Consider the following 55005-nt stretch of genomic DNA (forward strand, 5'->3'; position numbering starts at 1 on the left):
GCACCTCTATCGCCGGGCGGTCGTTCCAGCCGGCGCCCGTTAACTTTTCGTTAATGGAATAGGGTCAATTTTATCGGGCTTAAGTAGAGGGCAGGACGTTTCCACCGGCCGGTGGACCTGCCCTCGACCAGTTTCAGGAACCCCGAAACCCGCAGCCGCGTTAGCCCTCAGACCCATTGAGGAGCACTTGGCTATGGCCCATTCGCGCGGTTTCGACCTGTCCCATTTCTCCAATGACGCCCAAGACCGCTTCGGCCGGCAGTTCTCGAGCCTGGCGCGCGATGCCGGACACCTTTCCGAGGCCCTGCGCCGCTACAGCGCCGACGCCCGGCATGAAGTCGGCCACCTGGCGCATGATGTCGCCGATGAGGCATTGCACCAGGGTGCCATCGCGGCGCGAGTACTGGGCAAACAGGCATGGAAGGCGGGCAAGGCCGTGCGCCGTGATCCTGCGCCAACCATGGCGGCGCTCGTTGGCGTCGCCTGCCTCGTCAGCCTGGTGATGGCATCGGGCAATCGCCGCCGGCACTGACATCCTCAACGCACTCTTAACTCCGGAGTGTGCATTCTAGGGAGCACGGGCAGCGTCAGCCCGGCTCCTTAGTTGTGTTTGCGTTCTGGAGTCATCGTTGGCAGGGTCACTCAAGCTGCTGTTCGCGGCGCCGATGCTATTGAGCCTCGTCGCCGGTTGCGCCACCTTCTCACTCGGCGGTCTCTCCTCGCGCGATTGCCTGGCGCGAGCGATGTATTTCGAATCCAACCGTTCCAGCGAGGACGGCATGCTGGCGGTCGGCACCGTGGTGATGAACCGCGTGGCCGACAAGCGCTATCCGCATTCGGTGTGCGGCGTGGTCGGGCAGAAGAACCAGTTCGCGCCAGGCGTGCTGTCGAAGCGGATGACCGAGAAGCGCTCGGCGGCCCTCGCCTATAGCATCGCCGACAGGGTGCTGCGTGGCGCCCGCCACCCGACGCTGTCGCGCGATGTGAAGCACTTCCACACGGCGGGCTACCGGTTCTCGTACAACAACATGTTCTACGTGCTTGAGGCCGGCGGGAACAATTTCTACGAGAAGCGCAAGGCCGGCACCTTCACCAACGACCCGTTCTCGGCGCTCGCCTACTGGTAGGCTAGAGGCTCAGCCCAAACCAATTCGTCAGCACGAACACGCTGCCGAAGATGATGGCCCAGAACACGCCCCAGACGAGCACTGCCGAGGCGATCGCCACGGCGAACCCGATCAGGATCCATACGCCGTCCCGTTCCAGGATCCCCAATGCCATGATGCAGAGCGCCACCGAGGGCAGCATGTTGCCCAAGGGAATTGGCAGGAACAGGATGATCGCCATCACCGCGCTGACCAGCCCGACGAGATAGACCGCCGGGCGCGTGGCGAGGAAAGTCAGCCGGGGCCGCATGATGTTCTCGGCTCGCGCCAGCCACGGCGCCACTGTGGTCACCACACGGCGGAAATCCACCCGGCTCAGCGATCGGTCGGTGATGAGCTTGGGAAGCCAGGGCTTCATCCCCAGCATCAGCTGCACGGTGAGGAACAGCAGCGGCGCACCCAGCACCGCGGAGACGCCCGGCGGCATCGGCAGGGCCGTCGGCACGGAGAAGATGAAGATCAGGGCGCCCAACGCCCGCCGCTTGAGCGCCTCCAGCAGGTCGCCGACCGATATCCGGTCCTTGTCCTCCGCTTCGGCGATCGCCGTCAAAATGGCCGAGAGCCTGTCGGCGCCCTCGGCCTTGTCCACGTGCTTCAGGTCGATTTCGGGATCATGCTCTGCCATCGGCCGCGATCATGCCCAACGATTCCTCGTTGCCGCAACCCTTTAGGGCTGCGTCAGAAATCCCCACCCATGTCGAAACCGCCGCCGTCGCCACCACCGCCGTCGCCCCAGCCACCGTCATCGCCGCCACCATTGTCGGCACCGTGATCCTGGCCCGAGTCCTGCCCCTGGTCCTGCTGGTTGTCGGTGTCATTGGGCTGGTCGTTGGCAGGCGCCTCGGAGGCGTGCGCCCCACCGGCGCCGAGCAGCGAGCCAATGGCACTGCCGAGCAGAACACCGCCAGCAACGCCGAGCGCCGTCTGCGCCGCGCCGGCCAGGAAGCCGCCGCCCTGCCCCATCTGCCCGCGCTGATAGCTCGCCGGCGGCGGGTCGTCCGCACGATCCCACGGTCCGCGGTTGCGTTGGACCTGCTGGCGATCCTCATAGCGGTTCTGCCGGCCGCGGCCATCGTCGAAGAGACCGCCAAACAGCCCACCGCGACCACGCTCCTCGGTCTCGCGCTCCAGCTCCTGGATACGACGCTCCGCCACCTCCAGCGCGTGCTGCTGCACGAGGATGGTCTGCGCCATGTAGTACGGCGCGCCCGGCTGTCTCACAATTTCGCGATCGATCAGATCTTGCGCTTCAGGATCGCGCTCGGGGTTCTTGCGCTCCACATCGGCGAGCCGGTCGAACAGGCCCTCGATGGCGCGGCGATCTTCAAGGTTCAGCATCTTCAGTCTCCAATGTTGAACGATGCGGAACACATGGGAACCAGCGCCGACCCTCACAATGGTCGCGGCGGGCTAAATTGGACATGCACCCGGCGCCGACGAGAACAGCAGGAATGTCCATTGACTTGCCTCGCCCGTCGGCGAAGCTCTCCCGCACCAAGCCAGCGAGGCCACTTATGTCCAGCGATGACGACCTGCCCGAAGACAGCAAGCTTACCAAGACCAAGTCGCGCTGGGCCGAGCTCGGCAAGTTCCTGACAGGTCAGCAGACGCGGCCGGAGGATGCACGGCTGCCGCCGGGGCAGCATCTGGTGAAGAACTGGCCGATCCTCGATCTCGGCCAGACCCCGAACGTCCCCAAGGAGGTCTGGCGCCTCGATATTGCCGGCGAGGTCGAGCACCCGCAGACCTGGTCGTTCGACGAGCTGATGCAGCAGCCGCAGGCCGAAAAGCTCAACGATATCCACTGCGTCACCAGCTGGTCGCGCTACGACAACCACTGGAAGGGCGTGACCACGCATCAACTGATGGACGCCGTCGGGGTGAAGCCCGAGGCGCGTTTCGTGCTCTTCACCTCGAACGACGGCTACACCACCAACATGGCCATCGAGGATTTCGCCTCGGAGGATGCGCTCATCGCCCACACCTGGGAAAATGAGCCACTGACCCGTGACCATGGCGGCCCGGTGCGGCTGGTGGTGCCGCACCTCTACTTCTGGAAGAGCCCGAAATGGCTGCGGCGGATCGAGTTCGCGCAGCGCGACCACCGCGGCTTCTGGGAGGTCCGCGGCTATCACAACCACGCCGATCCCTGGAAGGAAGAGCGCTATTCCTGATCCAGCCGCCTTGGCGGCCGGATCGGTTCGTCATCGGGTGGCTCAGGCGCCGGTATAGTCACGCTTGCCGAGCGGCACACCGTTGTGGCGCAGGATCGCGTACGCGGCAGTGATGTGGAAGAAGATCTGCGGCACCGCATTGAGCGTGATGTGCTCGATCGCCGGCACCTGCGTATCCTCGCCGCGCACCTTGAGCGTCAGCGTCTTGTTCTCGGCGCCGGCCAAGTCGGCCTCCGAGAAGCTTGCCACGAAGTCGAGGCCCTTCTTCACCCGGGCGCGCAGATCGGCCAGCGTCACCTCATTGTCTTCCCAGCTCGGCGCCGCCTTTCCGGTCAGGCGCGACAGCGCGAACTTGACGCGATCGGTGCTCGACTGCACCTGGAAGGCCAACGGATGCATGTCCGGCGCCAGCCGCGATGCCACCAGCACTTCCGGCTTGATCTTGCGCTCGGCCGCGTTGGCCTCGGCCTTCACCAGCATGGCGTCGAGATTGTTGAGATAGCGCGTGAACACCGGCACGGTGACCGCGTACATGGAAAGCGACATCGATAGTCCTCGGGGGTTGGTCGTAAGGCGGGTAGGTCCTACCAGCTGTGATCGACGGAGCGTTCGCGCTGTGTCGGCTGGATGATTGTCGGCCAGTAATAGTCCTCGGGCAGGACCACCTGGAAGTCATAGGTAACGAGCGGCTTGCCGTCGACGGCAATGGCGATGGAATGGGCTCCAACGGGGTCGCCGGCGGCGACGCACCAGCTGTGGCTGAACCAGCCCTCCTCGTCGAGCTCGGGCGTGAACGTCCGGGTCGCCACCTTGCCATCGGCCGAGATATCGATGCCGTCGTCGGGATCGGTGGCCAGCGTGCCCCAATCGGCGAGCGCCACGGGCAGGCTCAGCGTTTCAGTCGCACTGGCCGGCGCCGGCCCCTCGCCGAGCTTCACATACCAGTTGTAGCAGGCATTGCCGGGCAGCAATGGCACCACGGTGTCGTTGAGCACCTCGTCGGTGCCGGCGTAGTGGAAGGTGACCTGGAAAACCGAATCGGCAAGCTCCGCCGCCCCGGCAGGAACGGCGCCGGATGCCAGCAGGACCATAAGAACCGGTATTCTCAGCCGCATCTTCCCTCTCAATCTTCGGCCGGACCTTAGCCCGCCGCCACTCGCATCGGAAGTGGATTTGACGGCCGGAGGGCGAGCCGAGGCACCACCCGTTGGCATGCCAGGAGCAGTATACGCAGTGGCGGCGAACCATTCGGTAAGCATTGATGCAATGTGGGAAGGTCAGTCATATTGCCACCTGTTTCAAGGTGTTAGCCTCACCATTGCGGACGCTGCCGAGAGCCGGCAGCGCATTGGGAGAAGCCTTATGAGCGTCGTTCGATACTTTGCCGGCCTGCTGGCCGGCCTCATGATCATTCTGACTGTCATCAGCCCGACTTACGCGCAGGACATGAGCACCCGGGTCATCGTGCCCGATGTGCCCGGCGGCGCCTTGTTTACCGGCTGCTACAACGTGCAGCAGCGCCTCTATGGTCCATATCGCATGAGCTTCTGCCTCGAGCAGCGCGGTACCTACTCGGTGCGCGGTGGCGGCGTGCGTTGCGATGGCCGCCTCACCTGGAATGCGCGCGGCCGGGACATCAACATCCAGCTCAAGCGCACGCCGTGCGGCAATGGGGTAGCCTGGAGCGCTGATAGCATGGTCTGCCGAGGCGGTGGCCTGCTGCCGGCCTTCCTCGCCCGGATCATCGTGCCGGACCTGCCGGTGCTGCAGACGCTCCGCTGCACCTATACGCCGTCGGTTTCCCACGAACGTCCGATGCAGATCACGGCGCGCCGGATCGACTGACATCGGGCCGTCATCGGCACAAAATAAGAGGGCCACGAAACCATTTCTGGCTTCGTGGCCCTGAGAAGCGCCGGCCGCACTGTTGAGGGCTTGGGGGCAGCGGCGGGCAACTCCTCGCTGGTTCACCGGTGCATGGGTCGTTTGCAGTAGTCCAGTGAACTCCCCTTAAAGATGGGTGCCCTTTGCGGCATGAAAAGTGCCTTCACTGGAAGGTGAAGTACATGAACAGCCGGTAAGGTGCGGCGATTGCCGAACCGGCCGGAAGACCCTAAGGATGGGCTGCAAAGCGGTGCCGCGCACCGCCTTGCCAACGAGAAGAACATGGACACCATTACTCCCGAGGCGCTGCCGCAAAAGGCCTTCACCGACCCGCACGCCGCCTGGGCCTACGTTTCCGAGATTTATCACCGCAATACCGGCTTCATCCGCGAACAGCTGCTCGGGCTGACGCGCGGCCGCGTTCCCAAGGGCCGGGTGCGCGCCTTCTACCCGGAGGTGCAGGTCACGTCGCGCAGCTACGGCAAGACCGATAGCACCCTGCCCTATGGCTATCTCCACACGCCGGGCATCTACCGCACCACGATCACGGCGCCGGACCTGTTCAAGAACTATCTGATCGAGCAGTTCGAGGTGATCCTGCGCAACCACGGCGGCGCCATCGAGGTCGGTGAGTCCGCCACCCGCATCCCGCTGCATTTTGCCATTCCCTCGACCGAGCGGATTGACGGCGAGGCGATCAACGCCCTGCCGATCCCGCTGCGCGACCTGTTCGATGTGCCGGACCTGCAAGATACCGACGATGAGATCGCCAACGGCACCTTCGTGCCGCCGCCCGGCGGCCCCTACCCGCTGGCCCATTTCACCGCGCCGCGCGTCGACTATTCGCTGCAGCGGCTCAGCCACTACACCGGCACCGAGGCGGATCATTTCCAGAACTTCGTGATCTTCACGAACTATGGCTTCTACATGGATGAGTTCGCCCGCGTGGCGCAGCGCTACATGGAAGAAGGCCACCCCGAATACGAGAGCTTCGTCGAACCGGGCGGCTTCACCACCCGCAACGAGCGCCTCGGCGGCGGCACCACCGGCCAGCGCGCCACCCGCACCCCGCAGATGCCAGCGCTGCACCTGACCATGCCGCGCAACCGCGGCATCACCATCGTCAACATCGGCGTCGGCCCGAGTAACGCCAAGACCGCCACCGACCACATCGCGGTGCTCCGCCCGCATGCCTGGATCATGCTCGGACACTGCGCCGGCCTCCGCAACTCGCAGGAGCTGGGCGACTACGTCCTCGCCCATGCGTACCTCCGCGAAGACCACGTGCTCGACGCCGACCTGCCGGTCACCGTGCCGATCCCGGCGCTAGCGGAAGTGCAGGTGGCGCTCGAGCAGGCGGTCGCCGAGATCACCCATCTCGAGGGCATCGAGACCAAGCGCATCATGCGCACCGGCACCGTTGCCACCTTCGACAACCGCAACTGGGAATTGCGCGACCAGGCCGAGATCACCCGCCAGCTCAGCCAGTCGCGCGCCGTCGCCCTCGACATGGAATCGGCCACCATCGCCGCCAACGGCTTCCGCTTCCGCGTCCCCTACGGCACGCTGTTATGTGTAAGCGACAAGCCGCTGCACGGCGAGCTGAAGCTGCCGGGCATGGCGTCGGACTTCTACCGGACGCAGGTGAACCGGCACTTCCAGATCGGGCTTCGTGCGATGGAGATTCTCCGCGACCAGCCGCCGGAGCGGCTGCACTCGCGGAAGCTCAGGAGCTTTGCGGAGACGGCGTTCCAGTAGCGTCTTCGAAGGAGGGGGTGGCATGACGGAACTTGAGCAAATGGTGGCTAGGTCAGAAGCCTGGTCTCGCCCGTGTCTCCGATTTGTAGCGTCCACGGGGGAGACAAGCTCATTTCTGGGGGGAGTGCCGACCCTCTCCTTGGGTATGGACTGGCCAAGTTGGAATGGACGCCCACTGGGTTTCCTTGCCCAACTTGACCTCCAGCAGGCGTCTCAAGGCTGGTGGCCCGAGTGGATGCCGCGAAGCGGCCACCTATTATTCTTCTACGAAACTGAACAGCATTCTTGGGGCTTTGACTCGGCCGATCGCGGAAGCTGGCGGGTGCTGCACCTTACGCGCAGCGCCGGAGATCCGCCGACACTACCTCCTACACTGCCCGACAGTGCACAGTTTGATCGCAGATGCGTTTCATTCAGCCGTTCCAGCTCGCTACCGAGTTGGGAGCGGCTGGTCTCGCCAGAGGATGGCATCGAGTACGGAACCGATCGCTGGGATGAACTATCCGAGTATCTTTATGGTGAGAGGGACCGACATTTGGCTGGAAGCCCTGCACATCAGCTGTTTGGTTTGCCCGTGCCGCAGCAGGCCGATGGCATGGAGCTAGAGTGCCAGCTTGCCTCGAACGGGCTCTATGTCGGCAACTCATCCGGATACGACGACCCGCGGCGGCCGGCATTGGAGCCGGGAGCGGTCGACTGGCAATTGCTCCTCCAAATCGATAGCGACGATGACGTCGGGATGATGTGGGGCGACGTTGGCATGCTCTACTTCTGGGTCCGAAAGCAGGACGCAGAAAGAGCAGATTTCTCAAACGTATGGATGGTGCTCCAGTGCGGCTGACGCCTCAAACCGGCTCGTAATCAATCTCCAAAAACTTCTCCACCTCGCGCTCCCAGCGCTCCTTCACGAACTTCTCGTGCTTGGGGTGCTCGTTATAGGCCGTGTAAGCGGCCTGGTCCGCGAACTCCATCGAGAAGCCGAACTCGTAGTCGTTCTTCTTCGAAACCTGCCGCAACTGCTCGAATTTCTTGACGCCCGGGATCTCTTTCAGCACCAGCGCGTCGCGGAGAAAGGCCTTCTCCATCAACGAGCCGTGGGCGTGTTTCAAATTGAAGACGACAGTATGTCTGATCATTAGGCTCTCTCCCCCAATGCAACCGCTTCACTGGCGGCAATTGCCGTCATATTGACGATTCCGCGGCTGGTGGTCGAGGGGGCAAGGATGTGGGCCGGCGCTCGCGGTCCCATCAGGATCGGGCCGACGGCCAGTGCGTTGTTCATTTCCTTGAGCAGCGTCATCGACAGGTTGGCGCTGTCGAGGTTGGGGAACAGCAGGAGGTTCGCTTCGCCACCCAGCATCGAGTCGGGGATATAGCGGCTCCGCAACTCCTCGTTGAGCGCCAAGTCGCCCTGCATCTCGCCCTCGAGGATCATCTCGGGCGCCACCGCCTTCAGCTTCTGGTAGGTCTCGCGCATCTTGTAGGCGGTATCGCCGTCGCGGGAGCCGAAGTTCGAGTAGCTCAGCAGTGCGGCCTTGGCCTCGATGTTGAAGCGCTTGAGATGGTCGCGGGCCTGCAGCGCGATTGCCACCAGTTCGTCCGGCGTCGGATCGACGTTGACGTAAGTGTCTGCGAGGAAGAACACGCCGCGCGGCATGATCAGCATCGAAAGCGCCGAGACGTCCTTGACGCCCTCCTGCAGCCCGATGATCGAGCGTATGTCGCGGACATGCTTGATGAAGCGGCCTTGGAAGCCGCAGAGCATGGCATCGGCCTCGCCGCGCTTCACCGACAGCGCCGCGATCACCGTGGTGTTGGTGCGCACGATGGTGCGGGCAATATCCGGCGTCACGCCGTTGCGGCCGACCAGCGAGTGGAAAAGTTCGACATAGTCGCGGTAGCGCGGATCGTCCTCGGGGTTCACCACCTCGAAGTCGCGGCCCGGCTTGATGGTCAGCCCGAAGCGCTGTAGCCGGCTCTCTATCACCTGCGGGCGGCCGATGAGGATGGGCTGCGCCATGCGGTCCTCGATCATCACCTGCGCGGCGCGCAGCACCCGCTCATCCTCGCCATCGGCGAAGGCGACGCGCTTGGCCTGCCCCACCACCCGGTCGATCACCGGCTTCATCACCAGCCCGGAGCGGAAGACGAAGCGGTTGAGGCTGTCGTGATAGGCCTGGAAATCAGTGATCGGGCGCTTCGCCACCCCCGACGCCATCGCTGCCCGCGCCACCGCCGGCGCGATGCGGAGGATCAGCCGCTGGTCGAACGGGTTGGGAATGATGTGCTCGGGCCCGAACACCGCCGGCTGCCCGGATGGCGACACCTCGAGGCCGGGATCATGCGCCAGCTTAGCGATGGCCTGTGCCGCCGCCAGCTTCATTTCCTCGTTGATCGTCGTCGCGCCGACATCCAGCGCGCCGCGGAAGATGAAGGGGAAGCAGAGGACGTTGTTGACCTGGTTGGGATAGTCCGAGCGGCCGGTGCAGACCATGGCGTCGGGGCGGATTTCCTTGGCCACCTCCGGCATGATCTCCGGGTTCGGATTGGCCAGTGCCAGGATCAGCGGGCTCGGCCCCATCTTCGCCAGCATCTCGGGCTTCAGCGCCCCGGCCGCCGACAGCCCGAGGAAGATATCGGCTCCATCGATCACCTCGGCCAGCGTCGTCGCATTCGACTGGCGGCAGAACCGCCCGCGCCACTTGTCGTTGACGTCGTCGCGCTTGTCGGTGAGCAGCCCATCTTTGTCGGCCACCCAGATGTTCTCGAGTTTTGCTCCCAGGGCGACCAGGATGTTGAGGCAGGCGATTGCTGCCGCCCCTGCCCCGGACGTGCAGATCTTCACGTCCTCGATCTTCTTGCCACTAAGCTCCAACCCGTTCAGCACCGCCGCGCCGACGATGATCGCCGTGCCGTGCTGGTCGTCGTGGAACACCGGGATCTTCATCCGCTCGCGCAGCGCTTCCTCGATGGCGAAGCACTCCGGCGCCTTGATGTCTTCGAGGTTGATGCCGCCGAAAGTCGGCTCCAGGGGCCGCACGACCTCAATGAACTTCTGCGGGTCGGTCTCGTCGATCTCGATGTCGAACACATCGATGCCGGCGAACTTCTTGAAGAGGACCGCCTTGCCCTCCATCACCGGTTTCGAGGCCAATGCCCCGATATTGCCCAGCCCGAGCACGGCCGTGCCGTTCGAAATCACCGCCACGAGGTTGCCGCGCGACGTGTACTTGGTCACCGCCTCCGGATCGGCTGCAATCTCCTCGCAGGGCGCTGCAACGCCGGGCGAATAGGCCAGCGACAGGTCGCGCTGGTTGCCGAGCGGCTTGGTCGCCTGAATCTCCAGCTTTCCGGGCTTCGGAAACTCGTGAAAATGCAGCGCCGCCTCGCGCAGCGCCTTCTTCTGTTCGGTCACGTCGGCAGACATCGAAACCCTCCGGAAACTCAGAGTGGAGTGCCACTAATCGAGGGCGATGAAAAGGCGGTGCGCAGAGGAAACTGTCCGGGGTGTTTCCCTGGCTGCGTCTCCCTCCCACTTGCGGGGAGGGGCCAGAGGTGAGGGGGCCGCTCGCACCGGCTCTTCGGCTACGCCGCGCTCACCTGCGCCAGCCCCGGCAACGCCACCGGTGCATTCAGCGCCCGCGCCAGATCACGGAACGCGCCGGCCTTCAGCGCCGGCGCAAACAGGTACCCCTGCGCATGCACCACGCCGCGCGCCCGCAGGTAGAGCGCCTGCGCCTCCGTCTCGACACCCTCGGCGACAATCTCGGTGCCAAGGTCGCGCGCCATCGAGATAAGGCCGTCCAGCACCGGCACGGGCGACCCGTCCGCCTTGATCATGTCGACGAATACCCGGTCGATCTTCACCACGTCGACGCCCAGCGTCTGCAGGTAGGCGAGGTTCGAGTGCCCGGTGCCGGCATCGTCCATCGCCAGCCGGCAGCCCAGCGCGTGCAGCCCGGCGATGACGCTCTGCGCCTGGGCCATCTTCTCGAGCGGCTTGCGCTCGGTGATTTCGAACACGAGCTGGCGGAAATTGATCGACGAGTTGGCAAAGATCGTATGCACGTCGTCGACGACATTGCCGTCGCGGAAGTGCCCCTCGAACAGGTTGATCGAGATCTTGATGTCCGGCATGTCGCGACAGATGCCGCCAAGATCGGCCTTCACCTGCTGCATCAGGCTCACCGTCATCGGCAGGGCCAGGCCGGTGAGTTCGGCATATTCGATAAAGGCCCCAGGCGGCACCACCTCGCCGTTCTTCTTCTCCCACCGGCAGAGCACCTCGCACCCGGCCAGCGCTCCGGTCCTGAGATTGATCACCGGCTGATAGTAGGGCTTCAACTCGCCCGCCGCGATCGCCCTCTCGAGATCGAAGGCGGGCAGGTCCGAGCGTCGCACGTATTGCAGCGCAAGGATCAGGAACGCCCCGCACATCAGCGCCGCCACCACCGTGAAGCTGGCGTCGAGATCGCCGTAGTCGGCCCGCACCATGGCGAACGGGACGGCGGCCGTCACGCGGATCGGCAGCTCGCCGGCAAAGCTCTCCGCCGTGACGAACTCGATCTCACCCCGGCTGTCATACGCCTTGGGGTCGCCGACGGTCACGATCTCAGCCCCGTCGGTCAGCGAGACACGGACCATCGACGTGGGCTTCAGTCCGTTCAGCAGGCTGTCCGGCTCCGCCGCGAGGATCGGCGCGAACGCCGAGACGCGGCGCGCCGTCCCGAAGGCCTGGGTGATCTTCAGCACGGGCATCCGCAGGTCGGCATACTTCGCCACCTCGATGGTCTCGGTCTGGTTGGGCACCGACAGCGGCCGGGACAGCGGCGAGTACTTCACGTCCTTGCCGAGCGCGTCGCAGTACTGGACGCCGTCCGCGTTCTCGACCAGCACCTGCTTGAGATACAGGCTCTGCTCCATCTGCCGGTGCACGTTGGCGATGAAGCTCGGCGTGCAGAGCGACGGGCTTTCCGCGAGGATGCGGCGCAGCGAGGCGATGGTGTCGTAAGCGGTCGCCTGCACCCTCCCCGCCACTGCGTCAACCGATTGCTGCAGCAGCGCCCGCTCGCGCACCCGCACGTAGGAATCGAGCACGAAATCCACCGCCATGACCGGCAGAAACGCAGCAATGGCCGCGAGCAGCATCAGCGCATGGGAATACTTGGACTTCACCGAGCGAATCCGCCCCCGACGGAGATAGGCAACAAATGCCTAGCGGGCGGACTTTAAGAGAGTGTTAACGCTGATTGCGTCGGCGTGCCGGAATGGGACGCAAACGAAAAGGGCGCCCGAAGGCGCCCTTTGAAATACCCAATTCGCCGCCGGCTACTTCGCGTCCGCGATCACCCGCACGTGCAGCTCGCGCAGCTGCTTGGGCTCGGCCGGGCTCGGGGCGCCCATCAGCAGGTCTTCGGCCTGCTGGTTCATCGGGAACAGCGTGATCTCGCGCAGGTTCTGCGCGCCGCAGATCAGCATGACGATGCGGTCGATGCCGAAGGCGGCACCACCATGCGGCGGGGCGCCGTACTGGAAGGCGCGGTAGAGGCCGCCGAACTGCTCCTCGACCTCGGCGCGCGACTTGCCGGTCAGCTCGAACGCCTTGACCATGGTCTCGGGCAGCTGGTTACGGATCGAGCCGGACGCGATCTCGAAGCCGTTGCACACCGCGTCGTACTGGTACGCCTTGATGGTCAGCGGGTCCTGCGAGTTCAGCGCCTCGATCCCGCCCCGCGGCATCGAGAAGGGGTTATGCGCGAAGTCGACGCGCTTTTCTTCCTCGCTCCACTCGTAGAACGGGAAGTCGACGATCCAGCACAACTTGAACTGGTCGAGGTGCGTCAGGTTGAGATCGAGACCGACCTTCACCCGCGCCTCGCCGGCGAACTTGTACATCTTGTCCGGCCGGCCAAGCACGAAGAACACGGCGTCGCCGTCGGCGAGACCGAGCTGGGTGCGGATCGCCGCCGTGCGCTCTTCGCCGATGTTCTTGGCCACAGGGCCCGAGCCCGCGCCGTCCTTGAAGAAGATGTAGCCGAGGCCCGGCTGGCCCTGCGACTGCGCCCAGGCGTTCATACGATCGCAGAAGGCGCGGCTGCCGCCGGTCTTGGCCGGAATGGCCCAGACCTCGACCTTGTCGTCACTGGCGATCTGGTTGGCGAACACGCCGAAGCCCGAGCCGCGGAAGTGCTCGGTGACTTCCTGCATCTCGATCGGGTTGCGCAGGTCCGGCTTGTCCGAGCCGTACTTCCGCACCGCCGTGTCATACGGGATGCGTGGCCATTCCTTGGTCACGGGCTTGCCGTCGGCGAACTCCTCGAACAGCCCGGTGATGACAGGCTGCATGGTGTCCCAGATCTCTTCCTGGGTGACGAAGCTCATCTCGAGGTCGAGCTGGTAGAACTCGCCCGGCAGGCGGTCGGCGCGCGGGTCTTCGTCGCGGAAGCACGGCGCGATCTGGAAATAGCGATCGAACCCGGCCACCATCAGCAGCTGCTTATATTGCTGCGGCGCCTGCGGCAGGGCGAAGAACTTGCCCGGATGGATGCGGCTCGGCACCAGGAAGTCGCGCGCCCCTTCCGGCGACGACGCGGTGAGGATCGGGGTCGAGTATTCGGCAAAGCCGATATCGCCCATGCGTCGGCGCATTGACGAGATCACCTTGGTGCGCTTGACGATGTTGGCGTGCAGCGTCTCGCGGCGTAGGTCGAGGAAGCGGTACTTGAGCCGGATGTCTTCCGGATAGTCCGGTTCGGCGAACACTGGCAGCGGCAGCTCGGTCGCCTCGCTCAGCACTTCGAGCTCGCGGATGAACACTTCGACCTGGCCCGTCGGCTGCTTGCCGTTCACCGTCTCGGGCGTGCGCTGCTTCACTTCGCCATCGACGCGGATCACCCATTCCGAGCGTACGCGCTCGGCGTCCTTGAACGCAGGCGAATCCGGATCCACGACCAGCTGGGTCAGGCCGTAATGGTCGCGCAGGTCGATGAACAGCAGCCCACCGTGGTCGCGGACGCGATGCACCCAGCCCGAAAGCCGCACATTATTGCCCACGTCACCCTGACGAAGGGCGGCGCAGGTATGGGTGCGATAGCGGTGCATTTCACTCATCTCTTGTCTCTGAGGCAGGCGGATTTCGGGGCCGGACAAGCGCACGCGAGGGCGCAATTGTCAAGTTGAGGGCTACCGCTGGCAACCAAGCTGTGATTCGACGCTGGCAGGTGCTGGATTCGCCTGTTATGCAAGGGCTCTAGTCTTGCTGCCCTTGAAAGAGTCTTGATGGAGCTCATTACTTCGACCGACGTGCTCGCTGCCTTTTCAAAGCGCGCCGCCGGTTATGATTTCGTGACGGTCGATACCGAGTTCCTGCGCGAAACAACCTACTGGCCGAAGCTTTGCCTCTTGCAGGCGGCAACTCTCGACGAAGCGGTCCTGATCGATCCGCTCGCCCCCGGCCTCGATTTGTCGCCGTTCTTCAAGCTCCTCGCCAGCGACAAGGTCCGTAAGGTCTTCCACGCGGCGCGCCAGGATATCGAAATCTTCGTCAAGCTTACCGGCAAGGTGCCGGTGAATATCTTCGACACCCAGGTCGCCGCTTCGGTCTGCGGCTTCGGCGACAGCGTCAGCTATGACAACCTGGTCCGCTCGATCACCAAGGTCGAACTCGACAAGTCCTCGCGCTTCACCGATTGGTCGGCCCGGCCGCTCACCGAGAAGCAGAAAACCTACGCCCTCGCCGACGTGACCCACCTCCGCGATGTCTACGCCGCGCTGGTCAAGCAGGTCGACGACACCGGCCGCTGGGACTGGGTCGAGGACGAGCTCGCGGTGCTCGAGTCCATCCACACCTACGTGGTGCAGCCCGAGCACGCCTGGGAGCGGCTCAAGGCGCGCCTCACCAAGCCGCGCGATGTCGCAGCCCTCAAGGCGCTCGCCGCCTGGCGCGAGCAGCGCGCCCAGGATACCGACCAGCCGCGCAGCCGCATCCTCAAGGATGACGCGCTGATCGAACTGGCCATGCAGCGTCCGCTCAACCCCGAGAGCTTCGACAAGCTGCGCGCCGTGCAGCGCGGCTACGGCCGCTCGTCCGCAGCCGGTGAGATCGTCTCGATCCTCAAGGACGTCGAGGCCCTCAACAAAGCCGACCTTCCCAAGCTGCCGGACCGCTACCGCGGCCCCTCCCCCAAGGGCGCCGTCGGCGACCTGCTGCGCGTGCTGCTGAAGTCCGTCGCCGAAGATAATGGCGTCGCCTCCCGCATCATCGCCACCTCGGACGACATCGACGCCCTGGTACTCGACGACGACGCAGATGTGGCGGCCCTCAAAGGCTGGCGCCGCAAGCTGTTCGGCGACAAGGCGCTGGCCATCAAGCACGGCAAACTCGGGCTCGCCGCGAGCAAGCAAGGCGTGATCGAGATCGAGATCTTGGACGACGAGGAGTAGGGCTCAGGCCCTACCCCGCCACCACATCCGTCAACTTGATCCCCACCACGCCCGCCAGCTGATCCAACCTGCCGCGCAGGTGCTCGCCGTCGAGGAACGCCAGGTCCGTCGGCAGGTGCAGTTTCAGGATGCCCTTGTCGACCGAGAAGCTGACACGCGGCAGCACGCCCGGCATCGCCGCCGACATCGGGTAGGCGACGCGGAACGCCGCGCCCAGTAGCCGCGCCCGGGCGCTCATCCCCGCTCCGGAAAGCGCCAGCAGGCTCTGGCTCATCGATTTCTGCTTCAGGCCCATGTAGCGCACCGCCAGCACCTCGGCGAGGAACGCCCGGCCCGGGTGGTCGACGCCGGTAGCCGAGCCGTAGGCGACCATGTCGACCGCCTGCTCACCGCGATAGTCCGGATGCCCGCGCCAGCCGATATCGGCAAGGTAGCAGGCAACCTTGCGTAGCCGCAGCTCTTCCTCGGTCTCGGTGATCCCCACCGTGGTCAGAAACTCCGCGGTGAACTCGATCAGATCCTCGGCATGCGCCGGCGAGCGCGAACGCAGCACGCTCATCTGCTCGGCGGTCTGCATGAGCGGGTCCACCGATCGCTCGGCGTCGCCGAGCAGGCCGTAGAGATAGCCCTCGCGGACGCCCAGCGCCGAGAACACCACGGTGTCGAACTTGCCGGCCTTCAGCACTTCGATCATCACCGCGGCGCCGTATGGCACCAGCTCGCGCCGGCTGGAGCTGACATGCTCGGAGCCGGTGTAGGGCTTGCCCGCCGCCGTCGCCGCAACGATCTGCTCGCACAGCTCGAGCATGTCTGCGGCGGCGACCTCGTAGTGCTGCACCATGTGCAGCGGATAGTCGCGCAGCACCTGATGCACCTTGGCGAGCGACCGCCAGGTGCCGCCGATGGCGCAGAAACTGCCGCCCCTCGCCGTCAACAGCGCTGATTTCTTCAGCCGGCGCTTGGCCACGGCCTGCGCCTTTGCCGGCGAGTTCTCCGAATCGTCCTGCAGCCGGATGACGCCGAGCTCATGGGTCTCGCCGGTCGAATCGGTCCCGTCGGCGATCGAGGACAGCTCGAGGCTGCCGCCGCCGAGATCGCCGACCACGCCGACGAATCCGGGCATGCCCGAGATCGCGCCCAGCGCCGCGAAATGCGCCTCCTCGGCGCCGGACAGTACCGTCACCTTGGCGCCCATGATCTCCTCGACCGCGTCGACGAAGGCCTTGGAATTGGAGGCCTCGCGCACAGCGGACGTCGCGAGAATATGCGTCGTGCCCACCCGCATCAGCCGCGACACCAGCGCAAAGCGCTGGATCGCCGTCAGTGCGCGGTCGATGTTCTCGTAGGCAATCTTGCCGGTCTGGGCCAAGCCACGGCCGAGCGCACAGGCAGTCTTCTCGTTGTAGAGCGGGGTCAGCGAGCGGGCATGCCGTTCGTAGACCACGAGACGAACCGAGTTCGACCCGATATCGAGCACGGCAACAGGACGTGCGCCCTTGAGGCGGCCCTGCGCGGTGGGGTCGGCGTCGACGCCCCAGTATTGGTTCACTGGCTTCTCTCTTCGTTGTCGCGCTTCAGAGCCGTACCGCGTCCGGAGAGGCTCGCGTGCGTCATGAAGTAGTCGTGCGCATTGTAGGGCTCCTCGCCCTCCCTGGGCTTTATCCTATCGGAACTGCCGTCGGGAAGCACCTCCCAGCTCTGCTGGTTGTCTTTCAAATACGCAACCATGGTGCGATCGAGAATCTGCTCGTGCACCGTGGTGTTGAGAATCGGCACCATCACCTCGACGCGCCAATCGAGGTTGCGCAGCATGATGTCAGCCGAGCTCATGTAGACCTTGGCCTTGCGCGAAGGCAGCAGCGCCCCTTGCCCGAAGCAGAAGATGCGGCTGTGCTCGAGGAAGCGCCCGACCAGCGACTTCACCCGGATATTATCCGAGAAGCCCGGGATACCTGGCCTCAGGCAGCAGATGCCGCGCACGATCAGCTCGATCTTCACGCCCTTGCGGCTGGCGTCGTAGAGGGCGTCAATGATCTCCGGGTCGACCAGGGCATTCATCTTCAGCCAGATATTGGCCGGCTCGTTCCGTTCGGCGAACTCGATCTCGCGGGCGATGTGATCGAGCAGCGTCTGCCGCAGCGTCACTGGCGAAAACGCGATCGCCTCCATCTCCGCGGGCCGTGCATAGCCCGTGATGAAGTTGAACACCCGTGCCACGTCGCGGGTGATCGACGGCTCGGTCGTGAAGTAGCTGAGGTCGGTGTAAATCTTGGCGGTGATCGGATGGTAATTGCCGGTCCCGAGGTGGCAATAGCTCACCAGTTTCCCACCCTCGCGCCGCACCACCTGGCTCATCTTGGCGTGTGTCTTCAGCTCGATGAAGCCGAACACCACCTGTGCGCCGGCGCGCTCAAGGTCCCGGGCCCAGCGGATGTTGGCCTCCTCATCGAAGCGCGCCTTCAGTTCCACCAGCGCCGTCACGGTCTTGCCCGCTTCGGCGGCCTGCACCAGCGCCTTGACGATCGGGCTGTCGCGCGACGTGCGATAGAGCGTCTGCTTGATCGCCACCACGTCAGGGTCGCGCGCTGCCTGCATCAGGAACTGCGCCACCACATCGAAGCTTTCGAACGGATGGTGGACCAACAGGTCCTTGGCCCGGATGGCGGCGAAGATGTCGCCATTGAAATCGCGGACGCGCTCCGGGAAACGCGGCTGGTAAGGCGGGAACCGCAGGTCCGCCCGATCGATGTCGCAGATCTTCGATGCGTCGGCGAGCCCCAGAAAGCCCTCGACCTCGAACGTGTCGGTCGGTCCCACCCCGAGCCGCTCGGAGATGTGGCGGCGCAAGGCGCGCGGCATCTTCTTTTCGATCTCGAGGCGGATCACCATGCCGCGGCGGCGCTGCCGCAGCGCGGATTCGAACTCCACCACCAGGTCGGCCGCTTCGTCGTCGATTTCGATTTCGCTGTCGCGGATGATGCGGAAGGCGCCCGAGCCGGACACGGTGTAGCCCGGAAACATCTTGTCGATGAACCGGTTGATCAGGGTGTCGATGGTCACCACCTCGACCCGGTTCGGCGCCGCCAGCTCGTTCGGAAGCGTCACGAAGCGGTCGAGATTGGACGGCACGCGCACCAGCGCGGTCAGCGTCTGGGCCGTCCCCTCGCGCACCATCTCGAAAGCCAGCGTGAAGCCCAGATTGGGGATGAACGGGAACGGGTGCGCCGGATCGACCGCGATCGGGGTCAGCACCGGAAAGATCTCTTCGCGGAACAGCTTTTGCAGGTACTTCACCTGCTCCGGCGTCAGATCGTCGGCCTCATGGATCACTACATCCTTGGCGAACAGCTCTTCGCGCAGCTGCTGCCAATGGTCCTGCTGCTCGAGATGCAGGTGCTGGGCCAGCGTCGCGATCTCTTCGAGCTGCTCGGCGGGGCTCAGCCCGTCCGCGCTCTGTTTGGTCAGGCCGGCGCGCAGTTGGCCCTTCAGCCCGGCGACGCGCACCATAAAGAACTCGTCGAGGTTGTTGGCCGAGATCGACACGAACCGCAACCGCTCGAGCAGCGGATGATTGATGTTACCCGCCTCCTCCAGCACGCGCATGTTGAACTGCAGCCAGCTGACCTCGCGGTTGACGAAGCGCGCCGGGCTCTGGCGCAGCTCGCTGACGTCCGGAGCCTCGCCAACCTGTTCTTCGGCGATTTCGCTCATTTCATTCATCGTCGTCGGCTCCGAGGTCTAGGGCCAGTTGAGTATCGTCGCGCAGCGCGCTGCGCTGCCTGAGCGCTTCGCTGGCAATGGCACGATTGATGGCGGTACCGCGCTCCAGCGCCATGCGATCCATCATCCCCGCAAGCGCAACCGCCTCTTCGGACGATCGTTCCATGCGAGCCACCAGGTAAGCAATGATCTTGGGCTCAACGGTCACCTGGCGGTCATCGAACAGCTTCACGAACATCTGTGACAATTGGATATCGTCGCTCAGTGACACGGTGAAATGCGCCGCGAGTCTGGCCCGCGATTTCAAATCATCGGTCGCGAACGGCCAGTTTGCAACCGACTCCCGCGCCGTCAGCAGCACCGGCCGCCGATCGCGCATCGATTGGTTGAGAAGGTGGAACAGCGCCGCCTCGTCATAGCCCGCCCGATCGGCATCCTCGACCACCAGTGGCTGCGTCCCACCATCGCGCGACAACGCCTCGGCGGTTGGCGGCGTGGCGTGCTCGGCCCCTGCCCGCTCCGCCCAGATCCGTGCCAGATGCGATTTCCCGGCGCTCGCTGCGCCCTCGATCAACGTCAGTGGTCCGGGCCAATGCGGAAATGCCAGGATATGCGCATGCGCCAGCCGGTTGCCCTCGCCGACGATGAAGTCGGCCTCGGCATGCGATGCCTCGTGCCCCAGATCCAGTGCCAGCTGGCCGCGCCCCGGTTGAGCGGAATCAGCGATAATCATTTCTCCGCCGCAACACGCGGCTTCCGTGCCGGTTTTGCCACCACCGCCTGCGCTTCTGCGGGAAGGTCATCGGGTCCGAGATAGAGGCTCGATTGCTGATACTTGGTCAGCGCGAACCGCGTCAGCACCCCCGAGATGGCCGCAAGCGGCACCGCCAGCAGCAGGCCGACAAAGCCGAACAGCAGGGCAAAGGCGAACAGCGCGAACATCAGCCAGACCGGGTTGATGTTGATGCTCTGCCCGACCAGCTTGGGGTAGAGGATGTTGCCCTCGAGGAACTGGCCGACGATGTAGATCAGCAGCACGATCAGCACGAACACCCAGCGATCGGGCCAGAACTGCACCAGAGCCACCGTCATCGACAGCGCGAAGCCGACGAAAAACCCTACATAGGGGACGAAGCTCAGGATGCCGCCGATCAGCCCGATGGCCAGCCCGTAATTCAACCCCGCCAGCGTCAGCGACGTGGCGTAGTACACGCAGAGCACGAGGATGACCGAGCCCTGCCCGCGGATCACGCCGGCCATCGCCTTGTCGATATCGGCGATCACGCCACGGATTTCGCCGCGATAACGGCGCGGCAGCAGGTCATCGACCTTCTTGACCATGCCCTCCCAGTCGACCAGCAGGTAGAATGCGACAACCGGGGTGATGAACAGCACGGCGATGGTGTTGATCACCGTCAGCCCGCTCTGCGCCAGCGTCGCGGTGATGATTCCAGCGAACTCGACGCCACGGCCGATGAGGTCGGTGAGGCTGTTTTCGAGTTGCGCCGTGCGCTCTGGACCGAGCCATTCGGTGAACTGCGGCATGTATTGCCGCAGCAGGTCCTGCAAATCGGCAACATATCCAGGCAAGCCGGCGATGAGACCGCCGACCTGCACCGCGACCAGCGGCACCAGGGCCAGCAGTAGCCCGAGCAGCAGGATCAGCACCAGCAGCAGCACCAGCATGGAGCCCCACGAACGGCCAATCCCCAGCTTCTGCAACCAGTTAACCACCGGATTGAGCAGGTAGGCGAGCGTCAGTCCCACGACGAACGGCAGGAGGATCGACCGGAAGACCCAGAGCAGCAGGATGGCCGCAAGAAACAGCCCCGCCCAGATCACGACCTGATATCTTAGGCTCAACGTCCCGGGCGTCTCTTGCTTCACCGAGGTGGAGCGGTTATCAGCGCTCGGCAATTCCGCAACCCCTGAAAATCTGGCGAACAGCCCATGTCCGACGCGCAAAACGTGCCATCAAACGGGCTCTCGTACAAGCAGGCCGGCGTCGACATAGACGCGGGCAACGCGCTTGTCGAGGCCATCAAGCCCGCCGTCCGGTCCACCCGCCGCTCCGGCGCCGACGCGGAAATCGGCGGCTTCGGCGGCCTGTTCGATCTTAAGGCCGCCGGCTTCGTCGACCCGATCCTCGTCGCCGCCAATGACGGCGTGGGCACCAAGCTGAAGATTGCCATCGAGACCGGCAATAACGGCACCATCGGCATCGACCTCGTCGCGATGTGCGTCAACGACATCATCGTGCAGGGCGCCGAGCCCCTGTTCTTCCTCGACTATTTCGCCACCGGTAAGCTCGACGTCGCCACCGGCGCCGCGATCGTCGAAGGCATCGCCGAGGGCTGCCGCATCGCCGGATGCGCGCTGATCGGCGGCGAGACTGCCGAAATGCCGGGCATGTACCATGGCAAGGACTACGACCTCGCCGGCTTCGCCGTCGGTGCCGCCGAGCGCGGCACGCTCCTGCCGCGTGAAGATATCGAGGCCGGCGACGTGCTCGTCGCCATCGCGTCCTCGGGCGTCCATTCCAACGGCTATTCGCTGGTTAGGAAGATCGTCGAAGTCTCAGGCATCGACTGGTACCTGCCCGCCCCGTTCGAGCCCGGCAAGTCGCTCAGCGACGCGCTGCTGGTTCCGACCCGCATCTACGTCAAGCCGCTGCTCTCGGCGCTGAAGGCCGGCATCGGCATCAAGGCCCTCGCCCACATCACCGGCGGCGGCTTCATCGACAACATCCCGCGCGTCCTGCCCGACAGCCTGTCGGCCCATATCGAGCTGAACCGGATCACCGTACCCAAGGTGTTCGGCTGGCTGGCCCGGGTCGGTGGCATGAACGAGCGCGAGATGCTCCGCACTTTCAATTGCGGCGTCGGCATGCTCTGCGCCGTCTCGAAGGATGACGCGAGCAAACTCGTCGAACATCTTGCTGCAGCTGGCGAAACCGCGGCAATCGTCGGTGAACTCCGCCCCCGTACTGGCGAACCCGTGACATTCGAAGGCGCACTGGCCCTCTAGAAATGGCCGGTCCGCGCGGTCGCCTCATCATCATCTGCGGCCTGCCCGGATCGGGCAAGACTACGCTCGCGACCGAGCTGGCCGAGCGGCATTACGGCGTCCGCTATTCGCCCGACGACTGGATGGATGCCCTCGGCATCAACTTGTGGGATGAGCAGAAGCGTGCCGGCATCGAGACGCTGCAATGGCAGGCGGCGCAGAGTCTGCTCGCCCTTGGCGGCACCGCCGTTATCGAGTGGGGCACTTGGGCCCGTTCCGAACGCGATGCCCTGCGCGAGGGTGCGCGTGCCCTCGGTGCCGCTGTGGAACTCATCCATATGGATGCCCCAATCGACGTGTTGCTCGACCGCGTCACCCAGCGCGGCAGGGAATCGCCGCCGATCGGCCGCGCCATGCTAGAAGATGCCGCGGCGGCGTTCGAAGTGCCGACGCCTGACGAACTCGCCCTCTACGATCCCCCAGCAAAGGCCATGCCTCGTGACTGAACCCAAGAAGCGCGTCGCCATCCTCATCTCCGGCCGCGGTTCCAACATGTCCGCGCTGATCGAGGCCGCCAAGGCGCCGGACTACCCGGCGCAGATCGTCGGCGTGTTCGCCAACAAGCCCGATGCAGCAGGCCTGCAGTCCGCCGCCAGCCACGGCATCGCCACCGCCTGGCGCTGGCACAAGGATTATCCCAGCCGTACCGGGTTCGAGCTGGCGCTGGGCGACGTGCTGAAGCTCTGGCGCCCCGACATCATCGCGCTCGCGGGCTTCATGCGTATCTTCACGCCGGAGTTCACTGCCAAGTGGGAAGGCCGGATGATCAACGTCCATCCCTCGCTCCTGCCGCTGCACAAGGGACTCCACCCCCAGCAGCAGGCGCTCGATGCCGGCGACAGCGAGAGCGGGTGCACCGTGCATTTCGTTACCCCCGGCACGGACGAGGGCCCGGCTATCCTGCAGCGCCGCGTGCCGATCCTGCCCGGCGACACCGAGGAGACCTTGGGTGCCCGCATCCTCGTCGAGGAGCATCGCGCCTATCCCGAAGCGCTCGCCATGCTGGCGCGCGGCGAAGCCCTCTACCGGCCGGGCTGAGCCATGCTAATCGCGCTCAGCGGCCTCCCCGGCAGCGGCAAGTCGACGATCGCCAAACTGCTCGCCGCCCGCCTTCGCGCGGCCTATCTGCGCATCGACAGTATCGAACAGGCCCTGATCCGGGCCGGGGCGGCCTCGCCCGTCGGCGTCGAGGGCTACGCGGTCGCTTTCGCAATAGCCGAAGATACGCTGCGCGCCGGTACCGCCGTGGTTGCAGACGCGGTCAACGCCGCCGCCATCAGCCGAGACGCGTGGCACGAGCTCGGCGGACGGCTCGCGGTCCGCGCTCTACTGGTCGGCGTCCATTGCTCCGACCCGGCCGAACACCGCCGCCGCGTCGAAACCCGCGCCGCCGAGATCGCGGGCCACGCGCTGCCGACCTGGGCCGAGGTAGAGGCCATCACATTCGAGCCATTCCCGTCGGGGACCCTGGTCGTCGACACGTCGCACGAGCCTCCCCCCGATGCGGTCGACCGCATCATCGCCCGCCTCGCTCCGTCGGCCCCTTAGGCCGCCTTCGTCGCCGAGTGGCCGCGCCAGATCATGTAGACATTGGCTCGGTCATAGGGCGAGCCCGCGCGGACCGCCGGCTGGTGCTCAAACCCGGTGCGTTCGTAGAGATGGATCGCTGATTCGAGCCGGGTATTGGTCTCGAGGAACAACTCCCGCCCGCCCAGCCGCTCGAACTCGGCGATCGCCGCCTCGATCAGCCGCCGGCCGATGCCGACGCCCTGCGCCGATGGGTCGACGCCCATCTTGGTGAGCTCGTATTCCCCCGGCGCGTGCTGCTTCAGCGCACAGGTCCCCACGACCGCGCCACCGAGCAGCGCGAACAGCACGGCGCCACCGTGCTCGACGATCGCCTCGGGGTTCGACATCACCTCGATATCGTAGGGTTCCAGCACGAAGTAGCGTTCGAGCCAGATGGCGTTGAGCCGGTAGAAGTGCTCCCGCAACTCCGGTCGCAGCGGGACGATCCGGACGGCGTCCTGCTGATGCGCGCGCACCTTGGCCGCGATGATATCCGCCAGCCCCGGCGCCGCCACCTGCTCGAGCCCGGAGAGCAGCGCCTCCGCATCGAGCCCGGCGCCGCGAACGCGCTCTGCCAGGCCCTCGCGAATAGCCCGCCACAAGGGCTTTGCTGCCTGCAGGGTCGCCTCGGCCTTTGCGGTCAGCGCCAGCCGCCGCGTGCGCCTGTCGTCGGCATCGCTCGACGTACTGACCCAGCCATCGCGTACCAGCCGCGTCGTTAGCTGGCTGATCGCCGAATGCGTCTGCCCGACAGCCGTAGCGATCTCGCCCACAGTCAGCGGGCCGCGATCGTGCAGCAGCCGCAGGATCGGGAACCAGCGGCCCTGCAGCTCAATGCCGTGGCGCACATAGATCTCGTCCGCCATCGCATAGAGCTGGTCGCTGATCGCCTTGAGCTGGCTGCCAAGGGAGAGCAGCCCCATGTCGCCGAGATAGGTCATCTTCGTTCCTCGAAGCGGAGATATGTAAGCACTAACATATCCTCGCGATGCGAGCCAGAGGCATCCGCCCATCACCAGAATCGATGGGTCCCATCGTCAAAATCGGTTCGACGCGACTCCCTTTGCGGGTCCATCTATGGCGGCTTGGAGAATTGCCCATGCCGTCCACACGCGTCGAAACCCGAGCCGGCTGGCTCGGCGGCCGCCACGCCGAGTTCATCGCCGCCGTCCAGCGAGCGCTGGTCGAGGGCATCCGCATCCCGCAGCAGGATCGCGACATCCGAATCCTCGAATACTCCGGCGAAGCCTTCGCCCCGCCGCCCGGACGCGGCCCTCACTACACGATCATCGAGATCGCCATGTTTTCCGGGCGGTCGCTGGATGCCAAGCGCCAGCTCTATGCCAGTCTCGTCGCCGAGCTGGCCGCCTTCGACATCGCCCCGTCCGACCTCAAGGTCATCGTCCATGACGTGCCGCGCGAAAATTGGGGGCTGGGCGGCAAGGCTGCCAGTGACATAGAACTCGGCTTCAAGGTCGACGTCTGACCAACGGAACGGATCACCCCATGAAACTGCAATACTGGCTGCTCATCATCCTGCTCGGCGCCGTCTGGGGCTGTTCGTTCCTGTTCAACGCCGTGCTGATCCGGGAGATCAGCCCGCTATGGGTCGCGGCGGGGCGCGTCACCATCGGCGCCGCAATTTGCTGGGTGGTCTTCTTCGCCACCCGCAAGAAGCTGCCCACCGATCCCAAGCTCTATGTGCAGTTTCTCGTTCTCGGCATTCTCAACTACGCCATCCCGTTCGCGCTGTTCCCGTTCGCCGAGCAAACCGTCGCCAGCTCCATCGTCGGCGTCATCAACGGCATGACTCCGATGACCACGGTGATCGTTTCTCAGCTCTGGCCGGGCGGCGAGAAGGCGACGTGGAACAAGGTGGTGGGCGTTGCCATCGGCTTTGCCGGCGCGGTCATTCTGTCCTTGCCGTCGCTCGGCGTCGGCGCCTCGGCGCAGGTGATTGGCCTGCTCGCGGCGTTCGTTGCCACGCTCTGCTATGCCCTGACCCTCAACTATGCCCGGCGTTTCGCCAAGGTCGAACCCTATGCGGTCGCCTCGAGCTCGCTGACCGGCGCGGCGCTGGTGTCGATCCCCATCGCGCTGTTCTTCAGCGGCATCCCAGTGATCACCCTGCCCGAGACCTGGGCGGCGCTGTTCGGCATCTCGGTGTTCTCCACCAGCTTCAGCTTCCTCCTGGTGTACTGGCTGCTGCCCCGCGTCGGCGCCACCAACCTGTCGCTCAACACCTTCATCACCCCGATCTCGGCGATCCTGCTCGGCGTGCTGGTCCTGCACGAGCGCTTCGAGCTGGTGCATATCCTCGGCATCGTCGTGATTTTCCTCGGCCTCGTATTCATCGATGGCCGCCTGGTGAAAGGCTGGCGCAAAGCGCCGGCCTGATCTCCTCCCTGCCCTAACCGGTGATAGAGCACTTCCGTTCAAGTCCGGTTCAGCTTCGCGACTTAGTGTCCTCAGTCATCATATGACCTGAGGAGGCCAGACGTGTTTATCGGAACGATCGACGAGAAGGATGCCACCGGCGAGATCGCCGAAATCTACCGGGATGAGGCCAAGGCGCTTGGCTTCGTCATGGAAGGCACCAAGTGCTGGACAGCGCTGCCGCACCTCTCCCCGATGGTCGAGCATCTGCTGCATGCCGCGCGCAACAACTTCTCGCTGGGCCTGGTGAGCTGGCGGCTGATCACCCTGATCGCAGCCAAGCAAATCCCGTCCACCTATTGCTCGCATGTCTATGCCAAGCTGCTGGTGAATGACCTGGGCTCCAAGGAGAAGGTATTCGCCATCCAGCACGATTTCCGCAGCGCCGGTCTCGCGGCCAAGACCGTTGCGATGCTGGCTTACGCCGAGCAGGTTGCGCGGGACGCCAGCCTCATCACCGAGGAGGATGTCGAAAGGCTCCGCAAGCACGGCTTCACCGACCGGGAGATCGCCGACATAGCCTTCTGCGCCTCCTACCGCTGCTTCATGAGCCGATATTTCGATGCCGTCGGTGCGATGCCCGAATCCACCTGGCTCGATCCCGATCCGGCGTTCCGTGCCGCAATGACGGTGGGCAAGCCGACCTAGCTACCAGACGGGCCGCGATGCCGAGCCGCGGTCCTCCGGCTGCTGCTGATCGATGGCAGTGCGGCGTTCGCCATCCTCGATGATCACGTCCTCGCGCATGGCAAGCTGGGCGGTTGGCGTCGACACGTCGATCACCATGCCGTTGAGATCGCGGATCAGCCCACGCGTCTGGCCGTAGTCGAGCGCGATCGCCTCGGACACCACCTCGGCGCCCATGGCGCGCGCCCGGTCCAGCACCTCGAACACGTCGTCCACCTCGAAGGTCAGGTACGTCCCCTCATGCATGCCCCAGGCGTGGCGCGGGGTGAACTGGCTCATCTGGTCGATCAACCCGATCTGCACATTCGCCTGACCCTTCGGCGTGAGCACCACGAACCAGTCGCTGTCGTAGATCGTCTCGAGCCCGAACAGCTCCTTGTAGAACTTGGTACTGTCGGCGAGGTCCTTGCAGAGGACATTGAACAGGACACGGTTGAGCACGGACATCGCAGGCTCCTTTGACGAGGGGTTTCTCGTCAACGATGCGGAGCGGAAGACGGTTCCGAAGCCGATGCCTATTCGTGCGTCAGCCGCCAAAACCCTCGACGATGGCAAAGTTGGCGGTGCTGGAGTTCAGCCGCGTCTTCATTGCCTCCTGGTATTCCGGCGAGTGGTATGCGCGGAACGCGTGGTCGTAGCTCGGAAACTCGACCACTACGACGCGAGGGCCGACCTGGCCCTCGACGACGCTCACCTGGCCGCCGCGGACGACGAAGCGGCCGTCATTGGCGGCCAGGAAGGGCCGGACGGAGGCCTGGTACTGCTTGTACGTCTCGGGGTCGCTGACCTTGATGTTGACGACCCAGTAGCCCTTGGCCATCGGCCCCTCCTACTCGAGCCCCAGCTTCTTCTTCAGGATCTCGTTCAGCGCCTGCGGGTTGGCCTTGCCGCCCGAGGCCTTCATGGCCTGGCCGACGAACCAGCCGAGCATGGTCGGCTTCGCCTGCACGGCAGCCACCTGGCCCGGGTTGGCTGCGATGATCTCGTCGATCACCGCCTCGATGGCGCCCAGGTCAGTCACCTGCTTCATGCCGCGCCGCTCGACGATCTCGGCCGGCTCGCCTTCGGGCTCCTCGGCGATGATCACCTGCAGCAGGTCCTTGGCGCCCTTGGACGAGATCGTCCCGGCCGCCACGAGGTCGACGATGCCAGCGATCTGGCTCGGCTTGATGTGCGTCTCGAACGCCGACAGCCCCTGGCTGTTGGCGAACGCTGCGATGTCGCCGGTAACGAGGTTGGCCACCGCCTTGCCGTCGCGCTTGGTCCCGCCGAACTTCACCGCGGCTTCGTAGTAGTCGGCCGTCTCGCGCTCCAGCGTCAGCACCATCGCGTCATACGGCGTCACGCCATATTCCTTGATGAAGCGGGCTTCCTTGTCGTCCGGCAGCTCCGGCAGGTGCTTGGCCAGCTCGTCGATGAAAGCCTGGTCGAATTCCAGCGGCAAGAGGTCCGGATCGGGGAAGTAGCGATAATCGTGCGCCTCTTCCTTGCTCCGCATCGAGCGCGTCTCGCCGGTCTTGGGGTCGTAGAGCCGCGTCTCCTGGTCGATCTTGCCGCCATCCTCGAGGATGTCGATCTGGCGGCGCGCCTCGAACTCGATCGCCTGGCCGGCGAAGCGGATCGAGTTGACGTTCTTGATTTCGCAGCGCGTACCGAACTCGCCACCGGGCTTGCGCACCGAGACGTTGATGTCGGCGCGCATCGAGCCCTGCTCCATGTTGCCGTCGCAGGTGCCGAGATAGCGCAGGATCGTGCGCAGCTTCGAGAGGTACGCCTTGGCCTCGTCGGAGTTCCGGAGGTCGGGCTTCGACACGATCTCCATCAGCGCCACGCCCGAGCGGTTGAGATCGACGAAGCTCAGGTTCGGGTGCTGGTCGTGGATCGACTTGCCGGCGTCCTGCTCAAGATGCAGCCGCTCGATGCCGATCTCGATGTGCTCCTCGCCACCCATGTCGAGGAACACCGAGCCCTCACCGACGATCGGATCCTTGAACTGGCTGATCTGGTAGCCCTGCGGCAGGTCCGGATAGAAGTAGTTCTTCCGATCGAAGATCGAGCGCTTGTTGATCTTGGCCTTGAGCCCCAGCCCGGTCCGCACCGCCTGGCGAACGCACTCGTCGTTGATCACCGGCAGCATGCCGGGCATCGCCGCGTCGACGAAGCTCACATTGGAGTTCGGCGGCGAGCCGAACTCGGTCGAGGAGCCGGAGAACAGCTTGCTCTCCGAGGTCACCTGCGCATGCACTTCCATGCCGATGACGATCTCCCAGTCCCCGGTGGCTCCCTTGATGAAGCTCTTGGGGTTGGGGGTGCGGGTATCGATGAGGGTCATGGGCTAAGGCTCTTGTTCATTCCAACTTTGTCTATGGCATAACCGAGCGAGGCGGAAAACTTCTCCCTGCGCCAGACGACAGCAAATCCGTGCCGCTGGTAGAAGCCGATCGCTCGCGCGTTGCTGGCCAGCGTCTCGAGCGCGGCCAATGGGTAGTGGGCGGCCCTGATCTCGGCGACCAGCGCTTCCAGCAGTAGACTGCCGACACCGCGCCCCTGCGCCTCAGGCGCAACCCAGAGGTCCGAGATCAGCTGGTTGTTATCCTCGCGTGCGCCCCAGCCGAGCGCCTGGCCGCCGGCTTCGGCAACGAGGATGGTCGGTGCATGACTGACCCCGAAGCCACGGAACTCCTCGCGCAACCGGTCGCGATCGACCCTGCCGACGTCGCCCTCGGCAAAGGCGCTGGCCTCCCAGGCGGCAAAGCCAATGTCGCCAAGGATCACGGCCTCCTCCTGCCGGGCGCGCCGCACCGTCATGCTCACGTTGATTTCTCAGTCTTCGTCGTCGGTCAGCGGACCGCGGTACGGGGAGAGCCGCTTTTCCAGCCGCACGCTGGTTTGCGGGTCGCTGCCGGTGGCGCCCTCGCGCTTCAGCACCAGGATGCGATAGCCCTGGTGCTGGTAGAAGTTCACGGCCCGCACGTTGTCGCTCAGCGTATCGAGTTGCACCCGGTCGGCGCCCTCGAGCTCGATGATCGATTCCATCCGCCTGAGCAGCAGCGAGCCGATGCCCTGGTTCTGCAGCGACGGGGTGACAAACAGATACGGGATGTAGGGCCGGCTCCGCGCCCGCGCGCACCAGGCCACCGGAGAGCTGTCGATCTCGGCGACGATGGTGCGGTCCAGCAGTTCGTGGACGGCAATGCCAAGCCGGCGCTTCTCGTTCTGGCGGCTAGCCGCTTCCCCGCTGAGGAAGGGCTTCAGGTCGCGCTCCCAGGCGAGCAGCGCGATGTCGGCGAGACGCTCTGCCTCGCTCGCCACAGCCTTGCGGATCGTGATCTCCGGCGACGTCATCGAAGTCTCCACTGCAACCAGCCTAACTCAGCCGTGGCGCTTGCGTGCAGCGATAATGCCCTTTTCGTAGTTCACATTCCAGTTGATCAGCGTGCGCCAGATCAACTCTGCCTGGTCCTCGTCGAGTTCCAGCTCTTCGGCGCGTTTGCGCTGCTTGGCGATGATCGACTCGATGCGGGTCGGATCATACGCCTCGTGCGGATCGGTCTTGATCTCAGCCATCCGCGTCACATAGCCGTGCCGCTCGGCGAGCAGGGTCAGCAGCGCCTGATCGATCCGGTCGATCTCGACGCGTACATCTTCCTTGGTCTGGCATTCGGCGGGGGCTTTGGTCACGGGGGAGGCACTCGTTGGCAGGACTTTCACTGTTGCTGGTTTGCACCGGCGGAACCGGGATTGCAACCGCAACGCTGGCGCAGAATCCGCTCATCGGCTATTCAGCCATCGTTCATCGGCAAGGCGATATCGCGGCGCCGTCAAGAAATGGACTGCCCCATGTCTAGCAAAGTTGAGATTGCGTAGTACCCCGTCCGCCCGCTGAGCCCTAGGGCTCACGACGCGTTGCGACGGGGTTTGGAACCAGGCGACCTGCCAGGCGAGATGCTGGCCGGGCCTTCTTTCCACGCATCCCAAGGTCTAGACTTCCATGGATATTTCCCGCGAGGAACAGCGGGTGCTGCACGCACTCGCGCAGGGCGGCGCTATTCACGTGCTCAAAGCCCCGAACGGCAAGGTCGTCAGCGTCGAATGCCTCAACCGCGACGGCTGGTTGATGCAGCAATGCAACCTCAGCCTGTTCCGCAAACTGAAGAACAAGAACGCCATCGCCTCCAGCAGCGGCCGCCCCTACCGCATCACCCGGCGCGGCCTCGAGCTGGTGCGGAGCGAGTACGACAACAGGTAGCGTCGATGGTCCCCTCTTCACCTCCCCCTTCATGGGGGAGGCCGGGAGGGGGCCGTCTCCCTCGACCTGCAAAGAAACTTATCCCCGCACTCCAGCCATCTCGTACCTTCCCTCCACCTTTCCGATGCGAGGCGCTACGCGGCGTCGCGGGGAGGGTTCGGGCTGGTTGGGAGGCGTCCTGGCCAGGGTTTGGTGGAAGCGTCCGCTTTGCGCACCATCGAGCCAAAAGACCGTTCGCAATGGGCGGGGCGAGAGTCCCAACCTTTGTACAGTTTGCCGGACGACCGGCACAGGGACGAAGTCCCGCCCATGCCGCTTCGCAAGAAACGGCAAGACTGACAAGAAAACCCCGATGGCTCGGCCAGTCGGGCTTTTAGTGCTGCGTGACGCCGCTCAATTCCTTGGCGATGTGTTCCCACTCGGCGGACACGCTTGCCGTGGCGCGCTTGCGGCCGGCGCGGCGATACCAGTAGTCGGCATTGCCCATGTCGGCTTCGATCCAGTGCAGCAGCGCGTGCACCCAGTCGAACTCGAACGTGCCCTCCATCGCCTGGACGATGCGATGCGCTTCTTCCCATTCGGGGCCGACGCGCAACTCGCCCTTCTTCATCCACCACAGGGCCTGCAGAGGCTTGGACATATCCTTGGGCGGGGCCGACCAGTCGAGGGTCGTGAACACATCGGCCATGGAGCCAATCCTCTGAAACGAAACCGCCGGCTTGGCCGGGAGGTCGACAAGTCTCAATTTGCGCATGGGCGGCAAATAGTGCTGAAACCGCTATGCTTCAAGCGGTTTCGACTCTGACGGTGACTACCACCACTTGTCGGGGCTGAAGTCGATACCGGCCGAACGCTCGATGACACGGCCCGCCGCGAACAGCGTTTCCTCGTCGAACGGCTTGCCGATCAGCTGCAGGCCGAGCGGCAGACCTGCGCCGTCCTTGCCGGCTGGAACCGCGATTCCCGGCAGCCCGGCCATGTTCACGGTCACCGTGAACACGTCGTTGAGGTACATCTTGACCGGATCGGCCTTCATGTCCTCGTCGCCGATGCCGAACGCCGCCGACGGGGTCGCCGGGGTCAGGATGGCGTCGACGCCGTCGTTGAAGACGATCTCGAAGTCGCGCTTGATCAGCGTACGGACCTTCTGCGCCTGCACGTAATAGGCGTCATAATAGCCCGCCGACAGAACGTAGGTGCCGATCATGATGCGGCGCTTCACCTCGCGGCCGAAACCATCGGCGCGGGTCATCTCGTAAAGGTCGGTGATGTCCTTGCCGGTATCGCGCAGGCCGTACTTCACGCCGTCATAGCGAGCGAGGTTCGACGAGGCCTCGGCCGGCGCCACGATGTAATAAGCCGGCAGGGCGTACTTCGTGTGCGGCAGCGAGATGTCGCGCACCGTTGCACCCTCGGCCTTCAGCCAGGCGATGCCCTGTTGCCACAGCGCCTCGATCTCCGCCGGCATGCCGTCCATGCGGTACTCGCGCGGAATGCCGATGACGAGCCCCTTCACGCCGCGCTCCACCGCCGCCGCGAAATCCGGCACGGCGAGGTCGACGCTGGTCGAGTCCTTCGGATCGAACCCGGACATCGAGGTCATCATGATCGCCGCGTCCTCGACAGTGCGGGCAATCGGGCCGGCCTGGTCGAGCGACGACGCAAACGCCACGACGCCCCAGCGTGAGCAGCGGCCGTAGGTCGGCTTGATGCCCACCGTGCCGGTCAGCGCCGCCGGCTGGCGGATCGAGCCGCCGGTATCTGTCGCAGTTGCCGCGGCACAGAGCCAGGCGGAAACCGCCGAGGCAGAGCCGCCGGACGAGCCGCCCGGCACCAGCTGGGCGTTCGAGTTGTTCGCCCGCCACGGGTTGATCACCGGGCCGTAGTAGCTGGTCTCGTTCGACGAGCCCATGGCGAACTCGTCCATGTTCAGCTTGCCCAGCATCACCGCGCCGTCACGCCACAGGTTGCTGGTGACGCTCGATTCGTACTCGGGCTTGAAGCTGTCGAGGATGTGGCTCGCCGCCTGGGTATGGACGCCCTTGGTCGCGAACAGGTCCTTGATCCCCAGCGGAATCCCCTCGAGCGGACCGCCCTGCCCGGCCGCGAGCCTGGCGTCGCTGGCCTTTGCCTGCGCCTGCGCCTGCTCGCCGGTCACCGCCACATAGGCATTGAGCTTGGGGTTGGCCCCCTCGATCGCCGTCAGATAGGCGTCGGTCAGTTCGCTCGAGGTGAAATCCTTGGCCTTCAGCCCATCACGAGCGGCGGCAAGGGTCAGGCGGGTAAGGTCGGTCAAAGGCTTGGCTCGCGAGGAAGGGACGCGGGGATTAGTCGACCGCCGTTCCTATAGCGGCATCGCGATTACCGCAACATCAGGCGACAGCCGGCTGCCCGATACGCTTCTCGAAGAAAACCGACCACTCGCTCTCGGGATAGTCGAGAAACGGCCCGCGCTCGGTGAAGCCGCTATTGGTATAGAGCCGGTGCGCTTCGCTCATCCCCGGCCCCGTCCCGGTCTCCAGCAGCAAGTGCGAGATCCCCTTCGACCGCGCCAGCTCGGTGATCGCTTCGAGCAGCCCCGAACCCACCCGCTGCCCGCGAACCGACGGCCGGGTGTACATGCGCTTCACTTCGCCCTCGTCGGCCGAGATCACCTTCAGCGCTCCGCAGCCGACGGCCTCGCCGACCTCGTTGCGCGCCACGAACAGGGTGGTGTCGGCGCCGGCCATCTGCTCGACCGTCATCTTGAACTGGAACTCCAGCGGCGACAGCGGAATCAGGTGCGCGTTCAACTCTTCGACCAACCCGCGGACATCATCCTGCAGCGGCGTCTCGATGGCGATGGTGACCATGGCGCTTACTCGACGACCTTGGGCACCATGAAGAAGTTGTCTTCGGTCAGTGGCGCGTTGGCGACGATCTTGTCCGGGTAACCACCGTCGGTGACCTTGTCCTCGCGCCGGCGCAGCGTCATCGGCGTCACCGAGGTCATCGGCTCGACGCCCGTCACGTCGACCTCACCGAGTTGCTCGACGAAACCCAGGATCGCATTGAGCTCATTGCGATAGGTCTCGACCTCGCCTTCCTCGATGCGAATGCGGGCCAAGCGGCCAATACGCTTCACGGTGGCGGCATCTACCGACATGGGGTCACTCCGAACGTCACGATTTCCGGCGTTCTAGCAACGGAACGTGTGCAAGAAAAACGAAAAGCGTTGATGGGCGCCATCAAACTTCCAAAGCCATCCCAGCCTCGAGCGCCACCAGTGCCGTGCCATCGAGCCGATCCCGCAGCGCCCCGAAAGCCCGCTCCACCACCGCATCGGGCCCGGCAACCGCTATCAGCCGCGGCCCAAACGCCTCCAGCACCTCGGCCGCAAGCCTGTCGCCCTCGTCGCCAAACACCACAACCACCGCATCCCGCGCCCAGCGCCCGGCCTTAGGCACGGCGCCAGCCAGCAACAGCAGCGGCGCCTCGCCGACCGCGGCAATCAGCGCGCCGCCGGCCAGCCCGTGCGCGGTCACCTCGCCCAGCACATCCTCATCGAGCATAGTCCCCGCCCGCCCCGGCTGCCACAGCACCGGGTCGATCTCGGGCAGGCTGCCATCCAGCGCAAACGTCGCATCCGCCCCCGAAACCAGTTCCTCGGGATCGACCCCGCCAATCCCCGCGAGATCCGCCACGAGTATCTTGCCGCCAATATGAACGCGGATCGTGGTGCCGCCGAACCAGGTGAGTTTCATTGCTTGCCTCTTGTCAGCGCCACAGGTAGCCAGAACTGAAGCTGATGCAAAGGATGCGCGTGACAGACGACGCTCTCAACCCGCTGACCGCCCTGCCTCTGACGGGCAAGCTGCTCGGGCTCGATCTCGGCACCAAGACTATCGGCGTCGCCATCTCGGACGGCATGCGCTACTCGGCGACGCCGCTCGAGACCATCAAGCGGCTGAAGTTCACGCAGGATGCGATTCGGCTGCAGGAACTGATCGCGGAGAATGACGCGGTCGGCATCGTGCTCGGCCTGCCGCTCAATATGGATGGCTCCGAAGGGCCACGGGTCCAGTCCACCCGCGCCTTTGCCCGCAATCTCGCGGCGAAGATCAGCATCCCCATCGTCTTCTGGGACGAACGGCTCTCCACCTCGGCCGTCACCCGCACGCTGATCGAGGCCGATGTCCGCCGCGACAAGCGCGCCGAGGTCGTCGACAAGCTCGCCGCGAGCTACATCCTGCAAGGCGCGCTGGAGCGGCTCCGTAGAGGATCCCTGTAGCCAATCAGCTTCTGGAAAATGCACGGCCAGACTGTACATGCTCGCCCCCTCGCGTTAGACCCCCGCGAACATTCGGAACGGAGCGGCATGGCTACTTCCTCGCCAGCATCGGTCACCGGCGGCCAGGGGGCTGCGAGACCGGCTTTCCGCCATCGCCATCTTCTTGGCATCAGCCAGCTCAACCAGTACGAGATCGTCGATCTGCTGGACCGGGCCGAGGCGATGATCCCGATCTCCCGTCAGCCCAGGAAGATCCTGCCGACCCTCACCGGCAAGACCCAGATCAACCTGTTCTTCGAGAACTCGACTCGCACACAGTCGAGCTTCGAGATCGCCGGGAAGCGCCTTGGCGCGCAGGTCACCAACATGTCGGTGAAGACCTCGTCGGTCGCCAAGGGCGAGACGCTGGTGGATACCGCCGCGACGCTCAACGCCATGCGGCCGGATGTGATCATCGTCCGCCACGGCTCCTCGGGCGCCGTGGAACTGCTCAGCCAGAAAGTCGGCTGCTCGGTGATCAATGCTGGCGACGGCGCCCATGAGCACCCGACGCAGGCCCTCCTCGATGCGCTGACCATCCGCCAGCACAAGGGCTACCTCGCTGGCCTCACCGTCGCCATCTGCGGCGACATCGCCAATTCCCGCGTCGCCCGCTCGAACCTCTTGCTGCTCGGCGCCATGCAGGCCCGTACCCGCGTCATCGCGCCAAGGACACTGCTGCCCAAAGGCATCGAGGCGCTGACCTCGGAAGTCTTCACCGACATGCGCCAGGGCCTCGAAGGCGCTGACGTGGTGATGATGCTGCGCCTGCAGCACGAGCGCGCCAACGGCCGGATGATCCCATCGGTGCGCGAGTACTATCACTTCTACGGCCTCGACGAGGAAAAGCTCGGTTACGCCAAGCCGGACGCGATCGTCATGCATCCCGGCCCGATGAACCGTGGCGTCGAGATCGACCCGGCCATCGCCGACGGGCCGCGTTCGGTGATCACCGAGCAGGTCGAGATGGGCGTCGCCGTGCGCATGGCGGTTCTCGATACTCTCCTCGCCGATCCGCAGCGGAACGAGCCATGACCAATCCCATCGTCATCGCCAATGCTCGCGTGGTCGACCCGGCCACCAATCGCGATGCCCCTGGCGCCGTGCTGGTCGAAAACGGCAAGATCACCGGCATCACCAACGGCGCCCCGCAGGGCATCCCCGACGGTGCCGAAACCTACGACGCGAAGGGCCAGATCGTTGCGCCCGGCCTCATCGACATGCGCGTCTTCACCGGCGAGCCCGGCCACGAATACCGCGAGACCCTAGCCAGCGCCGCAGAGGCGGCCGCCGCCGGTGGCGTCACCAGCTTCGTGCTGATGCCCGACACCACGCCGGTGATCGACGACGGCGCATTGGTCGATTTCGTCCTCCGTCGCGCCGGCGCTAAAGCGTCGGTCAACATCCTCCCCGCCGCCGCCATCACTCGCGGTCTCAAGGGCGAGGAGATCACCGAGTTCGGCCTCCTCAAGGAAGCGGGCGCCGTTGCCCTCACGGATGGACGTGAGTCGATCCAGTCCGCCGGTCTGCTGCGCGCCGCCTTCACCTACGCCCGCAACTTCGACCTGCCGATTATCCATCACGTAGCCGATCACACCCTGGTCGGCGACGGCGTGATGAACGAGGGCACGCTGGCGACCGTCTCCGGCCTCAAAGGTATCCCCGGCGAAGCCGAGACCGTCCCCCTCGCCCGCGACCTGCAGCTCGCCGCCCTCACTGGCGTGCGCTACCACGCCGCGCAGATCTCGACCGGCGCCGCCGTCGAGCTGATGGCCAATGCCAAGCGCCGCCTGTCGACGGTGTCCGCCGGCATCTCGATTAACAATCTCTCGCTCAACGAAAACGACGTCGCGCCCTACCGCTCGTTCTTCAAGCTGTCGCCGCCGCTCCGCTCCGAGGACGATCGCCGCGCGGTCATCGATGGCCTCAACTCCGGCGCCATCGACACCATCCATTCCGGGCACGATCCGCAGGATAGCGAGGTGAAACGCCAGCCGTTCGCCGAGGCGTCTTATGGCGCGGTCGGTCTCGAAACCCTGCTCGCTGCCGCTTTCCGCCTCGTCCATTCCGGCGACGTACCGCTGCTCACCCTGCTGCGTGCCATGACCAGCCGTCCGGCCGAACTGCTTGGACTCAGCTCAGGCCGCATCGCAGTCGGCGCTCCGGCCGACCTGATCATCTTCGATCCCGACTTCCCTTGGGTGGTGAAGGAAGCCGCACTGCGCTCCCGTTCCCGCAACACCGCTTTCGAGGGCGCGAGGATGCAGGGCGCCGTGATGCATACGTTCGTTGCAGGCCGTCCGGTCTTCAGCCATGCTGCAACCGCTGAGGGGGCCGACGCATGAACTTTCTGATCGCAACCGTACTGGGGTATCTCCTCGGCTCGATCCCGTTCGGCATGCTGCTGACACGCGCCGTCGGCATCGATATCCGGTCAATCGGCTCGGGCAATATCGGCGCCACCAATGTGCTCCGCACCGGCAACCGCTGGCTCGCCGTCGCCACGCTGCTGCTCGATGCCGGCAAGGGCGCCGCCGCCGTCCTGATCGCCCGCTACTTCCTCGCCCCGGGCGCCGACTCGCCGCTCGCGGCCGAGTTCGTCATCTACGGCGCTGGCATCGGTGCCTTCTTCGGTCACTGCTTCCCGGTCTGGCTCGGGTTTAAGGGCGGCAAGGGCGTCGCCACCTATATTGGCGTGCTGCTGGCCTGGAGCTGGGTCGTCGGCCTGATCTTCTGCGCCGTCTGGCTGCTGATCGCCGTGGCCCGCCGCTTCTCCTCGCTTGCCGCGCTTACCGCTGCCGCAACGGCTCCCGTCTTCGCCTATGCGCTCGCCGGCACCGACATGCAGGGCTTCACCTTCGCCGCGGCCTGCGGGTTGCTCAGCTTCGTGCTCTATTTCACGCATTGGCAGAACATCCGGCGGCTGTGGAACGGCACGGAGCCGAAGATCGGCTCGGAAAAGCCCAAGGCCAGCTGAAGTCATGGCGCGCGACGGCATCGAACTGACGCCGTCGCAACGCACTGCATGGCTGCGGCTCATCCGCACCGACAATGTCGGGCCGCAGACCTTCCGCCAGTTGATCAACCGCGAAGGCTCGGCTGAGGCCGCCCTCGCCGCCCTGCCCGACCTTTTGAAACGCCTCGGCACACCCTCCCGCATTCCCTCAATCTCCGAAGCCGAAGATGAGATCGCCGGCACCGAGCGGCTCGGCGCCCGCTTCGTCGGCTCCGGCGAGCCCGACTACCCACCGCTCCTCCGATACATCTCCGGCGCCCCGCCGCTGGTCGCCATCGCCGGCGGCTACAATCTCGACTGGTGGCGCAGCGTCGCCATTGTCGGCGCCCGCAACGCCTCCACCGCGGGGCAGAAGTTCGCGCAGATGCTCGCCCTAGATCTGGGCGAAGCACGCTACACCGTGGTCTCCGGCCTCGCCCGTGGCATCGATGCGGCGGCCCACAAGGCAGCGCTTCGCACCGGGACCGTGGCAGTGCTCGCCGGCGGCCTCGACCGCATCTATCCCGACGAGAACATTCCCTTGGCGCACCAGATCGTCGAGAACGGCGGCGCGCTGATCACCGAGATGCCGCTCGGCTGGGAGCCGCGGGCCCGTGACTTCCCCCGCCGCAACCGTCTCGTCTCCGGCCTCACGCTCGGCACCGTGGTCGTCGAGGCCGCCAAGCGCTCCGGCTCGCTGATCACCGCCCGCCTGGCCCTGGAGCAGAACCGCGAGGTCTTCGCCGTACCCGGCTCGCCGCTCGACCCGCGTGCCGAAGGTGGCAACGCGCTGATCCAGCAGGGCGCCAAGCTGATCACCGGCGCCGCCGATATCATCGACACGCTGCGCGAAGCCGACCCGTCGCGCACGAGCCTCCTCGAACCCGACTGGCTCCCCGATGCCGATGTGTTCGATCCCGCCCCGCCATCGGAGGACGAGCGCTCCCGCCTGGTCGACGCGCTCAGCGTCACGCCGGTCGCGGTCGACGACGTCATCAAATCCACCGGGATCGCCATCAGCCGCGTGCAGACGCTGCTGCTCGAACTCGACCTCGAAGGCCGCGTCGAATGGTCAAGCGGCCAGTTGGTGGCGCTCCGCCCCTGAGCGATCCGGCAGCAGGGCAATGATCGCAAAGCCGACCCACAACACCGCCGTCGCCCCCGTCGCCTGCAGCCAGCCGCCCTTGAAGAAGCCCGGCAGCAGGTAGTCGAAGAGCGGATTGGCGAACCACGGCGGCGACATGCTGTCGACGCTGGCCGAGACCATCGAGATCAGCAGGCTGACGAGCAGCAACAGCAGAGCGACAGTCCTCGCCGGCCATTCCGGCGGCCAGGCAAACGCCAGTGCGAGGCACATCAGCGGCAGCGCCGCCACCAGATGCCGTGGCCCCGTCGATGACCCGCCGTCCCAATAGAAGTAGCTGGCGTTGATCAGCAGGAAGCTCAGCATCACCCCGACGATCACGATGCCGACGCCGCGGGTCGACGCCTGCATGGCCAGCAGCCCGATCGGCACCATCAGCAACACCGGGGCAAGCGGCAGCAGGCCGCGATAGTGGCCGAACAGCAGTTCGCCGAGCACCATCGGCTGCGGGAAGGTGATGCCAAAGAACCCCTGCTGCATGCCCTCGAAGCCCTGCACCTGCGAATAGCCAAGGCGAAACGGCGAACCGAAGGTCAGTTGGTTGTAAGCCAACAGGGGCAGCAGCCCGGCGATCCCACCAAGCGCGAGCCCGACGAAATCCCGTCCGCGCCGGTCCGAGCGGATCAACGCGAACAGTCCGACTATGGCCCCGGCCGGTGCCGCCGTTATGTCGACGACCAACAGGTAGCCGAGCAACAGCCCCACCAGCGGCGGCACCCAGCCCGATGGTCGAGCAAGCACGATCAGTGCCAACGCGCCGAGCAGCATGGCTCCCGAGAGCGAATGGGCGAACACTGTCGTCGACCAACCAAAGAACGGCGTCCCCAGCGCCAGCGCGCAACTGGCGAAGGTCGCCGCAACGTGGCCGGCGCCAAGCCGCAACGCCATCAGATAGAGCAGCATCACTGCCAGCGCGGCCGGCAACGACACCGTCGCGACGGCTACAGCCCGCACGTAGACCGCCAGCGTATCGAGATCAGTCGGGTCGCTCGGCGCCCCCGCGGCCCGCAGCGCCATGCGGGTCCCAACCACGACGGGCACTGCGAGGAACGAGATGCCCGGCTGCTTGTCGGCATAGTAATGGCCATCGAAGGAGGCCTTATCGACCGTCTGCGCGGCGAACGAGTCGATATCTACGCGCCCCTCGCTCAGCGACAGTGCCAGAGCGACGCGAGTAATATGCTGCGGGTTGTAGGGGTCCTGCGGCGCCAGACGCGCAAAGGCGAGGAACGCCAGGACGAAGATGATCGCCGCCTTTACTATGCGCATGCCGGCCCCCAAACCGTCCTCGGCTTAGCACGAGTCTCTTTATGCTTTGCTGAGCCCAAGTTTCTTCCCCCATAGGGGGAACGCCGACCGGCGCTGCCCGCCCGGTTGACAGCCCCAACCCGCTTCACCATGTTGCGCCGCGTTCGAACGCCACTCCCGAAAGCCCTATCCCATGAAGCTCGTCATCGTTGAAAGTCCGGCTAAGGCCAAGACAATCAACACCTATCTCGGCAAGGACTATGAGGTCCTGGCGAGCTTCGGTCACGTCCGCGACCTGCCGGCCAAGGATGGCTCGGTGCTGCCCGACGATGACTTTGCGATGATCTGGGAGGTCGATACCAACTCCAAGAAGCGGCTCGCCGATATCGGCAATGCGCTCAAGAACGCCGACGAACTGATCCTCGCTACCGATCCGGATCGCGAAGGCGAAGCCATCTCGTGGCACGTGCTCGACGTGCTGCGGCAAAAGAAGCTGATCAAGGACAAGCCGGTCAGCCGCGTTGTGTTCAACGCGATCACCAAGGCCGCGATCACCGAGGCGATGCAGCATCCGCGCCAGATCGACGAGCCGTTGGTCGATGCCTACCTGGCGCGCCGCGCCCTCGATTATCTGGTTGGCTTTACGCTCTCGCCCGTACTCTGGCGGAAGCTCCCGGGCTCCCGCTCCGCAGGCCGTGTGCAGTCCGTTGCGCTGCGCATCGTCTCGGACCGCGAGCGCGAGATCGAGAAGTTCCGCCCGCAGGAATACTGGTCGATCGGCGCCAAGCTGAGCGAGAAGGGCAAATCCTTCGAGGCCCGGCTCTACTCGGTCGATGGCAAAAAGACCGACAAGCTCGACGTCGGCACCGGCGACGAAGCCGAGGCGCTGAAGAAGGCGATCGAGGCCGGCACGTTCAGCGTGTCGTCGGTCGACAAGAAGCCGACTAAGCGCAACCCCTATCCGCCCTTCACCACTTCGAGCCTGCAGCAGGACGCCTCGTCGCGCCTCGGCTTCTCGCCGAGCCGCACCATGCAGATCGCGCAGCGGCTCTACGAAGAGGGCATCATCACCTATATGCGAACCGACGCCGTGCAGATGGCGCCGGAAGGCATCGACCAGGCGCGCCGCGCCATCGTCAAGAATTTCGGCGCCGACTACATCCCCGAGAAGGCGCGCATCTACCAGACCAAGGCCAAGAACGCCCAGGAGGCGCACGAGGCGATCCGTCCCACGGACATGTTCCGCCACCCCGACACCGTGCGCGACGACCCGGACCGCCATCGCCTCTACGAGCTGATCTGGAAGCGCACCCTCGCCAGCCAGATGCGCTCGGCCGAAATCGAACGCACCACGGCCGATATCTCAGTCTTTGCTACCAGCCGCGATATCGCGCTGCGCGCCGTTGGCTCGGTCGTCACCTTCTCCGGTTTCCTGGCGCTCTATGGCGTCGAGGCCAAGGAAGACCGCACTGCCGATAGCGAGGACGACGAGGATAGCCGCGAGCTGCCGCCGCTCAACGTCGGCGACCGGCCCAAGCTTGAACAAGCGCTGATCGAACAGCACTTCACCCAGCCGCCGCCGCGCTACACCGAAGCAAGCCTGATCAAGAAGATGGAAGAGCTCGGCATCGGCCGACCCTCCACCTACGCCGCCACCATGAGCGTGCTGCAGGACCGCAACTATGTCCGGCTCGAAAAGCGCACGCTGATCCCCGAGGATCGCGGCCGCATCGTCACCGCCTTCCTCGAGAGCTTCTTCGATCGCTATGTCGAATACGGCTTCACCGCCAGCCTCGAGGAGCAGCTCGACCTGATCTCCGACGGCAAACTTGCCTGGAAGGACGTGCTGCGCGAGTTCTGGACCGAGTTCCAGCGCCACGTCGAAGACATCAAGGACCTGCGCGTTTCCGAGGTGCTCGATGCCCTCAACGACATGCTGGCCGACCATATCTTCCCGGCCAAGGCCGACGGTTCCGATCCGCGCCGCTGCCCGAATTGCGGGACCGGCCAGTTGTCGTTGAAGCTGGGCAAGTTCGGCGCCTTCATCGGCTGCTCGAACTATCCCGAGTGCCGCTACACCATGCAGCTTTCTGACGCCGCCGCCGGCGGGGCCAGCGAGGCCGGTACCGGTGACGGCATCCTCGGCACCGACCCCGAGAGCGGGTTGGAGGTGGCCTTGAAGTCGGGCCGCTTCGGTCCATATGTACAGCTAGGCGACGGAACCGAGCCTAAGCGCTCGTCCCTCCCAAAAGGCTGGACTCCCGACAGTCTGACGCTCGAGAAGGCGTTGCAGCTTTTGACGCTGCCACGCGAAGTCGGAATGCACCCGGAGACGGGCAAGCCGATCAGCGCCGGCATCGGCCGCTATGGACCGTTCATCCTGCACGATGGCACCTATGCCAATCTCCCCGAAGTCGAGGAAGTGTTCACGGTCGGGCTCAACCGCGCCGTCGATCTCCTCGCCCAGAAGGCGGCGGGCGGCGGACGGTTCGGCCGAGGAGGCTCCGGTACGCCGGCGGCGATCAAGACCTTCGAGCACGACGCTGGTCCGATCTCGGTCCGCGCCGGCCGCTATGGCCCTTATGTGAATCAGGGCAAGGTGAACGCAACGCTGCCCAAGGAGTTGAAGCCCGAAGACGTGACGATCGAGCAGGCGCTCGAACTGATCGCGGCCAAGGGAGGCGCATCCGGCGCAAAGAAATCCTCGTCGCGCAGCGCGGGTGCTAAGAAAGCCCCAGCGAAGAAAGCGGCGACAAAGAAACCAGCGGCCAAGGCCAAATCGACTGCAAAGACAGCAGCCAAGCCCAAGGCCGCATCGAAGACGAAGGCGGAGACACCCGCCTAAAGAAAGAGACAATGGCGAAAGCGCCAAAAACCAAGATTACTCCCAAAGGCCCGCGGCAGTTCGCCGTCGGCAACCTCCCCTCTCGCGAAGCCATCCTCGAAGCGATGGCGCAGCAGCCGACCCTCGATGGCAAGCGCGACCTGGCGCGCCATTTCGGCATCCATGGCGACATGCGCACCCCATTCAAGGTGCTGCTCAAGCAGATGGAGGGTGAGGGCTTCATCGCCCGCACCCGCAAGCAGATCCGGCCCACAGCCGCCCTGCCCGCCGTGACCGTGCTCGATATCCCAACCGACGCCGACCCAGACAACCTCCACGCCTTCCCCGCTCAGTGGAACGACGAGGAAGGCGCGCGGCCCCGCGTCATGGTCAAGCAGCCCAAGGATGCCCGTGTTGCTCCCGCCCCGGGCGACCGCATCCTCGCCCGCATCAGCGCCGGCGATGGCGAGCTGCCGAACTACACTGCCCGGGCGATGAAGATCCTCGACAAGCCGCGGCGCGGCCAGATCGGCATCGTCCGCATGGACGAAGACGGCGCACGCCTGATCCCGGTCGATCGCAAGCAGAAGGAAATGCGCATCGAGGGCGGCGACCTCGGCGGCGCCCGTGATGGCGACCTGGTCGAAGTGGAGGTGAAGCTCACCGGTCGGCTGATGATCCCCAAGGCCAAGGTCACCTTGGTCATTGGCAATCCGAAGACCGAGGGCGCGGTTTCGATGATCGCCATCCACAACCTCGATATCCCCTACCGCTTCCCGGCCTCTGTGCTGAAGGAATCGGAAGCGGCCAAGGAAACCACGATCAAGGGCCGCGAGGACTGGCGGCACATCCCGCTCGTCACCATCGATCCGGCCGACGCCAAGGATCACGACGATGCGGTCTATGCCGAACCGGACACCGACCCGAAGAACGCCGGCGGCCACATCGTCTATGTCGCCATCGCCGACGTCTCGGCCTACGTCCGCCCAGGCACGGCCCTCGATCGCGAAGCCTACATCCGCGGCAACTCGGTCTATTTCCCTGATCGCGTCGTGCCGATGCTGCCCGAGCGCATCTCCAACGACCTCTGCTCGCTGAAGGAAGGCGAGAACCGCCCGTCGATGGCGGTGCGCATGGTCTTCGACCAGCATGGCAAGAAGCGCTCGCACAGCTTCCACCGCGTGCTGTTCCGTTCCGCCGCCAAGCTCAACTACCAGCAGGCGCAGGCCGCCATCGACGGCCGGCCGGACGACAAGACCGGCCCGATCCTCGACACTATCCTCCGCCCGCTCTGGGCCGCCTACGGTGCCATGGCCAAGGCCCGCGACAATCGCGGTCCGCTTGATCTCGACCTGCCCGAGCGCAAGATCATCCTCGACAAGGCCGGGATGGTCGTCGACGTCAAAGTCCCCGAGCGGCTCGATGCGCATCGGCTGATCGAAGAGATGATGATCGCCGCCAATGTCGCGGCGGCCGAGACGCTGGAGAAGCACAAGAGCGCCCTGCTCTACCGGGTGCACGATACGCCGAGCCAGGAGAAGCTGGTGGCGCTGCGCGACTTCCTGAGTTCGTTGCAGCTGCCGGCGCCCAAGTCCGACGCGGTGCGTCCCTCCGACTTCAACCGCATCCTCGACAAGGCCCGCACCGACGGCAAGATCCAGCAAGTCAGCGAGATCATCCTCCGCACCCAGGCGCAGGCCGAGTACGCGGCCGAGAACTACGGCCATTTCGGCCTCAACCTCGATCGCTACGCCCACTTCACCTCGCCGATCCGCCGCTATGCCGACCTGATCGTGCACCGAGCCCTGATCACCGCGCTCGATCTCGGCAAGGACGGGCTGACCGAAGGCGAGATCGTCAAGCTGCCGGGCATCGCCCAGCACATCTCGTCGACCGAGCGCCGCGCCATGCTGGCCGAGCGCGAGACCATCGACCGGCTGTTGGCGGAGTTCCTCGCCGCTCACGTCAACGCCAAGTTCGAGGGCCGCATCTCCGGCGTCACCCGCTCGGGCCTGTTCGTCCGGTTGAAGGATACCGGCGCCGACGGCTTCATTCCCGCCTCCACCCTCGGGCAGGACTACTATCGCTTCGTCGAGGAGATGCAGGCGATGGTCGGCGATCGCACCGGCGAAACCTTCCGCATCGGCGATGATGTCAGCGTCCGCCTGCTCGAGGTCGCCCCCGTTGCCGGGGCTCTTCGCTTCGAACTCCTGAGCGAAGGTAGCCGCGGCGTTCCGTCATCTGGTGGGCGCGGCCGCAAAGGACCATCTAGCAGCCGAGGCAAGGCGGGCGCCTATCGCAAGCTCGCCAAACGAAAGAGATAGCGATGGCGGTCGAGATCGGTTTTGTGCGCGAGCAGCGTTCGCTGTGGAAGGCAATCGGCAACGGCGTGATGTGCCGCTGCCCGAACTGCGGCAAGGGCAAGCTGTTCCGTTCCTACCTCAAGCTCAACGACACTTGCAGCGAATGCGGCGAGAAGCTGAGCGCGGCGCGTGCCGACGATTTCCCGCCCTATATCGCCATCTTCATCGTTGGCCACGTGCTGATCGGCTGGATGCTGCATGCCGAGATGAGCGGCCCGGTCGATCCGATGCTCTACGTCTGGACCATGATCCCCGCCGCGATTCTGTTGCCGCTGATCATGCTGCCCTCGATCAAGGGCGCCGTCGTTGGCCTTCAGTGGGCCAACTACATGTACGGGTTCGACCCGAGCCGCGGCGATACTTCGCGCAGCGACGTCTGAGACAATGGGCGGCCCCGGCCGCCTAGTGTCCGCTTGACATCGGCCCGAAAATCCGTAGTTTCCGGCCAAATTTCCACGGGCCGGTTGGCCGGTTGAATTCAGTGCCCCGCGGATAGCGCGCGGCAAGCCGTTTCAAGGAACCTGACCATGGCCAAAGCCGTATCCCTCAAGATCAAGCTCGTGTCGACCGCCGACACCGGCTTCTACTACGTCACCAAGAAGAACTCGCGTACCCAGACCGAGAAGCTCTCGTTCAAGAAGTACGATCCCGTCGTGCGCAAGCACGTCGAGTTCAAGGAAGCCAAGATCAAATAATCTGCCGCTTTCGTGCCGGTTTCAAAGCCCCGCGCCCCTTGGCGCGGGGTTTTGCGTTATGGGCATCACGAATGGAAAACGCCCGCCCCGGTAAACGGGACGGGCGTTCGATGAGTGGCTGGTCCGTAGCGGCATGTCGAAGAGGCCACTCTTGCCCGCTACGGACCAGCCTCCCTACGGACCCAGGAGTTGCGGCGGACCTGAGGAGAACCGTAGGGGTGACTGCTGACACCGATAGTGTCGGCGTTGTTCTATGGGGCTAACTTAACCCTTTATCGCTGCGGAGCAAATAGGCGCTCCACAACGTTACTAATCCTTAACCTTAATGATTTGGGTATGCGACGGAATCGTGACGATCGCAACTACGCCGCGTCGAATACGACTCGATTCCGGCCCTCGCGCTTGGCGCGGTAAAGCGCCACGTCGGCGCGCTTCAGCAGCATCTCTGGGGTATCGGTATCGTGCTCGTTGAGCGCCATCCCGACTGACACCGTAACCGCCAGCGGCCGCCCGTTGCCGGCGTCAAAGCCCTTCTCCGCCACCGCCCCGCGCACCCGCTCGGCAACGCCCTGCGCCTGGCGAAAGTCCGTGTCCGGCATCAGCACCACAAATTCCTCACCGCCGAATCGGCAAGCGAGATCGACGCCGCGGATGTTGCGCCGCAGCCGATCGGCGAACTCGCGCAGCACTGCATCGCCGGTGTCGTGGCCGTGCGTATCGTTGACCGCCTTGAAGTAATCCATGTCGATCAGCATTACCGCCATGTCGCGGTCCTGTTGCTGTGCCTTCTGCAACAGGATCGACAGATGTCGCTCGAAGTAGCGCCGGTTATAGAGCCCGGTCAGCTCGTCGGTCACCGCCAGCGCCAGCGTATTGTTGACGCTCTGGCGCAGTTCCACGGCGTAGCGCTGCCGGCGGATCTGCGTCCGCACCCGCGCCATCAGCTCGTTGCGCTCCACCGGGCGCATGATGAAGTCGTTGACCCCGAGGTCGAGCCCCCGCACCACGCGCGGCCGGTCGTCCTCCTCGGCGATCAGGATGATCGGCAGCGTCCGTGTCTGCTCAGCAGTCCGCATCTGCGAGCAGATGCGCAACGGGTCAAAATCGCCCAGCGCCATCGACACCAGCGCCAGCTCGAAGTCGCCACCGCTGACCGCCAGCGCGGCGTCGGACGGGTTGACGAGCACATCCACCCGATTGTTAGCGCTCAGATAGCCCTTGATCCGCTCCGCGTGCCGGACGTCGGCATCGACCAGCAGGATGCGGCCGTCCTCGTGGTCAATGGTGTCCATGGCGCGCATCGCGTCTTCGATGGCGATCTCCTGGCCGGTGCGGGCACGCGCCCTCAGCTCGTCAGTCAGCGCCTTGAGGCGGACGAGGCTTTTCACCCGCGCCATCAGCTGGATGTCGTCGACCGGCTTGGTAAGGAAGTCGTCGGCGCCGGCCTCGAGACCGCGCACGCGGTCGGAGGGCTGATCGAGCGCGGTGACCATCAGCACCGGGATGTGGCTGGTCTTGCGGTCGGCCTTCAGCCGCGTGCAGACCTCGAAGCCATCCATCTCGGGCATCATCACGTCGAGCAGGATGATGTCGATCTCACCTTCGGCGCAGATGGCGAGCGCTTCCTTGCCCGACGACGCCGTGACCACATCGAAATACTCGGCCGAAAGCCGAGCCTCGAGCAGGCGTACATTGGTCGGAATATCGTCGACGATCAGCACCCGCGCCGTCAAAGACCTCAAGCCCCCGCGATTTGAGGAAATCTGCCGTTGCCAGCCAAGGCAAAAGCCTAGTTGGCGGGTCCAATGTAGCGGGCAATGGTTTCCAAAAAGTGAGGCACGGAGATCGGTTTGGAGATGTATCCCTCGCAGCCGCCCTGCAGGATACGCTCCTCGTCGCCCTTCATGGCGAAGGCGGTGACGGCGATGACGGGAATCGCCATCAGCTCGTCGTCTTCCTTCAGCCACTTGGTGACCACCAGGCCCGAGACTTCCGGCAGCTGGATGTCCATCAGAATTAGGTCGGGGCGATGTGCCCGGGCAAGGTCCAGCGCCTCCAGCCCGTTGCGGGTCTGGATGATGGAATATCCACGCGATTCAAGCAGATCGTTGAAGAGCTTCATGTTGAGCTCATTGTCTTCCACGATCATCACAGTCTTGGGCATGCAGACTCAAATCCACCCGGAATGGGGGCTGGCGGGTACTCGTGTTCTGCCCGAAGTTCGGGGTAACATCAATCGATTACAACCGAGCCGCTGCCCTTGCCCAAAACCGCCGAACTCACCTCCCGCACGCTGGGCGATCTCTGCCTGCACCACCTGGCCGAGAACCCGGCGCAACTCGCCGAGTTCATGAGCCTGACCGGTTACTCGCCCGATGCGCTGCGCAAAGCGGCCGGGGGTGACGGGCTCGATAGCGGGCTGATCGACTACTTCGCCACCAACGAGGCCCTGCTCCTCGCGCTCTGCGCCAACAACAGCTTCAAGCCCGACGATTTTATGCGCGTCTGGGCAAGGCTCAACCCGGCGGGATGATCGAGCCATGCTCTCGATCTGCCGCGACTGTTCGGCAACGCTGGAGGCTCTCGACGCCCCCAGTCGCTGTAGCACATGCGGTTCACCGAGAATCATCGCGCATAACGAGCTCGGCGCGCTGAGCATCGCCCACGTCGACTGCGACGCCTTCTACGCATCGATAGAAAAGCGCGACGATCCGAGCCTCGTCGACAAGCCGCTGATCATCGGCGGCGGAGTTCGGGGCGTGGTCTCGACCTGCTGCTACATCGCCCGGCAGTACGGCGTGCGCTCCGCCATGCCCATGTTCAAGGCCAAGGAACTCTGCCCCCACGCGGTGATCATCCCGCCCAACATGCAGAAATACGTCACGGTCAGCCGCGAGATCCGCGTGCTGATGGACCAGCTCACGCCGCTGGTCGAACCGCTTTCGATAGACGAGGCGTTCCTCGACCTCACCGGCACGGAGGCTCTGCACAAGGCCAAGCCCGCCGTGGTCCTCGCCCGCTTCGCCCGCAAGGTCGAGCAGGAGATCGGCGTCACCATCTCAGTCGGCCTCAGCCACAACAAGTTCCTCGCCAAGGTCGCCTCGGACCTGGACAAGCCGCGCGGCTTCGCGGTGATCGGCCGGGCCGAAACCGTGGATTTCCTCGCCCGCCAACCGGTCACGTTGATCTACGGCGTCGGCAAGGTGTTCGCGGAAACGCTGCGCAAGGACGGGTTCGACACCATCGGCCAGCTGCAGGCGACGCCACCCGAAAAGCTGATGCGCCTCTATGGCGATTCCGGCGCCCGGCTCTCTCGTCTGGCCCGCGGCGAAGATGCCCGCATCGTCTCCACCGACGACCAGATGAAGACGGTTTCTGCAGAGACCACCTTCAACGCCGACCTCAAGAGCTTCGACGACCTCTCGACCGAGCTGCTGGCCCTCTGCGAACGCCTGTCGGAGCGGCTCAAGGCCAAGTCGATCCTCGGCGATACCGTCACCCTCAAGCTCAAGTCCGCCGGTTTTCGCTTGCGCACCCGGGCCCGGCAATTGATGATCCCGACACAGCTTGCCAACGTGCTCTACGAGACCGGCTTGCAGCTTCTCGCTCGCGAGATCGACGGGACGGCGTTCCGCTTGATCGGCATCGGCGTCAGCGGCATTTCGGAGGCAGACGGCGTCGATCCGGTCGACCTGATCGAGCCGGGAATCGCGCGGCGCGCCGCCGCCGAACGGGCCATTGATCGTGTACGCGATCGCTTCGGACGGGACGCGGTGATCCGCGGCAAGCTATACGACCGGGTGAAGGCTCGCGCCGCCCGCAACGCAGACAAAGACGAAGAGAACCAGGATGACCAGCCCCCTCGATAAGCTCCGCGAATATGGCTACGAGCTGCCGCAGCCGAAAGCGCCGGTCGCGACCTACATTCCGGTCACCCGCACGGGCAACATCATCTATGTCTCGGGCCAGATCTCCTCGGGGCCCGATGGCGTGGCGGTCGGCCTGCTCGGCGATACCATGAACGTCGTCCAGGGCGGCAACGCCGCCGAACTCGCAGCAGTCAACTTCCTCAGCCAGATCGTCCATAGCGCCGGCGTCGACCTCGCCAAGGTCAAGCGCGTGCTGAAGCTCACGGTGTTCGTCGCCTCGACGCCTGACTTCGCCGAACAGCACCTCGTCGCCAACGGCGCTTCGAACCTCATCGTCGGCGTGCTTGGTGACAAGGGCAAACATGCCCGTTCGGCCGTCGGCATGGCCTCCCTGCCCCTCGGCGCCGCCGTCGAAGTCGAAGGCATCATCGAAGTCGAGGACTGAGGCGGCGGCGACGCGAAAGTGTCATGCGGGGCTGCTAGCGCCGGCGCGTCCTGAACCCCATATGACGGCTTAGAAGCATGAGCGCCAAACCCAATTTCGACCGCCCAATCGCCCATCGCGGTCTGCATGACCGCGGTCGCGGCATCATCGAGAACACCGCGAGCGCCTTCGCGGCGGCGATGGAGGGCGGCTACGCCATCGAGTGCGACGTCCAGCTCAGCCGCGACGGCATCCCGATGATCTTCCACGACGACGATCTCGACCGGCTGACCGGCGTCGCTGGCCCCGTCGGCGCCCGCACCATGGCCGAACTCGCCAGTTATACCCTGCTCGACAGCGCCACGGGCGACACGCCGCAGCGCTTCAGCGAGTTCCTCGCCCAGATCAACGGCCGCGTGCTGCTGCAGATCGAACTGAAGCAGCAGCCGGACAAGTCCTCCACCGAGGTGCTGGCGCAGACCGTGATGGATGCGCTCAAGGGCTATCGCGGTCCGGTGACGCTCGAATCCTTCGATCCCAAGCTGATCGTCGAGGTGAAGAAGCGCGGCGCCACCATGCCGGTCGGCATCGTCACCTATGCCTATGACGAACCGGAATGGGATCAGCACCTGAGTGACGCCACCAAGTTCGTGCTGCGCCACCTGCTGCACTGGCCGGTGAGCCGGTTCGATTTCATCTCCTGCCGCGACAAGTCGCTCGATCTGCCGGCAGTGAAGCTGTTCCGCTCGTTCGGCATGCCGGTCACCGCCTGGACCATCAAGTCGCCCGCCGCGGCGCTCGCCGTCCTCGGCAAAGCCGACCAGATCGTATTCGAGGGATTCGATCCGCCAAGTGCCTGAGGAAACGCTCAGCGCCGACGTGCTCAGCTCCATCGCGGAGATCCCCGCGGAGGTATGGAACGGACTGGCGCCGGGTCATGACGGGGTAGTCGACAACCCCTTCCTCGATCACCGCTTCCTGCTGGCGCTGGAGCAGTCCGGCTCTGCCTCCAACCGCACCGGCTGGCAGCCGCAGCACATCCTGCTCAGCAACAGTGGCGGCGCCCCGGTCGGGGCCATGCCGCTCTACCTCAAGTCGCACTCGCAGGGCGAATATGTCTTCGACCACGGCTGGGCCGATGCCTTCGCCCGCGCCGGCGGTGAGTACTACCCCAAGCTGCAATGCGCCGTGCCCTTCACCCCGGTGACCGGCCCACGCTTCCTCGCCCGCGACGACGCCAGCCGCACCGCGCTGATCCGCACCGCCGAAACGCTCGCCACCCGCAACAACATCTCGTCGGTCCACGCCACCTTCGTCAGCGAGGCCGAGGCCGATCTCGCCCGCGCCTCCGGCTGGCTGGTGCGCCACGACACCCAGTACCACTGGCACAATGACGGTTTCTCGAGCTTTGAGGACTTCCTCGGCACCCTGTCATCGCGTCACCGCAAGGTTACCCGTCGCGAGCGCCGTGATGCGCTGGAGGCCGACGGTCTGACGGTGAAATGGCTCACCGGCGCCGACCTCACCGAGAGTGTCTGGGACGCGTTCTTCGAGTTCTACCAGGATACCGGCAGCCGCAAGTGGGGTCGGCCTTACCTCAACCGCCGCTTCTTCTCGCTGCTCTCCGAGGCCATGGCCGACCGGGTGCTGTTGATGTTCGCCTATGACGGCGACGAGCCTATCGCCGGCACCTTCAGCATGATTGGGCACGATCGGCTCTACGGCCGCTACTGGGGCGCCACCCGCAACGTGCCGTTCCTCCATTTCGAGCTCTGCTACTACCAGGCCATCGACTTCGCCATCGCGCACCAGCTGCCGGTGGTCGAGGCCGGCGCGCAGGGCGAGCACAAGCTGGCGCGGGGCTACGCTCCCGCCACCACCCGCTCCGTTCACTGGATCGGCCACCCTGGTCTCCGCGACGCGGTGTCCCGTTTCGTCGCGCAGGAACGCGCATCGGTGGCGCGCGAACAGGAGGCACTGGAGCGCTACACCCCATTCAGACATGGGGACCCGCAATAGCTGGGAGTTGCGCGGACTTCGCCACTATGGTTCGAAAGCACCACACTGGACGGGTTTGGGTCTGGCGCGGTACCTTGCCGCCTCAGCCAGACCACACTCGCGATGGATATGACGCCCGCCTCATCCCGAGGCCGACGGAGACTGAATGAGCAAGCGCATCGCCATAGCCGCGATTGGTACGATGGGAGACGTTCAGCCCTTCGTCGCGCTGTCGCTCGCGCTGAAGAAGCGCGGGCATTCGGTCGTGCTCTGCGCCACCAGCGATTTCGAGGGTTTCGTCACCGGCCACGGCGTCGAGTTCGCGACGCTGGGCAGCGACATCCAGGCCTTCATGCGGCAGAGCCAGTTCGACAATGTCATGTCGAAGAACTCGCTACTCTATGCGCCAAAGCTCCTGCGCGACGGCCAGAAGATCATGAAGGAGGCCTGCCGGCACCTCTGGGCCACCGCCCAGGACGTCGACGCCATCATCTTCCACCAGACCACCAATTTCGCCGTCGACATCGCTGAGGCGCTCGACATCCCGGCGATCATGACCGCCTTCCAACCGATCAACCCGACGGGCGAGTTCCCCTACTTTGGCTATGACGGCCCGCAGCCAGAGCCGCTGTTCAATCGCATCAGCCTCGATCCGCTGTTCAACCGGCTGAGCTACGTGGTCCAGGCGGCGCACCAGAGCTACTACGATTTCCCGCGCGACCGGATGCGCGCCAAGCTCCTCGGCCTCCGTAGCCGCAAGCGCTCGGGCTTCTCCAAGAACGCCCGCGGCGAACCGATCCCGGCGCTGCACGCCTATTCCCCGGTGATCTCCCCCCGCCCCGGCGATTGGCCGGAGACCACCACCGTCACCGGCTTCTGGCGGCTCGACGACATCACCAATTGGCAACCCGACGCGTCGTTCCGCAAGTTCCTCGATGCCGGCGAAGCGCCGATCTATCTCGGCTTCGGCTCGATGCCTTGGGGCGCCGCGCGCAACACCGAGATCATCACCAAGGCGCTGAAGGAATGGGGCGGCCGCGCTGTAGTCGGCAAGGGCTGGGGCGGCATCAAGGCCGAGGACCTACCTGAGACGGTCTACACCATCGACAAGGCACCCCACACCAAGCTGTTCCCGTTGATGAAGGCGCTGGTCCATCACGGCGGTGCCGGCACCACCTACGCCGGCCTCTATGCCGGCCGCCCGACCTTCGTCGTGCCGCACTTCTTCGACCAGCCCTACTGGGGCCGCCGTGTCTACGAACTCGGCTGCGGCCCTGCCCCGGTGCGCCTGCGGAAACTTACCCCGGGCATCCTCGCCTCGGCGCTCGATGAACTCGCCACCGACACCACGTTCCAGATCGCCGCGACCGAACTCCGCGACCGCCTCGTCCTCGAGGATGGCACCGGCCTCGCCGCCGACATCGTCGAGGAGACGATCGAGAGCTACCCGGGCAACTTCTACGACACCGACGACGTGATGGAGACCGCCTCGTGACCGCCTACGATCCGAGCAACATCTTCTCGAAGATCATCCGCGGCGAAATCCCATCGCACAAGGTCTACGAGGATGCCGATGTCTTCGTCATGATGGACATCTTCCCGCAGTCCAAGGGTCACGTTTTGATCATCCCCAAGGCGGCCTCGCGTAACCTGCTCGACGCCGATCCGGCGGTCCTCGCCAGAGCGATCGGCCAGGTGCAGCGCGTCGCCAAGGCCACCCAGACCGCCCTCAACCCCGATGGCATCCGCGTCGTGCAGTACAACGAAGCGCCAGCCGGCCAGTCGGTGTTCCACCTGCATTTCCACGTGATCCCGGTCTACGAAGGTATCCCCGTCGGCCGGCACGGCGACAGCGGCAAGGCCGACGATGCCGAGCTTGCCGCGCAGGCCAAGGCGATTGCAGCCAATCTGACGTGACTCCGGCGCCGCATCTCTCCCTGGGCTTGCTGCTGACCGCTGCTGCGGGCATGATCGACGTCGTCGGC

The 55005-nt window shown here is 65.0% G+C and carries 59 protein-coding genes and 1 pseudogene (2 of these 60 running past the window's edge); 33 read left to right on the top strand and 27 right to left on the bottom strand.

The genetic code is table 11. From position 1 onward, the window contains the following. From AC1DYL_RS04245 to AC1DYL_RS04255, 3 genes and pseudogenes are all read left to right on the top strand, one after another. Window positions 1-43 carry the 3' portion of a DUF2189 domain-containing protein gene (locus AC1DYL_RS04245; protein WP_477172170.1) on the top strand. The gene continues 761 nt to the left of window position 1, outside the view, so only the last 43 of its 804 coding nucleotides appear in the window; the start codon falls outside the window, past its left edge; the stop codon is at window positions 41-43. A gap of 150 nt (window positions 44-193) precedes the next feature. Then, window positions 194-532 (top strand): hypothetical protein, encoded by a 339-nt coding sequence (locus tag AC1DYL_RS04250; protein WP_477149196.1) that lies wholly within the window; start codon window positions 194-196, stop codon window positions 530-532. A gap of 133 nt (window positions 533-665) precedes the next feature. Beyond that, window positions 666-1076: pseudogene (locus AC1DYL_RS04255) on the top strand (cell wall hydrolase); the annotation flags it as partial. 52 nt (window positions 1077-1128) lie between these two features. Here AC1DYL_RS04255 and AC1DYL_RS04260 read toward each other — a convergent pair. Further along, the gene (locus AC1DYL_RS04260; RefSeq protein ID WP_477172171.1) at window positions 1129-1791 is read right to left on the bottom strand and encodes an exopolysaccharide biosynthesis protein; all 663 of its coding nucleotides are present in this window, start codon (window positions 1789-1791) and stop codon (window positions 1129-1131) included. A gap of 53 nt (window positions 1792-1844) precedes the next feature. Then, a complete protein-coding gene (locus tag AC1DYL_RS04265) occupies window positions 1845-2504 on the bottom strand; it encodes a DUF2076 domain-containing protein (RefSeq protein WP_477172172.1) in 660 nt (219 codons plus the stop codon). A 176-nt stretch (window positions 2505-2680) separates the two neighbouring features. On the opposite strand from AC1DYL_RS04265, the gene AC1DYL_RS04270 reads away from it, so the two are divergent. Further along, window positions 2681-3340 carry a sulfite oxidase-like oxidoreductase gene (locus AC1DYL_RS04270; RefSeq protein ID WP_477172173.1) on the top strand — a complete coding sequence of 220 codons (660 nt, stop codon included), beginning with the start codon at window positions 2681-2683 and terminating at the stop codon, window positions 3338-3340. Window positions 3341-3382: 42 nt separating this feature from the next. Here AC1DYL_RS04270 and AC1DYL_RS04275 read toward each other — a convergent pair whose 3' ends face one another. Next, window positions 3383-3886: a DUF1993 domain-containing protein gene (locus AC1DYL_RS04275; RefSeq protein WP_477149192.1), complete on the bottom strand. Its 504-nt coding sequence runs from the start codon at window positions 3884-3886 to the stop codon at window positions 3383-3385. Between the two features lie 38 nt (window positions 3887-3924). Next, a complete protein-coding gene (locus AC1DYL_RS04280) occupies window positions 3925-4431 on the bottom strand; it encodes a hypothetical protein (protein ID WP_477172174.1) in 507 nt (168 codons plus the stop codon). A gap of 271 nt (window positions 4432-4702) precedes the next feature. Between AC1DYL_RS04280 and AC1DYL_RS04285 the strand changes: the two genes are divergently transcribed. From AC1DYL_RS04285 to AC1DYL_RS04295, 3 genes are all read left to right on the top strand, one after another. After that, the gene (locus tag AC1DYL_RS04285) at window positions 4703-5185 is read left to right on the top strand and encodes a hypothetical protein (RefSeq protein ID WP_477172175.1); all 483 of its coding nucleotides are present in this window, start codon (window positions 4703-4705) and stop codon (window positions 5183-5185) included. Window positions 5186-5506: 321 nt separating this feature from the next. Further along, window positions 5507-6982: an AMP nucleosidase gene (locus tag AC1DYL_RS04290; protein ID WP_477149189.1), complete on the top strand. Its 1476-nt coding sequence runs from the start codon at window positions 5507-5509 to the stop codon at window positions 6980-6982. Between the two features lie 40 nt (window positions 6983-7022). Beyond that, window positions 7023-7823 (top strand): YwqG family protein, encoded by an 801-nt coding sequence (locus AC1DYL_RS04295; RefSeq protein ID WP_477172418.1) that lies wholly within the window; start codon window positions 7023-7025, stop codon window positions 7821-7823. 4 nt (window positions 7824-7827) lie between these two features. Here the strand turns inward: AC1DYL_RS04295 and AC1DYL_RS04300 are convergent, their stop codons facing one another. The 4 genes from AC1DYL_RS04300 to aspS all read right to left on the bottom strand — a co-directional run bounded on the left by AC1DYL_RS04300 (window position 7828) and on the right by aspS (window position 14083). Then, entirely contained in the window at window positions 7828-8118 is a 291-nt protein-coding gene (locus tag AC1DYL_RS04300) for a Dabb family protein (RefSeq protein WP_477172176.1), read from the bottom strand. Then, window positions 8118-10409 (bottom strand): NADP-dependent malic enzyme, encoded by a 2292-nt coding sequence (locus AC1DYL_RS04305; protein WP_477172177.1) that lies wholly within the window; start codon window positions 10407-10409, stop codon window positions 8118-8120. The genes AC1DYL_RS04300 and AC1DYL_RS04305 overlap by 1 nt, the downstream gene beginning before the upstream one ends. A 158-nt stretch (window positions 10410-10567) precedes the next feature. Continuing rightward, window positions 10568-12157 carry an EAL domain-containing protein gene (locus AC1DYL_RS04310; RefSeq protein ID WP_477172178.1) on the bottom strand — a complete coding sequence of 530 codons (1590 nt, stop codon included), beginning with the start codon at window positions 12155-12157 and terminating at the stop codon, window positions 10568-10570. Between the two features lie 153 nt (window positions 12158-12310). Then, window positions 12311-14083, bottom strand: coding sequence for an aspartate--tRNA ligase (gene aspS, locus AC1DYL_RS04315; RefSeq protein ID WP_477172419.1), 1773 nt, complete (start codon window positions 14081-14083; stop codon window positions 12311-12313). Window positions 14084-14260: 177 nt separating this feature from the next. Between aspS and rnd the strand changes: the two genes are divergently transcribed. Then, the gene (rnd, locus tag AC1DYL_RS04320) at window positions 14261-15424 is read left to right on the top strand and encodes a ribonuclease D (RefSeq protein WP_477172179.1); all 1164 of its coding nucleotides are present in this window, start codon (window positions 14261-14263) and stop codon (window positions 15422-15424) included. 10 nt (window positions 15425-15434) lie between these two features. On the opposite strand, the gene AC1DYL_RS04325 is transcribed toward rnd, so the two are convergent. The 4 genes from AC1DYL_RS04325 to AC1DYL_RS04340 are packed head-to-tail and all read right to left on the bottom strand — an operon-like array spanning window position 15435 to window position 21007. Then, entirely contained in the window at window positions 15435-16973 is a 1539-nt protein-coding gene (locus tag AC1DYL_RS04325) for a Ppx/GppA phosphatase family protein (protein WP_477172180.1), read from the bottom strand. Further along, window positions 16970-19135 (bottom strand): RNA degradosome polyphosphate kinase, encoded by a 2166-nt coding sequence (locus tag AC1DYL_RS04330; protein ID WP_477149181.1) that lies wholly within the window; start codon window positions 19133-19135, stop codon window positions 16970-16972. The genes AC1DYL_RS04325 and AC1DYL_RS04330 overlap by 4 nt, the downstream gene beginning before the upstream one ends. Before the next feature lies 1 nt (window position 19136). After that, window positions 19137-19877 (bottom strand): P-loop NTPase family protein, encoded by a 741-nt coding sequence (locus AC1DYL_RS04335; protein ID WP_477172181.1) that lies wholly within the window; start codon window positions 19875-19877, stop codon window positions 19137-19139. After that, window positions 19874-21007, bottom strand: a complete 1134-nt coding sequence (locus AC1DYL_RS04340) for an AI-2E family transporter (RefSeq protein ID WP_477172182.1) — start codon at window positions 21005-21007, stop codon at window positions 19874-19876. Before AC1DYL_RS04340 ends, AC1DYL_RS04335 begins: the two co-directional genes overlap by 4 nt. 87 nt (window positions 21008-21094) lie before the next feature. On the opposite strand from AC1DYL_RS04340, the gene purM reads away from it, so the two are divergent. The 4 genes from purM to AC1DYL_RS04360 are packed head-to-tail and all read left to right on the top strand — an operon-like array spanning window position 21095 to window position 23758. Further along, window positions 21095-22171 (top strand): phosphoribosylformylglycinamidine cyclo-ligase, encoded by a 1077-nt coding sequence (gene purM, locus AC1DYL_RS04345; protein WP_477172183.1) that lies wholly within the window; start codon window positions 21095-21097, stop codon window positions 22169-22171. A gap of 2 nt (window positions 22172-22173) precedes the next feature. Next, complete coding sequence (locus tag AC1DYL_RS04350; protein WP_477172184.1) at window positions 22174-22656, top strand: P-loop nucleotide/nucleoside kinase family protein; 483 nt, start codon at window positions 22174-22176, stop codon at window positions 22654-22656. After that, window positions 22649-23248 (top strand): phosphoribosylglycinamide formyltransferase, encoded by a 600-nt coding sequence (purN, locus tag AC1DYL_RS04355; RefSeq protein WP_477172185.1) that lies wholly within the window; start codon window positions 22649-22651, stop codon window positions 23246-23248. Before AC1DYL_RS04350 ends, purN begins: the two co-directional genes overlap by 8 nt. Before the next feature lie 3 nt (window positions 23249-23251). After that, complete coding sequence (locus AC1DYL_RS04360; protein ID WP_477172186.1) at window positions 23252-23758, top strand: P-loop nucleotide/nucleoside kinase family protein; 507 nt, start codon at window positions 23252-23254, stop codon at window positions 23756-23758. On the opposite strand, the gene AC1DYL_RS04365 is transcribed toward AC1DYL_RS04360, so the two are convergent. After that, complete coding sequence (locus AC1DYL_RS04365; RefSeq protein ID WP_477172187.1) at window positions 23755-24720, bottom strand: bifunctional helix-turn-helix transcriptional regulator/GNAT family N-acetyltransferase; 966 nt, start codon at window positions 24718-24720, stop codon at window positions 23755-23757. The two genes, AC1DYL_RS04360 and AC1DYL_RS04365, sit on opposite strands and share 4 nt — an antisense overlap. 158 nt (window positions 24721-24878) lie before the next feature. On the opposite strand from AC1DYL_RS04365, the gene AC1DYL_RS04370 reads away from it, so the two are divergent. The 3 genes from AC1DYL_RS04370 to AC1DYL_RS04380 all read left to right on the top strand — a co-directional run bounded on the left by AC1DYL_RS04370 (window position 24879) and on the right by AC1DYL_RS04380 (window position 26863). Next, window positions 24879-25265, top strand: coding sequence for a tautomerase family protein (locus AC1DYL_RS04370; RefSeq protein WP_477172188.1), 387 nt, complete (start codon window positions 24879-24881; stop codon window positions 25263-25265). Window positions 25266-25285: 20 nt separating this feature from the next. Beyond that, window positions 25286-26176 (top strand): DMT family transporter, encoded by an 891-nt coding sequence (locus tag AC1DYL_RS04375; protein WP_477172189.1) that lies wholly within the window; start codon window positions 25286-25288, stop codon window positions 26174-26176. Between the two features lie 102 nt (window positions 26177-26278). Beyond that, entirely contained in the window at window positions 26279-26863 is a 585-nt protein-coding gene (locus tag AC1DYL_RS04380) for a carboxymuconolactone decarboxylase family protein (RefSeq protein ID WP_477149171.1), read from the top strand. Here AC1DYL_RS04380 and AC1DYL_RS04385 read toward each other — a convergent pair whose 3' ends face one another. From AC1DYL_RS04385 to AC1DYL_RS04410, 6 genes are all read right to left on the bottom strand, one after another. Beyond that, window positions 26864-27349, bottom strand: a complete 486-nt coding sequence (locus AC1DYL_RS04385) for a VOC family protein (RefSeq protein ID WP_477149170.1) — start codon at window positions 27347-27349, stop codon at window positions 26864-26866. 79 nt (window positions 27350-27428) lie between these two features. Further along, window positions 27429-27722: a DUF1330 domain-containing protein gene (locus tag AC1DYL_RS04390; RefSeq protein ID WP_477172190.1), complete on the bottom strand. Its 294-nt coding sequence runs from the start codon at window positions 27720-27722 to the stop codon at window positions 27429-27431. A 9-nt stretch (window positions 27723-27731) separates the two neighbouring features. Next, the gene (gene gatB, locus AC1DYL_RS04395) at window positions 27732-29234 is read right to left on the bottom strand and encodes an Asp-tRNA(Asn)/Glu-tRNA(Gln) amidotransferase subunit GatB (protein ID WP_477149168.1); all 1503 of its coding nucleotides are present in this window, start codon (window positions 29232-29234) and stop codon (window positions 27732-27734) included. Continuing rightward, on the bottom strand, window positions 29231-29710 hold the full coding sequence (locus AC1DYL_RS04400) for an N-acetyltransferase family protein (RefSeq protein WP_477172420.1): 480 nt from the start codon (window positions 29708-29710) through the stop codon (window positions 29231-29233). Before AC1DYL_RS04400 ends, gatB begins: the two co-directional genes overlap by 4 nt. A gap of 15 nt (window positions 29711-29725) precedes the next feature. Then, the gene (locus AC1DYL_RS04405; protein WP_477149167.1) at window positions 29726-30247 is read right to left on the bottom strand and encodes an N-acetyltransferase family protein; all 522 of its coding nucleotides are present in this window, start codon (window positions 30245-30247) and stop codon (window positions 29726-29728) included. A gap of 27 nt (window positions 30248-30274) precedes the next feature. After that, entirely contained in the window at window positions 30275-30583 is a 309-nt protein-coding gene (locus tag AC1DYL_RS04410; RefSeq protein WP_477158164.1) for a chorismate mutase, read from the bottom strand. A gap of 310 nt (window positions 30584-30893) precedes the next feature. Here AC1DYL_RS04410 and AC1DYL_RS04415 point away from each other — a divergent pair, with 310 nt between their 5' ends. Then, the gene (locus tag AC1DYL_RS04415) at window positions 30894-31151 is read left to right on the top strand and encodes a YjhX family toxin (RefSeq protein ID WP_477149165.1); all 258 of its coding nucleotides are present in this window, start codon (window positions 30894-30896) and stop codon (window positions 31149-31151) included. A 373-nt stretch (window positions 31152-31524) separates the two neighbouring features. Here AC1DYL_RS04415 and AC1DYL_RS04420 read toward each other — a convergent pair whose 3' ends face one another. The 5 genes from AC1DYL_RS04420 to AC1DYL_RS04440 all read right to left on the bottom strand — a co-directional run bounded on the left by AC1DYL_RS04420 (window position 31525) and on the right by AC1DYL_RS04440 (window position 34894). Continuing rightward, complete coding sequence (locus AC1DYL_RS04420; RefSeq protein WP_477149164.1) at window positions 31525-31839, bottom strand: hypothetical protein; 315 nt, start codon at window positions 31837-31839, stop codon at window positions 31525-31527. Between the two features lie 123 nt (window positions 31840-31962). Continuing rightward, entirely contained in the window at window positions 31963-33447 is a 1485-nt protein-coding gene (gene gatA / locus AC1DYL_RS04425; RefSeq protein ID WP_477172191.1) for an Asp-tRNA(Asn)/Glu-tRNA(Gln) amidotransferase subunit GatA, read from the bottom strand. 76 nt (window positions 33448-33523) lie between these two features. After that, entirely contained in the window at window positions 33524-34003 is a 480-nt protein-coding gene (locus tag AC1DYL_RS04430) for a GNAT family N-acetyltransferase (protein WP_477172192.1), read from the bottom strand. 5 nt (window positions 34004-34008) lie between these two features. Next, window positions 34009-34296 (bottom strand): Asp-tRNA(Asn)/Glu-tRNA(Gln) amidotransferase subunit GatC, encoded by a 288-nt coding sequence (gatC, locus tag AC1DYL_RS04435; protein ID WP_477149161.1) that lies wholly within the window; start codon window positions 34294-34296, stop codon window positions 34009-34011. An 82-nt stretch (window positions 34297-34378) separates the two neighbouring features. Beyond that, on the bottom strand, window positions 34379-34894 hold the full coding sequence (locus AC1DYL_RS04440; RefSeq protein ID WP_477172193.1) for a hypothetical protein: 516 nt from the start codon (window positions 34892-34894) through the stop codon (window positions 34379-34381). 53 nt (window positions 34895-34947) lie between these two features. On the opposite strand from AC1DYL_RS04440, the gene ruvX reads away from it, so the two are divergent. The 5 genes from ruvX to dprA all read left to right on the top strand — a co-directional run bounded on the left by ruvX (window position 34948) and on the right by dprA (window position 39560). Then, the gene (ruvX, locus tag AC1DYL_RS04445; protein ID WP_477172194.1) at window positions 34948-35421 is read left to right on the top strand and encodes a Holliday junction resolvase RuvX; all 474 of its coding nucleotides are present in this window, start codon (window positions 34948-34950) and stop codon (window positions 35419-35421) included. 87 nt (window positions 35422-35508) lie between these two features. Further along, the gene (locus tag AC1DYL_RS04450) at window positions 35509-36495 is read left to right on the top strand and encodes an aspartate carbamoyltransferase catalytic subunit (protein WP_477149158.1); all 987 of its coding nucleotides are present in this window, start codon (window positions 35509-35511) and stop codon (window positions 36493-36495) included. Beyond that, window positions 36492-37805, top strand: coding sequence for a dihydroorotase (gene pyrC, locus AC1DYL_RS04455; protein ID WP_477172195.1), 1314 nt, complete (start codon window positions 36492-36494; stop codon window positions 37803-37805). The genes AC1DYL_RS04450 and pyrC overlap by 4 nt, the downstream gene beginning before the upstream one ends. Next, window positions 37802-38437, top strand: coding sequence for a glycerol-3-phosphate 1-O-acyltransferase PlsY (plsY, locus tag AC1DYL_RS04460; protein ID WP_477172196.1), 636 nt, complete (start codon window positions 37802-37804; stop codon window positions 38435-38437). The genes pyrC and plsY overlap by 4 nt, the downstream gene beginning before the upstream one ends. 4 nt (window positions 38438-38441) lie before the next feature. Beyond that, window positions 38442-39560, top strand: a complete 1119-nt coding sequence (gene dprA / locus AC1DYL_RS04465; RefSeq protein WP_477172197.1) for a DNA-processing protein DprA — start codon at window positions 38442-38444, stop codon at window positions 39558-39560. Here dprA and AC1DYL_RS04470 read toward each other — a convergent pair. After that, entirely contained in the window at window positions 39528-40868 is a 1341-nt protein-coding gene (locus tag AC1DYL_RS04470; RefSeq protein WP_477172198.1) for a hypothetical protein, read from the bottom strand. The two genes, dprA and AC1DYL_RS04470, sit on opposite strands and share 33 nt — an antisense overlap. A 172-nt stretch (window positions 40869-41040) precedes the next feature. Here AC1DYL_RS04470 and topA point away from each other — a divergent pair, with 172 nt between their 5' ends. The 4 genes from topA to rpmG all read left to right on the top strand — a co-directional run bounded on the left by topA (window position 41041) and on the right by rpmG (window position 46729). Continuing rightward, window positions 41041-43692, top strand: coding sequence for a type I DNA topoisomerase (gene topA / locus AC1DYL_RS04475; RefSeq protein ID WP_477172199.1), 2652 nt, complete (start codon window positions 41041-41043; stop codon window positions 43690-43692). Window positions 43693-43703: 11 nt separating this feature from the next. Beyond that, window positions 43704-45995 (top strand): ribonuclease R, encoded by a 2292-nt coding sequence (gene rnr / locus AC1DYL_RS04480; protein WP_477172200.1) that lies wholly within the window; start codon window positions 43704-43706, stop codon window positions 45993-45995. Window positions 45996-45997: 2 nt separating this feature from the next. Then, a complete protein-coding gene (locus AC1DYL_RS04485; protein WP_477149151.1) occupies window positions 45998-46414 on the top strand; it encodes a DUF983 domain-containing protein in 417 nt (138 codons plus the stop codon). A 147-nt stretch (window positions 46415-46561) separates the two neighbouring features. Then, complete coding sequence (gene rpmG / locus AC1DYL_RS04490) at window positions 46562-46729, top strand: 50S ribosomal protein L33 (RefSeq protein ID WP_055048921.1); 168 nt, start codon at window positions 46562-46564, stop codon at window positions 46727-46729. A gap of 362 nt (window positions 46730-47091) precedes the next feature. On the opposite strand, the gene AC1DYL_RS04495 is transcribed toward rpmG, so the two are convergent. Continuing rightward, window positions 47092-48462 (bottom strand): PleD family two-component system response regulator, encoded by a 1371-nt coding sequence (locus tag AC1DYL_RS04495; RefSeq protein ID WP_477172421.1) that lies wholly within the window; start codon window positions 48460-48462, stop codon window positions 47092-47094. Window positions 48463-48518: 56 nt separating this feature from the next. Next, window positions 48519-48893 carry a response regulator gene (locus AC1DYL_RS04500; protein ID WP_326870215.1) on the bottom strand — a complete coding sequence of 125 codons (375 nt, stop codon included), beginning with the start codon at window positions 48891-48893 and terminating at the stop codon, window positions 48519-48521. 96 nt (window positions 48894-48989) lie between these two features. Between AC1DYL_RS04500 and AC1DYL_RS04505 the strand changes: the two genes are divergently transcribed. The 8 genes from AC1DYL_RS04505 to AC1DYL_RS04540 form a co-directional block, all read left to right on the top strand. Further along, entirely contained in the window at window positions 48990-49262 is a 273-nt protein-coding gene (locus tag AC1DYL_RS04505) for a DUF3572 family protein (protein ID WP_477149149.1), read from the top strand. A 7-nt stretch (window positions 49263-49269) separates the two neighbouring features. Next, window positions 49270-50598 carry a DNA polymerase IV gene (locus tag AC1DYL_RS04510; protein WP_477172201.1) on the top strand — a complete coding sequence of 443 codons (1329 nt, stop codon included), beginning with the start codon at window positions 49270-49272 and terminating at the stop codon, window positions 50596-50598. Further along, entirely contained in the window at window positions 50579-51043 is a 465-nt protein-coding gene (locus tag AC1DYL_RS04515; RefSeq protein ID WP_477149147.1) for a RidA family protein, read from the top strand. The genes AC1DYL_RS04510 and AC1DYL_RS04515 overlap by 20 nt, the downstream gene beginning before the upstream one ends. A gap of 77 nt (window positions 51044-51120) precedes the next feature. Then, window positions 51121-51882 (top strand): glycerophosphodiester phosphodiesterase family protein, encoded by a 762-nt coding sequence (locus AC1DYL_RS04520; RefSeq protein WP_477172202.1) that lies wholly within the window; start codon window positions 51121-51123, stop codon window positions 51880-51882. Next, entirely contained in the window at window positions 51875-53041 is a 1167-nt protein-coding gene (locus tag AC1DYL_RS04525) for a GNAT family N-acetyltransferase (protein WP_477172203.1), read from the top strand. Before AC1DYL_RS04520 ends, AC1DYL_RS04525 begins: the two co-directional genes overlap by 8 nt. 145 nt (window positions 53042-53186) lie before the next feature. Further along, window positions 53187-54515: a glycosyltransferase gene (locus tag AC1DYL_RS04530; RefSeq protein WP_477149144.1), complete on the top strand. Its 1329-nt coding sequence runs from the start codon at window positions 53187-53189 to the stop codon at window positions 54513-54515. Continuing rightward, window positions 54512-54937, top strand: a complete 426-nt coding sequence (locus tag AC1DYL_RS04535; protein ID WP_477172204.1) for an HIT family protein — start codon at window positions 54512-54514, stop codon at window positions 54935-54937. Before AC1DYL_RS04530 ends, AC1DYL_RS04535 begins: the two co-directional genes overlap by 4 nt. Then, window positions 54934-55005: the beginning of a YoaK family protein gene (locus tag AC1DYL_RS04540; protein WP_477172205.1), read on the top strand. The gene runs 564 nt beyond the window's last position; the window shows 72 of its 636 coding nt (coding positions 1-72); the start codon lies at window positions 54934-54936; the stop codon falls past the right edge of the window. Before AC1DYL_RS04535 ends, AC1DYL_RS04540 begins: the two co-directional genes overlap by 4 nt.

This window comes from Devosia sp. P1_H9 (assembly GCF_056405135.1).

Bases quoted from the DNA above. Each gene is read 5' to 3' on its own strand.
- AC1DYL_RS04295 (WP_477172418.1), top strand. From the start codon at position 7,023: ATGGTGGCTAGGTCAGAAGCCTGGTCTCGCCCGTGTCTCCGATTTGTA.
- AC1DYL_RS04375 (WP_477172189.1), top strand. From the start codon at position 25,286: ATGAAACTGCAATACTGGCTGCTCATCATCCTGCTCGGCGCCGTCTGG.
- AC1DYL_RS04275 (WP_477149192.1), bottom strand. From the start codon at position 3,886: ATGTCGCTTTCCATGTACGCGGTCACCGTGCCGGTGTTCACGCGCTAT.
- AC1DYL_RS04470 (WP_477172198.1), bottom strand. From the start codon at position 40,868: ATGCGCATAGTAAAGGCGGCGATCATCTTCGTCCTGGCGTTCCTCGCC.
- AC1DYL_RS04280 (WP_477172174.1), bottom strand. From the start codon at position 4,431: ATGGTCCTGCTGGCATCCGGCGCCGTTCCTGCCGGGGCGGCGGAGCTT.
- purM (WP_477172183.1), top strand. From the start codon at position 21,095: ATGTCCGACGCGCAAAACGTGCCATCAAACGGGCTCTCGTACAAGCAG.
- topA (WP_477172199.1), top strand. From the start codon at position 41,041: ATGAAGCTCGTCATCGTTGAAAGTCCGGCTAAGGCCAAGACAATCAAC.
- AC1DYL_RS04400 (WP_477172420.1), bottom strand. From the start codon at position 29,710: ATGACGGTGCGGCGCGCCCGGCAGGAGGAGGCCGTGATCCTTGGCGAC.
- AC1DYL_RS04360 (WP_477172186.1), top strand. From the start codon at position 23,252: ATGCTAATCGCGCTCAGCGGCCTCCCCGGCAGCGGCAAGTCGACGATC.
- AC1DYL_RS04500 (WP_326870215.1), bottom strand. From the start codon at position 48,893: ATGCCCAAGACTGTGATGATCGTGGAAGACAATGAGCTCAACATGAAG.
- AC1DYL_RS04430 (WP_477172192.1), bottom strand. From the start codon at position 34,003: ATGGTCACCATCGCCATCGAGACGCCGCTGCAGGATGATGTCCGCGGG.
- AC1DYL_RS04330 (WP_477149181.1), bottom strand. From the start codon at position 19,135: ATGAGCGAAATCGCCGAAGAACAGGTTGGCGAGGCTCCGGACGTCAGC.
- AC1DYL_RS04270 (WP_477172173.1), top strand. From the start codon at position 2,681: ATGTCCAGCGATGACGACCTGCCCGAAGACAGCAAGCTTACCAAGACC.
- dprA (WP_477172197.1), top strand. From the start codon at position 38,442: ATGGCGCGCGACGGCATCGAACTGACGCCGTCGCAACGCACTGCATGG.
- rnr (WP_477172200.1), top strand. From the start codon at position 43,704: ATGGCGAAAGCGCCAAAAACCAAGATTACTCCCAAAGGCCCGCGGCAG.
- AC1DYL_RS04350 (WP_477172184.1), top strand. From the start codon at position 22,174: ATGGCCGGTCCGCGCGGTCGCCTCATCATCATCTGCGGCCTGCCCGGA.
- AC1DYL_RS04290 (WP_477149189.1), top strand. From the start codon at position 5,507: ATGGACACCATTACTCCCGAGGCGCTGCCGCAAAAGGCCTTCACCGAC.
- plsY (WP_477172196.1), top strand. From the start codon at position 37,802: ATGAACTTTCTGATCGCAACCGTACTGGGGTATCTCCTCGGCTCGATC.
- AC1DYL_RS04365 (WP_477172187.1), bottom strand. From the start codon at position 24,720: ATGACCTATCTCGGCGACATGGGGCTGCTCTCCCTTGGCAGCCAGCTC.
- gatC (WP_477149161.1), bottom strand. From the start codon at position 34,296: ATGTCGGTAGATGCCGCCACCGTGAAGCGTATTGGCCGCTTGGCCCGC.
- AC1DYL_RS04520 (WP_477172202.1), top strand. From the start codon at position 51,121: ATGAGCGCCAAACCCAATTTCGACCGCCCAATCGCCCATCGCGGTCTG.
- AC1DYL_RS04390 (WP_477172190.1), bottom strand. From the start codon at position 27,722: ATGGCCAAGGGCTACTGGGTCGTCAACATCAAGGTCAGCGACCCCGAG.
- AC1DYL_RS04420 (WP_477149164.1), bottom strand. From the start codon at position 31,839: ATGGCCGATGTGTTCACGACCCTCGACTGGTCGGCCCCGCCCAAGGAT.
- AC1DYL_RS04250 (WP_477149196.1), top strand. From the start codon at position 194: ATGGCCCATTCGCGCGGTTTCGACCTGTCCCATTTCTCCAATGACGCC.
- AC1DYL_RS04485 (WP_477149151.1), top strand. From the start codon at position 45,998: ATGGCGGTCGAGATCGGTTTTGTGCGCGAGCAGCGTTCGCTGTGGAAG.
- AC1DYL_RS04450 (WP_477149158.1), top strand. From the start codon at position 35,509: ATGGCTACTTCCTCGCCAGCATCGGTCACCGGCGGCCAGGGGGCTGCG.
- AC1DYL_RS04510 (WP_477172201.1), top strand. From the start codon at position 49,270: ATGCTCTCGATCTGCCGCGACTGTTCGGCAACGCTGGAGGCTCTCGAC.
- AC1DYL_RS04515 (WP_477149147.1), top strand. From the start codon at position 50,579: ATGACCAGCCCCCTCGATAAGCTCCGCGAATATGGCTACGAGCTGCCG.
- aspS (WP_477172419.1), bottom strand. From the start codon at position 14,083: ATGCACCGCTATCGCACCCATACCTGCGCCGCCCTTCGTCAGGGTGAC.
- gatB (WP_477149168.1), bottom strand. From the start codon at position 29,234: ATGACCCTCATCGATACCCGCACCCCCAACCCCAAGAGCTTCATCAAG.
- AC1DYL_RS04405 (WP_477149167.1), bottom strand. From the start codon at position 30,247: ATGACGTCGCCGGAGATCACGATCCGCAAGGCTGTGGCGAGCGAGGCA.
- ruvX (WP_477172194.1), top strand. From the start codon at position 34,948: ATGCGCGTGACAGACGACGCTCTCAACCCGCTGACCGCCCTGCCTCTG.
- AC1DYL_RS04305 (WP_477172177.1), bottom strand. From the start codon at position 10,409: ATGTCTGCCGACGTGACCGAACAGAAGAAGGCGCTGCGCGAGGCGGCG.
- rnd (WP_477172179.1), top strand. From the start codon at position 14,261: ATGGAGCTCATTACTTCGACCGACGTGCTCGCTGCCTTTTCAAAGCGC.
- AC1DYL_RS04335 (WP_477172181.1), bottom strand. From the start codon at position 19,877: ATGATTATCGCTGATTCCGCTCAACCGGGGCGCGGCCAGCTGGCACTG.
- AC1DYL_RS04385 (WP_477149170.1), bottom strand. From the start codon at position 27,349: ATGTCCGTGCTCAACCGTGTCCTGTTCAATGTCCTCTGCAAGGACCTC.
- AC1DYL_RS04265 (WP_477172172.1), bottom strand. From the start codon at position 2,504: ATGCTGAACCTTGAAGATCGCCGCGCCATCGAGGGCCTGTTCGACCGG.
- pyrC (WP_477172195.1), top strand. From the start codon at position 36,492: ATGACCAATCCCATCGTCATCGCCAATGCTCGCGTGGTCGACCCGGCC.
- rpmG (WP_055048921.1), top strand. From the start codon at position 46,562: ATGGCCAAAGCCGTATCCCTCAAGATCAAGCTCGTGTCGACCGCCGAC.
- AC1DYL_RS04260 (WP_477172171.1), bottom strand. From the start codon at position 1,791: ATGGCAGAGCATGATCCCGAAATCGACCTGAAGCACGTGGACAAGGCC.
- AC1DYL_RS04370 (WP_477172188.1), top strand. From the start codon at position 24,879: ATGCCGTCCACACGCGTCGAAACCCGAGCCGGCTGGCTCGGCGGCCGC.
- AC1DYL_RS04285 (WP_477172175.1), top strand. From the start codon at position 4,703: ATGAGCGTCGTTCGATACTTTGCCGGCCTGCTGGCCGGCCTCATGATC.
- AC1DYL_RS04300 (WP_477172176.1), bottom strand. From the start codon at position 8,118: ATGATCAGACATACTGTCGTCTTCAATTTGAAACACGCCCACGGCTCG.
- AC1DYL_RS04440 (WP_477172193.1), bottom strand. From the start codon at position 34,894: ATGAAACTCACCTGGTTCGGCGGCACCACGATCCGCGTTCATATTGGC.
- AC1DYL_RS04415 (WP_477149165.1), top strand. From the start codon at position 30,894: ATGGATATTTCCCGCGAGGAACAGCGGGTGCTGCACGCACTCGCGCAG.
- AC1DYL_RS04530 (WP_477149144.1), top strand. From the start codon at position 53,187: ATGAGCAAGCGCATCGCCATAGCCGCGATTGGTACGATGGGAGACGTT.